Annotated in this window: 51 protein-coding genes (1 of these 51 running past the window's edge); 21 read left to right on the forward strand and 30 right to left on the reverse strand. The window is 71.2% G+C overall.

Annotated elements, in window-relative coordinates:
* The 5 genes from VFA06_RS00020 to VFA06_RS00040 form a co-directional block, all read right to left on the reverse strand.
* On the reverse strand, window positions 1-1,071 hold a 1,071-nt coding region (locus tag VFA06_RS00020), incomplete at its 3' end, for a site-specific integrase (protein WP_324838218.1).
* A 104-nt stretch (window positions 1,072-1,175) separates the two neighbouring features.
* Complete coding sequence (locus VFA06_RS00025; protein WP_324838219.1) at window positions 1,176-1,916, reverse strand: hypothetical protein; 741 nt, start codon at window positions 1,914-1,916, stop codon at window positions 1,176-1,178.
* A 242-nt stretch (window positions 1,917-2,158) separates the two neighbouring features.
* Complete coding sequence (locus tag VFA06_RS00030) at window positions 2,159-3,643, reverse strand: aminopeptidase P family protein (protein WP_324838220.1); 1,485 nt, start codon at window positions 3,641-3,643, stop codon at window positions 2,159-2,161.
* 137 nt (window positions 3,644-3,780) lie between these two features.
* Window positions 3,781-4,002 (reverse strand): zinc ribbon domain-containing protein, encoded by a 222-nt coding sequence (locus VFA06_RS00035; RefSeq protein WP_324838221.1) that lies wholly within the window; start codon window positions 4,000-4,002, stop codon window positions 3,781-3,783.
* Between the two features lie 17 nt (window positions 4,003-4,019).
* The gene (locus VFA06_RS00040; RefSeq protein WP_324838222.1) at window positions 4,020-4,778 is read right to left on the reverse strand and encodes a hypothetical protein; all 759 of its coding nucleotides are present in this window, start codon (window positions 4,776-4,778) and stop codon (window positions 4,020-4,022) included.
* A 325-nt stretch (window positions 4,779-5,103) separates the two neighbouring features.
* Between VFA06_RS00040 and VFA06_RS00045 the strand changes: the two genes are divergently transcribed.
* Window positions 5,104-5,556: a hypothetical protein gene (locus VFA06_RS00045; RefSeq protein WP_324838223.1), complete on the forward strand. Its 453-nt coding sequence runs from the start codon at window positions 5,104-5,106 to the stop codon at window positions 5,554-5,556.
* 79 nt (window positions 5,557-5,635) lie between these two features.
* Here the strand turns inward: VFA06_RS00045 and VFA06_RS00050 are convergent, their stop codons facing one another.
* Complete coding sequence (locus tag VFA06_RS00050; RefSeq protein ID WP_324838224.1) at window positions 5,636-6,343, reverse strand: hypothetical protein; 708 nt, start codon at window positions 6,341-6,343, stop codon at window positions 5,636-5,638.
* Window positions 6,340-6,498: a hypothetical protein gene (locus VFA06_RS00055; RefSeq protein ID WP_324838225.1), complete on the reverse strand. Its 159-nt coding sequence runs from the start codon at window positions 6,496-6,498 to the stop codon at window positions 6,340-6,342. Before VFA06_RS00055 ends, VFA06_RS00050 begins: the two co-directional genes overlap by 4 nt.
* A 118-nt stretch (window positions 6,499-6,616) precedes the next feature.
* Between VFA06_RS00055 and VFA06_RS00060 the strand changes: the two genes are divergently transcribed.
* Complete coding sequence (locus tag VFA06_RS00060; RefSeq protein ID WP_324838226.1) at window positions 6,617-8,110, forward strand: PLP-dependent aminotransferase family protein; 1,494 nt, start codon at window positions 6,617-6,619, stop codon at window positions 8,108-8,110.
* Window positions 8,111-8,305: 195 nt separating this feature from the next.
* Window positions 8,306-9,865: a carbohydrate binding domain-containing protein gene (locus VFA06_RS00065; protein WP_324838227.1), complete on the forward strand. Its 1,560-nt coding sequence runs from the start codon at window positions 8,306-8,308 to the stop codon at window positions 9,863-9,865.
* A gap of 255 nt (window positions 9,866-10,120) precedes the next feature.
* Here VFA06_RS00065 and VFA06_RS00070 read toward each other — a convergent pair whose 3' ends face one another.
* The gene (locus tag VFA06_RS00070) at window positions 10,121-10,975 is read right to left on the reverse strand and encodes an SAM-dependent methyltransferase (protein WP_324838228.1); all 855 of its coding nucleotides are present in this window, start codon (window positions 10,973-10,975) and stop codon (window positions 10,121-10,123) included.
* Window positions 10,976-11,086: 111 nt separating this feature from the next.
* Here VFA06_RS00070 and VFA06_RS00075 point away from each other — a divergent pair, with 111 nt between their 5' ends.
* The gene (locus VFA06_RS00075; protein ID WP_324838229.1) at window positions 11,087-11,965 is read left to right on the forward strand and encodes a helix-turn-helix transcriptional regulator; all 879 of its coding nucleotides are present in this window, start codon (window positions 11,087-11,089) and stop codon (window positions 11,963-11,965) included.
* Between the two features lie 274 nt (window positions 11,966-12,239).
* Complete coding sequence (locus VFA06_RS00080; protein ID WP_324838230.1) at window positions 12,240-12,485, forward strand: DUF397 domain-containing protein; 246 nt, start codon at window positions 12,240-12,242, stop codon at window positions 12,483-12,485.
* A gap of 209 nt (window positions 12,486-12,694) precedes the next feature.
* Here VFA06_RS00080 and VFA06_RS00085 read toward each other — a convergent pair whose 3' ends face one another.
* The 11 genes from VFA06_RS00085 to VFA06_RS00135 form a co-directional block, all read right to left on the reverse strand.
* On the reverse strand, window positions 12,695-13,597 hold the full coding sequence (locus tag VFA06_RS00085; protein ID WP_324838231.1) for an FHA domain-containing protein: 903 nt from the start codon (window positions 13,595-13,597) through the stop codon (window positions 12,695-12,697).
* 47 nt (window positions 13,598-13,644) lie between these two features.
* A complete protein-coding gene (locus VFA06_RS00090; RefSeq protein WP_324838232.1) occupies window positions 13,645-14,961 on the reverse strand; it encodes a VWA domain-containing protein in 1,317 nt (438 codons plus the stop codon).
* Window positions 14,958-16,142, reverse strand: coding sequence for a PP2C family serine/threonine-protein phosphatase (locus VFA06_RS00095; RefSeq protein ID WP_324838233.1), 1,185 nt, complete (start codon window positions 16,140-16,142; stop codon window positions 14,958-14,960). The genes VFA06_RS00090 and VFA06_RS00095 overlap by 4 nt, the downstream gene beginning before the upstream one ends.
* A complete protein-coding gene (locus tag VFA06_RS00100) occupies window positions 16,139-18,745 on the reverse strand; it encodes a serine/threonine-protein kinase (protein ID WP_324838234.1) in 2,607 nt (868 codons plus the stop codon). The genes VFA06_RS00095 and VFA06_RS00100 overlap by 4 nt, the downstream gene beginning before the upstream one ends.
* Window positions 18,742-20,004 carry a hypothetical protein gene (locus VFA06_RS00105; RefSeq protein WP_324838235.1) on the reverse strand — a complete coding sequence of 421 codons (1,263 nt, stop codon included), beginning with the start codon at window positions 20,002-20,004 and terminating at the stop codon, window positions 18,742-18,744. Before VFA06_RS00105 ends, VFA06_RS00100 begins: the two co-directional genes overlap by 4 nt.
* Before the next feature lies 1 nt (window position 20,005).
* Window positions 20,006-21,037, reverse strand: a complete 1,032-nt coding sequence (locus VFA06_RS00110; protein WP_324838236.1) for a glutamate ABC transporter substrate-binding protein — start codon at window positions 21,035-21,037, stop codon at window positions 20,006-20,008.
* Window positions 21,038-21,075: 38 nt separating this feature from the next.
* Complete coding sequence (locus VFA06_RS00115) at window positions 21,076-22,401, reverse strand: hypothetical protein (RefSeq protein WP_324838237.1); 1,326 nt, start codon at window positions 22,399-22,401, stop codon at window positions 21,076-21,078.
* A gap of 145 nt (window positions 22,402-22,546) precedes the next feature.
* Entirely contained in the window at window positions 22,547-23,230 is a 684-nt protein-coding gene (locus tag VFA06_RS00120; protein ID WP_324838238.1) for an HAD family hydrolase, read from the reverse strand.
* Between the two features lie 200 nt (window positions 23,231-23,430).
* Window positions 23,431-25,089, reverse strand: a complete 1,659-nt coding sequence (locus VFA06_RS00125) for an NRAMP family divalent metal transporter (RefSeq protein ID WP_324838239.1) — start codon at window positions 25,087-25,089, stop codon at window positions 23,431-23,433.
* Between the two features lie 566 nt (window positions 25,090-25,655).
* Window positions 25,656-26,354 (reverse strand): response regulator, encoded by a 699-nt coding sequence (locus tag VFA06_RS00130; protein ID WP_324838240.1) that lies wholly within the window; start codon window positions 26,352-26,354, stop codon window positions 25,656-25,658.
* Window positions 26,351-29,092, reverse strand: coding sequence for an ATP-binding protein (locus VFA06_RS00135; RefSeq protein ID WP_324838241.1), 2,742 nt, complete (start codon window positions 29,090-29,092; stop codon window positions 26,351-26,353). The genes VFA06_RS00130 and VFA06_RS00135 overlap by 4 nt, the downstream gene beginning before the upstream one ends.
* Window positions 29,093-29,368: 276 nt before the next feature.
* Between VFA06_RS00135 and VFA06_RS00140 the strand changes: the two genes are divergently transcribed.
* Window positions 29,369-30,193 carry a G1 family glutamic endopeptidase gene (locus VFA06_RS00140; protein ID WP_324838242.1) on the forward strand — a complete coding sequence of 275 codons (825 nt, stop codon included), beginning with the start codon at window positions 29,369-29,371 and terminating at the stop codon, window positions 30,191-30,193.
* A gap of 369 nt (window positions 30,194-30,562) precedes the next feature.
* Here the strand turns inward: VFA06_RS00140 and VFA06_RS00145 are convergent, their stop codons facing one another.
* Window positions 30,563-32,185 (reverse strand): helix-turn-helix transcriptional regulator, encoded by a 1,623-nt coding sequence (locus VFA06_RS00145; protein WP_324838243.1) that lies wholly within the window; start codon window positions 32,183-32,185, stop codon window positions 30,563-30,565.
* Window positions 32,186-32,552: 367 nt separating this feature from the next.
* Here VFA06_RS00145 and VFA06_RS25785 point away from each other — a divergent pair, with 367 nt between their 5' ends.
* Window positions 32,553-33,011 carry a WhiB family transcriptional regulator gene (locus tag VFA06_RS25785; RefSeq protein ID WP_349259989.1) on the forward strand — a complete coding sequence of 153 codons (459 nt, stop codon included), beginning with the start codon at window positions 32,553-32,555 and terminating at the stop codon, window positions 33,009-33,011.
* 249 nt (window positions 33,012-33,260) lie between these two features.
* Here VFA06_RS25785 and VFA06_RS00155 read toward each other — a convergent pair whose 3' ends face one another.
* Window positions 33,261-35,081 (reverse strand): glycoside hydrolase family 13 protein, encoded by a 1,821-nt coding sequence (locus VFA06_RS00155; protein ID WP_324838244.1) that lies wholly within the window; start codon window positions 35,079-35,081, stop codon window positions 33,261-33,263.
* 188 nt (window positions 35,082-35,269) lie between these two features.
* On the opposite strand from VFA06_RS00155, the gene VFA06_RS00160 reads away from it, so the two are divergent.
* The 3 genes from VFA06_RS00160 (at window position 35,270) to pip (ending at window position 37,471) form a co-directional block, all read left to right on the forward strand.
* A complete protein-coding gene (locus tag VFA06_RS00160; RefSeq protein ID WP_324838245.1) occupies window positions 35,270-36,199 on the forward strand; it encodes an SPFH domain-containing protein in 930 nt (309 codons plus the stop codon).
* A gap of 9 nt (window positions 36,200-36,208) precedes the next feature.
* Window positions 36,209-36,427 carry a hypothetical protein gene (locus VFA06_RS00165; RefSeq protein ID WP_324838246.1) on the forward strand — a complete coding sequence of 73 codons (219 nt, stop codon included), beginning with the start codon at window positions 36,209-36,211 and terminating at the stop codon, window positions 36,425-36,427.
* A gap of 63 nt (window positions 36,428-36,490) precedes the next feature.
* Complete coding sequence (gene pip, locus VFA06_RS00170) at window positions 36,491-37,471, forward strand: prolyl aminopeptidase (protein WP_324838290.1); 981 nt, start codon at window positions 36,491-36,493, stop codon at window positions 37,469-37,471.
* Window positions 37,472-37,490: 19 nt separating this feature from the next.
* Here pip and VFA06_RS00175 read toward each other — a convergent pair whose 3' ends face one another.
* On the reverse strand, window positions 37,491-38,513 hold the full coding sequence (locus tag VFA06_RS00175; protein WP_324838247.1) for a hypothetical protein: 1,023 nt from the start codon (window positions 38,511-38,513) through the stop codon (window positions 37,491-37,493).
* 22 nt (window positions 38,514-38,535) lie between these two features.
* Window positions 38,536-41,595 (reverse strand): hypothetical protein, encoded by a 3,060-nt coding sequence (locus tag VFA06_RS00180; protein ID WP_324838248.1) that lies wholly within the window; start codon window positions 41,593-41,595, stop codon window positions 38,536-38,538.
* A 424-nt stretch (window positions 41,596-42,019) separates the two neighbouring features.
* Here VFA06_RS00180 and VFA06_RS00185 point away from each other — a divergent pair, with 424 nt between their 5' ends.
* The 4 genes from VFA06_RS00185 (at window position 42,020) to VFA06_RS00200 (ending at window position 44,509) form a co-directional block, all read left to right on the forward strand.
* Entirely contained in the window at window positions 42,020-43,096 is a 1,077-nt protein-coding gene (locus tag VFA06_RS00185) for a hypothetical protein (protein WP_324838249.1), read from the forward strand.
* Window positions 43,097-43,200: 104 nt separating this feature from the next.
* A complete protein-coding gene (locus VFA06_RS00190) occupies window positions 43,201-43,683 on the forward strand; it encodes an SRPBCC family protein (RefSeq protein WP_324838250.1) in 483 nt (160 codons plus the stop codon).
* Between the two features lie 53 nt (window positions 43,684-43,736).
* Window positions 43,737-44,027: a helix-turn-helix domain-containing protein gene (locus tag VFA06_RS00195; protein WP_349259990.1), complete on the forward strand. Its 291-nt coding sequence runs from the start codon at window positions 43,737-43,739 to the stop codon at window positions 44,025-44,027.
* A gap of 41 nt (window positions 44,028-44,068) precedes the next feature.
* On the forward strand, window positions 44,069-44,509 hold the full coding sequence (locus tag VFA06_RS00200; protein ID WP_324838253.1) for an SRPBCC domain-containing protein: 441 nt from the start codon (window positions 44,069-44,071) through the stop codon (window positions 44,507-44,509).
* Window positions 44,510-44,566: 57 nt separating this feature from the next.
* Here VFA06_RS00200 and VFA06_RS00205 read toward each other — a convergent pair whose 3' ends face one another.
* Entirely contained in the window at window positions 44,567-45,493 is a 927-nt protein-coding gene (locus tag VFA06_RS00205) for a ribonuclease Z (protein WP_324838255.1), read from the reverse strand.
* A gap of 65 nt (window positions 45,494-45,558) precedes the next feature.
* Window positions 45,559-47,094: a S53 family peptidase gene (locus VFA06_RS00210; RefSeq protein ID WP_324838256.1), complete on the reverse strand. Its 1,536-nt coding sequence runs from the start codon at window positions 47,092-47,094 to the stop codon at window positions 45,559-45,561.
* Between the two features lie 163 nt (window positions 47,095-47,257).
* Between VFA06_RS00210 and VFA06_RS00215 the strand changes: the two genes are divergently transcribed.
* The 4 genes from VFA06_RS00215 to VFA06_RS00230 are packed head-to-tail and all read left to right on the forward strand — an operon-like array spanning window position 47,258 to window position 50,334.
* On the forward strand, window positions 47,258-48,523 hold the full coding sequence (locus VFA06_RS00215) for an ABC transporter ATP-binding protein (protein WP_349259988.1): 1,266 nt from the start codon (window positions 47,258-47,260) through the stop codon (window positions 48,521-48,523).
* On the forward strand, window positions 48,520-49,179 hold the full coding sequence (locus tag VFA06_RS00220; RefSeq protein ID WP_324838258.1) for an ABC transporter permease: 660 nt from the start codon (window positions 48,520-48,522) through the stop codon (window positions 49,177-49,179). The genes VFA06_RS00215 and VFA06_RS00220 overlap by 4 nt, the downstream gene beginning before the upstream one ends.
* Window positions 49,176-49,841, forward strand: coding sequence for an ABC transporter permease (locus VFA06_RS00225; protein ID WP_324838259.1), 666 nt, complete (start codon window positions 49,176-49,178; stop codon window positions 49,839-49,841). Before VFA06_RS00220 ends, VFA06_RS00225 begins: the two co-directional genes overlap by 4 nt.
* A 10-nt stretch (window positions 49,842-49,851) precedes the next feature.
* Complete coding sequence (locus tag VFA06_RS00230) at window positions 49,852-50,334, forward strand: GNAT family N-acetyltransferase (RefSeq protein ID WP_324838260.1); 483 nt, start codon at window positions 49,852-49,854, stop codon at window positions 50,332-50,334.
* Window positions 50,335-50,402: 68 nt separating this feature from the next.
* Here VFA06_RS00230 and VFA06_RS00235 read toward each other — a convergent pair whose 3' ends face one another.
* From VFA06_RS00235 to VFA06_RS00250, 4 genes are read right to left on the reverse strand one after another with little or no spacing between them, the layout of a single operon-like run.
* Entirely contained in the window at window positions 50,403-50,984 is a 582-nt protein-coding gene (locus VFA06_RS00235) for a GTP-binding protein (RefSeq protein ID WP_324838261.1), read from the reverse strand.
* On the reverse strand, window positions 50,974-51,414 hold the full coding sequence (locus tag VFA06_RS00240; protein WP_324838262.1) for a DUF742 domain-containing protein: 441 nt from the start codon (window positions 51,412-51,414) through the stop codon (window positions 50,974-50,976). The genes VFA06_RS00235 and VFA06_RS00240 overlap by 11 nt, the downstream gene beginning before the upstream one ends.
* Window positions 51,411-51,809 carry a roadblock/LC7 domain-containing protein gene (locus VFA06_RS00245; RefSeq protein ID WP_349259991.1) on the reverse strand — a complete coding sequence of 133 codons (399 nt, stop codon included), beginning with the start codon at window positions 51,807-51,809 and terminating at the stop codon, window positions 51,411-51,413. Before VFA06_RS00245 ends, VFA06_RS00240 begins: the two co-directional genes overlap by 4 nt.
* 56 nt (window positions 51,810-51,865) lie before the next feature.
* A complete protein-coding gene (locus tag VFA06_RS00250) occupies window positions 51,866-54,226 on the reverse strand; it encodes a sensor histidine kinase (protein WP_324838265.1) in 2,361 nt (786 codons plus the stop codon).
* A gap of 314 nt (window positions 54,227-54,540) precedes the next feature.
* Here VFA06_RS00250 and VFA06_RS00255 point away from each other — a divergent pair, with 314 nt between their 5' ends.
* Both VFA06_RS00255 and VFA06_RS00260 read left to right on the forward strand, forming a co-directional pair.
* Window positions 54,541-55,515 (forward strand): ABC transporter substrate-binding protein, encoded by a 975-nt coding sequence (locus VFA06_RS00255; protein WP_324838266.1) that lies wholly within the window; start codon window positions 54,541-54,543, stop codon window positions 55,513-55,515.
* Between the two features lie 306 nt (window positions 55,516-55,821).
* On the forward strand, window positions 55,822-56,379 hold the full coding sequence (locus tag VFA06_RS00260; protein WP_324838267.1) for a hypothetical protein: 558 nt from the start codon (window positions 55,822-55,824) through the stop codon (window positions 56,377-56,379).
* On the opposite strand, the gene VFA06_RS00265 is transcribed toward VFA06_RS00260, so the two are convergent.
* Entirely contained in the window at window positions 56,363-57,391 is a 1,029-nt protein-coding gene (locus VFA06_RS00265; protein ID WP_324838268.1) for a hypothetical protein, read from the reverse strand. The two genes, VFA06_RS00260 and VFA06_RS00265, sit on opposite strands and share 17 nt — an antisense overlap.
* Before the next feature lie 158 nt (window positions 57,392-57,549).
* Here VFA06_RS00265 and VFA06_RS00270 point away from each other — a divergent pair, with 158 nt between their 5' ends.
* On the forward strand, window positions 57,550-57,671 hold the 5' end (the start) of the coding sequence (locus VFA06_RS00270; protein WP_324838269.1) for a peptide-N4-asparagine amidase. 1,555 nt of this gene lie beyond the right edge of the window; only the first 122 of its 1,677 coding nucleotides appear in the window; it begins with the start codon at window positions 57,550-57,552; its stop codon lies beyond the right edge, outside the window.

The following is a 57,671-nucleotide window of genomic DNA, read 5'->3' on the forward strand; positions in this document are numbered from 1 at the left end:
CCGGACCCCATCCCATCGCGAAGGCCCGAGCATCCGGCCGCCGTGGCCGATGAACACGGCCAGTGGTTCGAGCCCGAACTCCCCCTCCATCACCGCGATGTGACGCATTTGGGGAGTCAGCGCCTCGATCTGCCACTCCCGTCGGCGCCCGTCGTAAATGCCGTACAACCGGCCCCGATCTGCGTCCACGCGTTCAACCATGAACAGGTCTGGGGCGTGCGCCTTCAGGGAGCGTTGAGCCTTCTCCACCATCTGTGGACGCTCCAGCAGCAAGAACATGTCCACTGCATCCAGCGCCGCCGACGGCACCCATACCCGGCGCATCAGACCGTACTTCGCGCAACGTTCAAGGGTGAATTCCACCCCCTCGCCAGGCCGCCGCGCGCCGACGCCCAATTCGGGCAGCAGCATCGTGGACCATTCCTGCAGCCGCATCCCGCTCATCAAGGCCAGCTCCAGTGCTGCACGTCCCCGGTGCGGCGCCCATCCCCGGAACGCTGGATCGACCTGCCCGGCTGGCAGCAACCCGCCCAACCCCACATCCCGGAAGTACGTGTACTGCTCCAACTCCATGTGCCGGATCTTCGGCTCCCTGTGCATCGCGGTACCCATCGGCCCACGGTGAGAACGAGCGAGGTACGGCAGCTGTCGTACATAACGTTCGTCTTTGAGCCACCTATATAGCTTCTTGATGGCGGCTCGATCCTTGTCCCAAGTCACCTCCCCGATCGGAGCCGCCTGTGTCTCCGTACGAGCCGAGTGAAAAGCGACCAAGTCTGCCTCGGTAGCCGAGAACACATCGATGCCTCGCCGAGAGAGGAACTCCACCAGCCTGCGCACGATCTGGGCGTACGTCTGCATCGTCTCCGGCCGCAACCCTTCGTAGGCCATGTGACGAAACCAGCTGCACAGCGGTTCGATCGGCCGCATCGCCGCGTCGAGCATCACCGGCATGCCGTCCGGCAAAGTGCGGTGCTCCAGAATCGCAGTCACAGCTGCGGCCGACGGGCCATCAGCGGACTCACCGGGCCAGCGCTTAGCCAGCCGTCGATCAATGTAGAACAAATCCATTCGAAACCCTCCAAGACAGTTGCTAGCCAACGTGAAGCGAAGACACCCGATCGAACAGGCGTCACCAGCCGTCGGGCCAGAGGGCTCGCCGAGACATTACGGAACTATGGAGAGAACAGGTAAGTCAGAACGCAGGCAAGCAGCGGGCCGTCCGCGGCGTAACGCGAAGCCGCGAGCGCGCTGTCCCAGTAGCGCAGCGCGCCGGTGGCGTCGCCGCGGTCGAAGGCGAGCCAGCCGGCCAGGGCCGCGGACCGGCCGCCCGCCGCGGCCAGCCGCTTGCGCAGCGGTTCGCGCCGGGTGCCGGCCAGCAGCGTGGAGATGTCGTCGAGATGCCGGTTGACCGCCCCGGTGAGAGTCCGCGCGCAGCGATGGTGTTCGAGGGCGAACAGGCGCGCGGTGTTCGTCTCGACGATGGCTATCGCCTCCAGGTCGGCCTGTCCCGGGCGTTCCAGCGCGAAGCGCAGCCGGTCCCCGGGCTCACCGGCGGCGGGCGCCGGCGGCGGTTCCTCGGCCGGGCGCCGTAGCGGTGCGCCCGCGAAGGTGCCGGCCAGCCGCCCGGTCAGCAGCGGGGCGTCCGGAGGCGGCGGCGGGGAGCCGGAGAAGCCGAGTTGTTCGTAAGGCGTGCGGGTCACCGCCTGCAGGGCCCGCTTGTAGTTCGGGCGGCACTCCGTGTGTTCGCCCGACTCCCACTTCTGCACCAATCGTTTGTTGCAAGTATTCGGCTCGCCGAGCACCCCGCCCGCGTGGCGGACGGCGGAGGCGAACTCGCTCTGGCTCATCCGCATCGCGAGGCGGATGGCCTTGAGCGTGTGGTTGGGCACGCGCTGTGCGGCTGGTACGGTCACGAGGGTGACAGTAGAGCCCTGAGTGACTCGTTGTGGTGCGAGAGTCACTCTTTGGTGTTGAAGCTACGCCCCTCCGGTCCCCTTGATACGTCGTAACTACGCTGGGGACGCGGGTATCTCAACCCGCTGCCAAGCCGCTCGCGACGTACCGGTCACGCTCCGCGTCAGGGAATCCCGGTTTCGCAGAGGTCGAACAGGGCGGCCGCCCGCGCGGTTAGCCGCGCGGGCACAGCCCGGCAGGCTTAGCCGCGTAGTGAGCGCATCCACGCCTCGATCTCGTCGGCCTGACGCGGCAGTCCAGCGGAGAGGTTCTCGTTGCCGTCGGCGGTCACCAGGATGTCGTCCTCGATCCGGACGCCGATGCCGCGGTACTCCGCGGGCACCGTCTCGTCGTCCGGCTGGAAGTAGAGCCCTGGTTCGACGGTTTGCACCATGCCGGGGCGCAGCGTGCCGTCGACGTACTCCTCGCAGCGGGCGTCGGCGCAGTCGTGCACATCGAGGCCGAGCATATGGCCGGTGCCGTGCAGCGTGTAGCGGCGCTGGAGGCCGAGGTCGAGCACCCGCTCCAGCGGCCCCTCCAGCAGGCCCCATTCGATCAGCCGCTCGGCCAGGACCCGCTGCGCCGCCTCGTGGAAGTCGCGGAAGTTCGCGCCGGGCTTGACCGCCGCGATGCCGGCCTCCTGAGCGTCGTAGACCGCGTCGTAGATCCGCCGCTGAATCTCGTTGAACTCGCCGGAGATCGGCAGGGTGCGCGTGACGTCCGCGCTGTAAAGAGCCTCGGTCTCGGCGCCCGCGTCGAGCAGGAGCAGCTCGCCGGGACGTACCGCGCCGTTGTTGCGGGTCCAGTGCAGAACGGTGGCGTTCGGGCCCGCCGCGCAGATCGAGTTGTATCCGACGTCGTTGCCCTCGACCCGGGCGCGCCGCCAGAAGGTGCCCTCGATCCAGCGCTCGGAGGTCGCGACCGCCTGCGCGAGTTCGCGCACCACGTCGGTGAAGCCGTGCGTGGTGATCTCGCAGGCGCGGCGCAGCTGCTCGATCTCCCAGTCGTCCTTGACCAGCCGCAGGCCGTGCATGAAGACCTTGAGCTCCTCGTCGAGCCGTTCCGCCGCGTCCGCCTCCTGGCGGGACGTGGCGCCGGCCTCGGCGAGCGCGGCGTCGAGCAGCGCGTCGTGGCCGCGCAGGATCCGGGTGACCACGTGCGGCGCGGCGGCGACGGCCTCGGCGATGCGCTGCGCGGCCTCGCGGCTGTCCCGCGTCTCCAGGCCGAGTTCGGCGGCGGCCTCGGCCAGCGAGCGGCGACGGCCGACCCACAGCTCGCCCTGGCCGTCCAGCCAGAACTCGCCGTTCTCGCGGTTGGAGCGCGGCAGCAGGTAGAGGGTGGCCGCGTGGCCGCCGTCCGGCTGCGGTTCGAGGACCAGGACGCTGTTCTCGGTCTGATCGGCCGTCAGGTAGGCGTAGTCGCTGGCGGCGCGGAAGGTGTAGTCCAGGTCGTTGGAGCGGGTCTTGAGCCGCCCGGCCGGGATGATGATCCGCTCGCCGGGAAAGGCCGCGGACACGGCCTTGCGCCGCTTGGCGGCGTAGCCGGACTGCTCAGACGGTTCGAGGTCATGGCGCTCGGTATCGCTCCAGCCGCGGCGCATCCCGTCCTCAAGCTCCTCGGAGATGCCCCGGTAGAGGCCGTTCTTGCGACCCTTGACCGGCTTGTCGGGCTTGCGTTCCTCGCTCACTGCCGAGCTCCTCCTTGACCGAGGAAATGGGTATGTGTACGGACCGGCGGCACAGTGCGGTCCTTATCGCAGCCTATCGGCAGGCGCCGCCGCGTCCAGACCCCCTCCCGGTCCACCGGCCACGGGATCGGCGCCGGTCAGGAGCAGCAGCCTCCACCGCAGCACCCACCGCCGGACGCCGTGGCGCCGGTCGCGGCACCGGAGGGCTTGGCGATGCCGCCGACCGCGATCATGGAGAACAGCTTGACCGTGTCGGGGTGGCCCTGCGGGCAGTCGATCGGCGCGGAGGCCTCGCTCATCGGGCGGGTCTTCTCGAAGGTGGCGCCGCAGGCGCGGCACCGGTACTCGTAGCGCGGCATACGCTCAGGTTAGCGCCTCACGACGCCGTGGCGGCCAGCTGTTGCTGGACGGTCTGGAACGGCACCCGGGAGACCGCGAACGCTCCGTCGAACTCGCTTTGCAGGTCGATCACCAGCGCGAGCGCCGCGCCCACCACCACGATCGTGACCGCGATGCCGAGGACGCTCAGCGGCTCGGCGCGCGGGCCGAGCAGGAACGGGGTCAGCACGGTGGCGGCGCTGAGCAGCACGAGCGCGACGGTCAGGATGCCGGGGTAGCTGCCGGCCAGCGACTTGCCGACGCGGTCGGCCCGGGCGGCGGAGAGCTCGTCGAGCACGGACAGCTCCTGATCGCGCAGCGTGGTCTGCTCGTCGAGCGAGAAGGCGGTGGCCAGGTAGCCGCGCAGCCCGGTGATCGCGAACGCCGAGCCGCCGGTCGCGGAGAGGTCGGCGGGCGGCCATTCGCGGTCCAGGACGGCGGTGGTGTAGTCGGTGACCGCGCTGCGCAACGCTTCGCGATCGGCCGCGGGGAGCCGCTGTCCGGCCCAGACCAGCTGCGTGAGGTCCTGCGCCTCGGTGCGTACGTCGGCGTTGATGTCGTCGAGGCGTTGCCAAAGCACGACGACGATGAAGGCGAGTAGCACCGTGTACATGGTGACCATGAACATGGCGACGTAGTCCGCGGCGGCCTCGGCCCGTCCGTGTTCGCCGCCGCGCGCGCGAATCCGCCGGCGCATCAGCACCGCCGCGGCGACCAGGACCGCGACGGCGCAGGCAGTGAGCAGGATCGTGATCATCCGCGCCGCCGCTGCCGCACCGCGACCCGGTCCACCGGCCGTCCGGCTCGCGCAGGCCGCGCGGGCAGCGGCCAGAGCCTCCGGTGCTGAAGATCAGTCAGCATGACTCCATCGAACGACGCCGCTCGCCTGACCGCACGTCAGAGCGGGCGAGTGGGCGACCCCCGGTGGCTTGGCAACGCGTTTCGGTAACGGACTTTCCGGTCTGCGTCACGGACCGCGCGTCACGGTTCCGCGCGCATCGCATTGCCGCTAGCCTGACTCGACTTTTCCGCCCGGAGCGAGTAGCCGCTCGGGCGGCGGCTAGTGAGGGGAAGCTGAAGCGATGAGCACTCTGCATGTCCACGTGGTCCACCCGCATATCGAGCACCGGAACGCGCACGGACCGGTCAAGGTCGCCGACCAGCACCCGACCGGGAACGCGGTCGCCCGGTTCAACACGCGGCTGGCGCTCTTCATCACCAAGGTCGTCGGCAGCATGTGGTGCGCCTACGCCTTCGCGCTGTTCGACCTGATCAGCCTGCCCGCGGCAATCCGCGCCGGCACCGCGGCGATCATCTCCTGGATCGCGCAGACCTTCCTGCAGCTGGTGCTGCTCTCGGTCATCATGGTCGGCCAGAACGTCCAGGCGGACGCCGCGGACAAGCGCTCGGAGGCGACGTTCAAGGACGCCGAGGCGCTGCTGCACGGCCAGGAGCAGATCGCCGCGCACCTGGCCGCCCAGGACAGCGTGCTGCGGCAGGTGGCCGCCAAGTTCGACATCCAGATCGAGTGCTGAATCGAGTGCTGATCCGGCCCCCGCGCCGGGTCAGCGAAGACGACCACCCGACCGGGATCGGGTTCCGGATCGGGTCGGATTAGCCGATGCCGGAGCAGGTCTGGGACACCGGCGCGGCGGCCGCCAGTGCCGGTGCCGGTGCGAGCGTTGGCGTGGGTGCCGGTGTGGGCGTGGGCGTACCCGCCGGTGCCGGCTTCGCCGATCCGCGGGCGAACCACGGGATCGTCACATGCACCAGCGGGCCGATGCCGAGGGCGTAGACCAGCGTGCCGGCGCCGACGTTGCCGCCGAGCAGCCAGCCCACGACCAACACGGACAGCTCGATGCCGGTACGTACGACGCGGATCGAGCGGCCGCGCGCCGCCAGGCCCGTGGTCAGGCCGTCGCGCGGTCCGGCGCCGAGCCCGGCGCCGATGTAGAGCCCGGTGGCGACCCCGTTGAGCAGGACGCCCGCGACGAACACGGCCCAGCGCAGCCAGATCGCGTGCGGAGCTGGCATGGCCGCGAGCAGCACGTCGACGACGGCGCCGATCACGATGATGTTGGCGACGGTGCCCAGGCCGGGCCGCTGGCGCAGCGGGATCCACAGCATCAGCACCACGCCGCCGACGATGATCAGCACCGTGCCGACCGGGATGCCGGTGATGCGGGCCAATCCGGTGTGGAAGACGTCCCAGGGGTCGACGCCGACCGCCGGGGCCAGCATCAGCGCCTCGCTGACGCCGTAGAGGAAGAGGCCGGCGGCCAGCTGGAGCAGTCGCGCGCTCGCGCTTTCGCGCGCGATCACGCGCGCGCACCCCGGCTGGACCGGCGCCAGAGACGGGTGATCCGGCTCAGGTCGAGCGGGTCGCTGATCCGCTCGGCGCGCCCGGCGGCGAACTGGCGCTCCAGCTGGTCGGTGATCGCGGTGGACGCGCTGGGCTTCTCGGTGCGGAACGACATGGCTGCTCTCCTGTTCCTCGTGAAAGCTGCGGCCAATCTTGAATCTGCGGCCTTCTACTGCCATTCTGAATGACGATTGGACCGTTCCTCGATAGCCAATTTGAAGAAGGTGGCCTGATTGGCAGCGCCGACCACCACGATCGGAGCGCACCAGCTCGCGCAGCGGCTCGGGCCCTGGCGCAGCGCGGACACCGCGGAGCAAGGCCGGGCCGCGGGCCGGGCCAGGCCGCTTCAGGCGGCGCTCGCGGAACGGATCACCGGGCTGGTCCTTGACGGCCGGCTGGCCCTGGGCACCCGCCTTCCGGCCGAGCGTGCGCTGAGCGAGGCCCTCGGGGTCAGCAGAACCACGGTCACCGCCGCGTACTCGCTGCTGCGCGAGAGCGGCTTCGCGGTCAGCCGGCAGGGCTCCGGCAGCTACGTCTCGCTGCCGGACGGCGCGGCGGCGCGCACCAGCGGCGGCTGGCTGGCCGCCGGCCAGGACGGTGATGTGATCGACCTGATGTGCGCGGCGCCGCTCGCCCCGCTGCCCGTGCTCCAGTCCGCGCTGCGGACCGCGGCGGAGCAGCTGCCGGCGTACTCCGGCGCCGGCGGGTACGTCCCCTACGGCCTGGAGATCCTGCGCGAGGCCATCGCGGAGCACTACACCGCCCGCGGGCTGCCCACCTCGCCGGAGCAGATCCTGGTGACCAACGGGGCCCAGGGCGCGATCACGCTGGTCGCGCGGCTGCTGTGCCGGGCCGGCGACCGGGTGCTGGTGGAGAGCCCGACCTATCCGAATGCTCTGGACACCTTCCGCAACGCGCAGGCCCGGCCGATGCCGGTCCCCCTGGAGGAGGGCGGCTGGGTGCCCGGCAGCTACGAGAACGCCCTGGCCCAGCTGCGGCCCCGCCTCGCGTATCTGGTCCCGCACTTCCAGAACCCGACCGGGCACCTGATGGACCTGGACGCCCAGGCCTCGATCGCGCGCTCGGCCAGGCTGGCCGGGTCGTGGCTGCTGGCCGACGAGACGATCACCGAGGTGGCGCTGGACGTACCGGTCCCGCCGCCGTACGCGGCCACGATCCGGCCCGTCGACGCCGAGGCGGTGCTGGTCTGCGGCTCGATGGCCAAGTCCTTCTGGGGTGGGCTGCGGATCGGCTGGCTGCGCGGCCCGGTGCGGATCGTGCACGAGCTGGCCGCGGCGCGCGCCGCGATGGATCTGGCCTCGCCGATCCTGGACCAGCTGGCCGCGGCCGCGGTGCTGCGCGGGGAGCAGGACTACCTGGACGAGCACCGGCGCGCCTGGCGGGAGCAACGCGCGGTGCTGATGCAGGCCGTCACGGAGACCTTCCCGACCTGGACCTACCGGGTGCCGGAGGGCGGACTGTGCCTGTGGTTGCGGATGGACCGCGAGGAGGCGACGGCGCTTTCCCAGCGCGCGCAAACGCACGGCGTCCTGCTGCACGCCGGACCGAGATTCGGCGCCGACGCCGGGACCTTCGAGCGGTACGTGCGCCTGCCGTACGTACAGCCGCCGGAGCTGCTGCGCGAGGCGGTGCGGCGGTTGGCGCTGGCCCGCGCCCTGCCCGGTCCGCGGCACGCCTCGGATCATCGGGCGGACCTCGTCGCCTGATCCGCCGGGCGCCTGTCCGGCCGAGCGGGACCGGCGCGCAGCGCGTCGTAAATTGGTCCAGACCACAACCTTGACAGAAGCGAGTGGTCTGGACCACAGTGCACAGCAGTTGCTCCCTCCGGTACGGCGACCCGGACCAGCACGGCCCCACTCTGCCGCGCGGCCTTCCGCCGACCGAAGACAAGGAGCGCCTCCGTGCGTCCGCCCCGCATCCTCGTCCGCCCGCCGAAGCGCCTGGGCGCCGCGGCCCTGGCCCTGGCCCTGACGGCCGGGGGCGTCGGGGTCGTCGCGTTCCTCGCCGTCCCGGCCGGCGCGGCGACCACCAACCTGCTGACCAACTCGGGGTTCGAGTCCGGCGACCTGACCGGCTGGAGCTGCGACGCCGGCACCGGGTCGGTGGTCTCCTCCCCCGTCCACTCCGGCGCGCACGCGCTGGCCGGCGCCGCCACCTCGTCCGATGACGCGCAGTGCACGCAGACCGTCTCGGTGCTGCCGAACACCAGCTACACGCTGTCCGGCTACGTCGAGGGCGCCTACGTGTATCTCGGGATCACCGGCGGTACCTCGAACTGGACGCCGTCGGCGACGTCGTGGCAGCAGCTGTCCACCACGTTCACCACCGCGGCGAACCAGACCAGCGTGCAAGTGTTCGTACACGGCTGGTACGCGCAGGGCGCGTACTACGCGGATGATCTCGCCCTCAACGGCCCGGGCGGCACCGGATCGCCGTCACCCTCGGCCTCCGCGACCGGCGGCTCGCCCTCGCCGTCCCCGTCCGCGTCACCGTCGCACAGCCCCAGCACGTCGCCCTCGCCCTCGGCCTCCCCGACCGGTTCCGTGACGCCGCCCGGCGGCGGCCCCTTCACGCACCCGGTGTACTTCATGCCGGTCGACAACAACCCGGCGTCGATCTCCTCGATCATCAGCGGCTCCGGCGAGACCGAGTTCAACCTGGCCTTCGTGCTGGACTCCGGCGGCTGCACGCCCGCCTGGGACGGCAACTCCGCGATGCCGGTGTCCTCGGACACGACGGTGGCCGCCGACATCAACGCGATCCGCGCGGCCGGCGGCGACGCCGCGGTCTCCTTCGGCGGCTACAACGGCACCGAGCTCGGCTCGACCTGCGGCTCGACCTCCGCGCTCGCGAACGCGTACCAGCAGGTGATCACCAAGTACAAGCTGGACCGGGTCGACTTCGACTACGAGAACACCGCGCTGGACTCGAACACCGGCGTCCGCTTCGGCGCGATCAAGATCCTCGAGGCGGACAACCCGAACCTCAAGGTCTCGCTGACCATCCCGATGACGACCGTCGGCTTCCCGGGCAGCGGCACCGACGAGATCCGGCAGGCGATCGCGAACGGCGCCCGGCTCGACGTGATCAACATCATGGACTTCGACACCGGCCTGACCTCCGGCACCGAGGTCTCGCAGACCGAGGCGATCGCCGACGACGCGGTGGGCCAGCTGGAGGGCATCTACGGCTGGAGCGCGGCGCAGGCCTGGGCGCACCTGGGCTTCCAGCTCATGAACGGCCACACGGATCAGCCCTCTGAGCTGTTCACCCAGTCCGACTTCAGCACGCTGCTCGGCTTCGCGCAGGCCAACCACCCGGCCTGGTTCTCGTTCTGGTCGGTCAACCGGGACTTCCAGTGCCCGGCCGGCGTGGTCGAGCCCTGGGCCCCGGGAACCTGCTCCAACATCACCCAGAGCCCGTACGACTTCACCAAGACCATCGTCAAGTACGCAGGCTGACACGGCCGGGCCCCGGCTGCCGGGGCCCGGATCGATCCCCCTGCGCCGCCGCCCGAACCGGTCGGCCCTGGCCGGCTCGCGCCGGAGCCGGCCAGGTCCCGCCGGTTCGGGCGGCGTCGTCTCAGGGTTCTTCGCTGCTGAGGTGCTTCGCTGTTCAGCTGCTTCGGTATTCGGTGCCCTGGCTCGGATCCGGCCGCTCGAGAACGCGCCACCTGAGCGTTTCGGCGTTTCGTTCGAAGCCGGCCGGCCCCGCGCTCAGGGCTTGCGGCCGACCGCTCCGGCGATGCAGTTCTGCACCTGGTTGAGCGGCTTGAGCCGCGGCCCGTCCGGCCACCAGTCGGCGCACAGGGTCAGGCCGGGCTCGACCAGCTCCAGCCCGTCGAACAGCTCCAGCAGCTCGGCGCGGGTGCGGAAGGTGCCCGAGCCCATCATGCTGTGCAGGAACATCTCCTCCATCTTGCGGGCCACCGCGCTGTACTCGTTCTCCGGGTCGAAGAAGTGGCTGATCGCCACGTACGAGCCGGACGGCAGCGCGTCGATGTACTCGCGCATGATCTGCGCCGGGCGCTCACGCGGGCCGTTGTAGTGGTGCAGCGTGCCCATCTGGAGGAAGACCAGCGGGCTTGAGAAGTCGATGCGGGCGCGGATCTCCTCGTTGCCCAGCACCTCGGCCGGGTTGAAGATGTCCGCGGAGACCAGGTGCGTGCGCTCGTTCTCCTCCAGCAGCGCGCGGCCGTGGGCCAGCACCACCGGGTCGTTGTCGATGTAGACGACCGAGGCGTCCGGATTGGTCCGCTGCACGACCTGGTGCACGTTCTCCGCGGTCGGCAGGCCGGAACCGCAGTCGAGGAACTGGTCGATCCCGGTCTGGGTGGCCAGGAACCGGCACACCCGGATCAGGAAGCCGCGGTTCTCGAAGGCCAGGTCGACCGCCTCGGGAGCCGCCTTCTGCACACCGCGCAGCACGTCGCGGTCCACCTCGTAGTTGTCCTTGCCGTTGAGGAACGCGTCGTAGACACGTGCGATGCTGGCCCTGGTGGGGTCGACACCTACCGGCACGGAGCGCTCGGACGCGGTGGCACTTGACTGCGCGGAGGCGTTATCGGTCATTGCGTTCTCCCGGTTCGTTTGCACAACCAGAAAGCTGACGGCGCTTAACTTAGCGTAAGGAGTCGTAATAACATCGTAAGCGTACCCGGGCAGTTTCGAGGGAGGGTCCTGATGGGCATGATCGACGACCGACGGAGCGAGGCCGCGACCGGCCCGACCGTGCGTCGGCTCATCCTGGGCACGCAGCTGCGCCGGCTGCGCGAGCGGGCCGAGATCACCCGCGCGTCGGCCGCGTACAGCATCCGCGGTTCGGAGTCGAAGCTCAGCCGCATGGAGAGCGGCCGCGTCGGCTTCAAGGAGCGCGACGTGGCGGACCTGCTCACGCTGTACGGCGTCACGGACGAGGAGGAGCGCCAGAAGGTGCTCAACCTCGTCGAACAATCGAACGTGCAGGGCTGGTGGCACGCCTACTCCGACCTGATGCCGAAGTGGTTCGAGGACTATGTCGGCCTCGAGGAGTCGGCGTCGCAGATCAAGGCGTACGAGAACCAGTTCGTCCCGGGCCTGCTGCAGACGGAGGACTACGCGCTGGCGATCGCGAGCCGCGGCCGCCCGGAGAACGCGGACCGAGACACCGAACGCAAGGTGCATTTGCGCATGCAGCGGCAAAAGGTGTTGCTCGGCCAGTCCGCGCCGAAGCTGTGGGTGGTCATCGACGAGTCAGTGCTCTACCGCAGGATCGGCGGCGTGCGGGTGCTGCGCGCCCAGCTGGACCATCTGCTGGAGATGACCACGCTGCCGAACATCACTGCGCAGGTCGTGCCGTACCAGACCAGCGGCTATGGCGCGGAGGGCGCGTTCACGCTGCTTCGTTTCGGCGAGCAGGAGCTGTCCGACATCGTGTACGTCGAGCACCTCGCGGGCGCGCTGTACCTGGAGAAGCCCGAGGAGATCGAGATCTACAGCCGCGCCCTCGACCGCCTGGCCGTGGAGGCGGAGACCCCGGCGCGCACCCGGCAGACTCTGCTCAAGGCGCGCGAGGACATCTGAATCCGGGCACATTCGTTCGGGTCCGGTCATGCTTGACGCAATAGCCTGATGCGCCCGCAGGCTCTCTGACGCCGCGTGCGCGGCGTCGTTGCGCCGTCGATTCCGCGTTCCGGCGCGGCGCCGGGCCGGCTTCGCGCCATGGTCCGCAATCGTCTGATTCTCAGGTCTTCGTATGCAATCCGATCCGGCGGTGCTACTTTGCGTGAGTGCCCCAATGCACATGCAAGTGACTCATGCAGACGGACCGTGCAAGCCGGTCGGAGAGTGAGAGGTCATGGCAGGCGAAACCCCGAAGTTCGACAACGGCGTCTCGGCCGATGCGCTGGTCGGCGCCGCCTGGCGCAAGAGCAGCCACAGCGGTTACAACGGCAACTGCGTCGAGGTCGCGCCGCTGGCCGACGGAAGCGTCGCGATGCGCAATTCCCGCGACCCGCACGGGCCGGCGCTGATCTACACCCGCGCCGAGATCGCCGCGTTCCTCGCCGGAATCAAAGACGGCGAGTTCGACGACGTGCTCTGATTCGCCGCGCCCCGCCGCGGGGCGCGTCTTCCGGTTCGCGGGGCGCCGGCGCCCCGTGAGCGGGCGCGTGAGACGCCGCCCGGTCCGTGCGGGGACCGGGCGGCGTTTGCATAGTCACTCGCACATGCGGACGCAACCGGAGTGTGCACGAACCGCGCGCGGCTATGTCCGTGCTCTGCTTCCACGGCTAGCGCTCGGAGCGAGCCGGATCAGGCCTCTTCAAGGGTGAGCGTGGTCCACACACCCACGTGGATCCGGTCCCCCGGTTTGACCGGGATCTCGGTCTCGACCGGCACCGGCTGCTCGGCGCCGTTGAGCCTGGTGCCGTTCGCGGAGCCCAGGTCGACCAGCCGCCAGCCGCCGTCCTCGCCGCGCGAGAGCTGGGCGTGCAGGTGCGAGACCGCCGGATCGAGCGGCGGTCCGGTCAGGTCGATCTCCACCGCGATGCCGCGGCTGGCCGAGGCGCGCCCGATCCTGACCAGGTCGGCGTCGAGGGCGAAGCGGCGCTCGCCGGGATACTTCGGGAACGGGAATTCGGACTCGATGATGTCGCCGCGCTCGACCTGCGCCGCGTAGTACTCGCGGTCCGCCGTGACGACGATGGCCAGCGGCTGCGCGCTCACGGGCGCCTGGGACGGCTGGCTCGCGCTCTCGGCGGCGGCGCCGCCGTCCGCGCCGAAACCCTGACCGGTGGCCGCGTCCGGGCTCGGCGCGACAGGCGGCGCCTGCGGCTCCGGCAGGCCGCCGCCCAGTCCGGCCGGCTGCGGATCAGGGGGCTGCGGTGCGGCGGTCTCGGCGCCCGCCGGCGCGTGGCCATTCAGTTCCGGACCCGTCTGCGTCTGGGCCGCGCCGGTCGCGGCCGGCACGGACGGGAGCAGCTCGGCCAGCTCGTAGTCGAACCCGCATTCCTCGCAGAACCGGCCGCCGCGCTCCGCCCCGCAGTTGGGGCAGGAGCCGCCGGCGCCCGATTGCGCCGGGCCCGCCTCCGCGCCGAGCAGAGCGGTGCTCTCCAACAGCGCGGCGGGCGTGACCGGTGAGCCGCCCATCACCGCGCCACAGGTGTCGCAGTAGTCGCTGGTCTGCGATTCGTGCCCGGCCGGACACCGCGCCATGGGACCTCCCCGGTGCTTGCTGATCTCGTTGGCCGCCCTGAGGCCGGTCAGCCCTGGTTGTTGCCCTTGCCCACCCGCACGGTCTTGCTCGACCGGGTGTCCAAAGCCATCTCGTCGGCGTCGTTGACCCGCGCCTTGAGCCGCACGGTGCCGGTCGCCGGGTCCTCCACGTCGACCACCTTGGCCAGCAGCCTGGTGGTGTCGTCGTTGCCGGAGGCCGCCGCGAGCTGGACCGCGCGGCCGAGTTTGGCCGTGGCCGTGTCGTAGTCGCCGTTCTTGCGCGCCTCAAGTCCCGCCTGGATCGCGTCGGCCAGTTCGGCCTGCCCGGTGTAGTGCGCCACCTGGCGGTTCATCTTGGTGGACAGCGCCGCGTCGTCGGTCCACACCGCGCGTACCAGGCCCTGGCCGAGCACCTGCGCCTGGCCCGAGCCGTCGATCGACACCAGCGAGGCGCGCGCGGCCAGCATCTCGTCGCCGACGGATCCGGGCCGCACCGTCACGCAGACGTGGTAGTCGCGCGACTCGGCTCCCCACGCCCCGGTCGGGTAGTCCCCGGCCAGCGGCCCGGTCTGCAGGCGGCGGCCGCTCAGGTCGAGGACGGTTGGCGCTACCTGCTTGACGAACTTGATCGTCGAGCCCTGCGGCGACCACAGCCGCAGCCGCACGTCGGCCACGGCCTTGCCCATCGCGCCCTCGATCATCGCGCGGAAGTCGTCGGCGAGGTTCGCCGGATCGGCCACGATGTCCACGCTGCCGAGCAGGCCGCCGGCGATCCGGCGCAGCTCCGCGACGACCCAGTCGGTGCCGATGCCGCGGCAGTCGCAGGTGAACCGGCCCTCGCAGCGCGCGATCGCCATGCCGAGGTCGTCCGGGCTCTCGTGCTCGTCCTTACCGTCGGTGAGCAGGATCGCGTGCCGGATCGCGTTCTCGTGCCCGGTGAACAGCCGGTCGGCGAGCGAGAGCCACTGGCTGATCGCGGTGCCGCCGCCGGCGGTGAGCCGGTCCACGGCGGCCTTCGCCGCGGCGCGGGTGCCGGCGTCGGCGGGCACCAGGTACTCGGTGGTGGGGAAGACCATCCGCGCCACGTGCGTCCCGGCGACCACGGCGAACGGGACGCCCTCGCGGATCGCGTCGATCGCGGCCTTGGTGGCCTGGCGCGCGGCGGACATCTTCGCGCTCGGGTAGTCCATCGAACCCGAGCAGTCCACCATGATCACCTGGGCCGCGCGGGCACCGCTGCTCGGCCCGGCGACCGCGCCGCTGGAGGTCACCGTCACGATCGCGTTGACCTCGCCGGCGCCCTCGGGCAGGAACTCGTTCTGGTAGACGCTCACGCTGAACTGCGGCAGGGTCGGCGTGCTCACGGTTCGATCCCCTCGTCGGACGGCACGGTTCCGTTGCTGGACGCGATGTCGGTGGACGCGATCTCAGCGGTCTCGGTCAGCGGCGGCAACTGGAGCGTCGGCGCCGCGGCTGCGGCCGCGGCTGCGGGCGGCGCGGTCGGCGGATAGTAGGCCAGCACCGTGGTGATGTTGTCCTGTCCGCCGCTGTTGAGCGCGACGGCGGTCAGCGACGCCGACGCCGCGGCCAACCCGTCCCAGCCCTCGCCGGCCAGAGTGGCCAGGTCTGCCGCGTCCCAGACGTAGTTCCACAGCCCGTCGCTGCAGGCGAGCACCAGGCCGGGGCCCTCCGGTGCGAAGTCGCGCACGTGCGGCGGCTCCGGCGGAGCCTCCGGTCCCAGCCAGCGCAGGATCGCGTGGGCGTGCGGGGCCTTGTACGCCTCGGCCTCGTTCACCGCTCCCCCGGCGATCAGCTGCCCGGCCCAGGTGTCGTCGTCGGTGAGCCGGCGCGAGGTGCCGCCGTTCGCGGCGAGCCAGTAGACGCGGCTGTCGCCCACCCAGCCGACGGTCACCCGGCCGCGTTCCACGACGGCGGTGGCGATCGTGCAGGAGGGGGCGTCCGCGCGGTCCCGGTATTCCTCCGCGAGCCCGGCGACCGCCTGCTGCGCGGTCTCGATCGCGGCGCTGGTGGACGCGGGCGCGGGTTCGCCGTGGCGCAGCGCGCGCACCAGGTAGTCCAGGGTGGTGTTCGCCGCCAGCTGGGAGGCGCGCTGCGGATCGACGGAGCTGGAGACGCCGTCGCAGACCACGACGACGCTCGCCGGGTACTCGGTGCCCTCGCCGATCACCGCGAAGGCCATCGAGTCCTCGTTGCGGCTGTGCCGCAGCCCCCGGTCGCTCACCCCGGCGACGATGCCCAGGTCGCGCTCCCAGTGATCGCGCGGTGAGGGGGCGAGCCTGCCGCAGTGGTCGCAGTAGCCGTCGGTGAAGGCGGTGCCGCTGCAGTCGGAACACGGCAGCGTCGCGCTTCCCGGCGGGGTGCTGCGCCGCACCAGCAGGTCGGCGCCGCACTCCTCGCAGTAGCCGTCGCTCGGCAGCACCTGTGCGCCGCAAGAGCTGCATGCGCGCGTGTCCGGCGGCGCGGGCGGCTCCTGGGTCCGCGGGTTGCCCGACACCGGGTTTCCCGGCAGTTCGGCTGCGGTCATAGCACGGTCCTGGGTCGCAGCGCGTTGGCCTGATCCACCAGTTCGATCCGGCTCCTTCGGTCGGGGGCCATGCGGGCGCGCGCCCGGTAGGACCGCTCCAGGGCGAGGCGCACTTCGCGCTCGGTCAGGTCGGCGTCGAACACCCGGCCCTGCGCGATGTTGCGCGCGACGGCGGAGGTCGTCGGGTGTGCTATGAGCCAGCTGAGCGCGCCGATCAGCACCTGGCACACCATGGACTCGTGCGCCTCGCCGTCCAGGCCGAGCGCGGCCACGCGGGTGCTCAGCTCGTGCAGCTCCGCGGGTGCCACCCAGTCGGCGAAGCCGGGCGAGGCGAGGCGGGTGGTGATCGCCTGGATCTCGGCCGCGGTGCGGTGGATCGAGGACTCGGGTACCTGGCCGAGCACCTCGACCGCGCCCGCGTAGTCCTTCTGCTCCGCGCGCAGCCGGGCGATCGCGAAGGCGGCGGTCGCGTAGGAGCGGTCCACGGCCCAGACCAGCTGGTAGTAGCGCAGCGCGACGTCCTGCGAGCCGGAGAGCTCGGCTGCGGCGGCGAGGGCGAGCTTGGGCGCCAGTTCGCCGGGCAGCTCGTCGTAGCAGGCCTCGAAGTAGGCGCGCGCCTCGGCGCCCTCCTCGCGGGTCAGCGCCAGCAGGCCGCGGTACCACTGCACCCGCCAGTCGTAAGGGTCCTGCTCCTGCAGCAGGTCGAGCCAGCCGATCGCCTCGCGGTGCCGGCCGTCCTCGATCTCGGCGCGCACCAGCCGGTAGTAGACCTCGGTGGACGGGTTCGGCAGGTTGTTGAGGGTGTTGACGATCTGCTTCGGGCTGCCGCCGAGGGTGGCCAGGGCGCCGGCGTTCGGGTCGGTCGGGTCGACGGTCGGGATCGGCAGCGCGGAGGCGAACTGCCTGCCGTCCGGCCGCGTCAGGTCGGTGCCGACGGCCAGCCGCTCTCCGGTGAACAGGGTGGAGGGGGCCGGGCGCGGCACCCCGTCGCCGAGCGCGAGCACCTCGCGCAGCACTCCGGTGAGCTGGACGGCCATCTCGGCGGCGGAGGAGAAGCGCCGCTCGCGCTGGGCGTGCGTGGCGCGGCGCAGGGCGCGGTCGAAGGACTCGTACTTGGCCAGCACCGGCACCGAGTCGCGCGGCGGCAGCGTGGTGGCGTAGGTGGAGGTGAAGCCCTTGAAGTCGAAGGAGAGCACGGCCATCATCCGGCCCACGGTGAACAGGTCGGACTCGACCGACGGGCCGTGCTCCGCGATCTCCGGGGCCTGATAGCCGACGGTGCCGTAGACCGCGGAGTCCTCGTCGTCGAAGGCGCGCACCGCGCCCATGTCGATCAGTTTGAGCTGCTCCTCGGACTGGATCACGTTGTCCGGCTTGAAGTCGCAGTAGAGCAGCCCGATCGAGTGCAGGTACCCGAAGGCGGGCAGGATCTCGATGGCGTAGGCGAGCACCTGCTCGAGCGGCAGCGGCTTGCCGCCGTGCTCCGCCTTGTAGTCCAGCGCGATCTGCTTGAGCGACTTGCCGCCGACGTACTCCATGACGATGTAGTCGTCGAGCTGGTGGCGCACGAAGTTGTAGATCTTGACCACGTTCGGGTGCTCGACCTCGGCGAGGAACTGGCGCTCGGCGACGGCCGCGGCCATCGCGTCGGCGTCCCCGGTGTCCAGCAGGCCCTTGAGGGCGACCCAGCGCCCTGAGACGTTGTTGTCGGTGGCCAGGTAGATCCAGCCGAGGCCGCCGTGCGCGAGGCAGCCGAGCACCTCGTACTGGCCGCCGATCAGGTCGCCCGCGGCGAGCTTGGGGTTGAAGTCGTAGCTGCCGCCGCATTTGGCGCAGTAGCCGCTGGTGCGTCCGGGGCGTCCCTCGCGGGAGCGGCCGACCTTCTCGCCGCACTTGGAGCAGAACCGCTTGTGCTCGGGCACCTGCGGGTCGGAGAGCACGGCCTCGCTCGGGTCGCGGTATTCGACCTGTGGGATCTCGACCAGGCCGAGGCCGAGGCCGCCGCGTCCGGTGGAGCGCGAGCCGTGCGTCGAGCCGGTGCGGGAGGAGGCGGTGCGCGCGGAGACCGCCGAGCCGCGGGCCCGGCCGGAGGAGGTGCGGCTGGAACCGGTGCGGCTGGAGACCGCCGAGCCGCGGACCGAGCCGGTGCGCGCGGAGGAGGGGTTCGCGGACGCTGCGCCATTCCCGAAAGCCGGGCCGTTCCCGGAAGCAGGGCTCGATGTTCCGCCGTTCGGCGCGGCGCCGTGCCGGCCGCCGGAACCGGTGCGCGCGCCCGGCAGCGCTGCGCCGGTTCCCGAGCCCGGGCCGGCGATCGCTTCCACGGCCGCCGCAGGGTCCTTAGCGGATGCGGCCATGCCGCAGGTGTCACAGTATCCGTCTTCGATCATGCCGTCGCAGCCGGGCCGCCCGCAGAGCACCGGGCCGGACCCGCCGGATATCCCGCTCGGTACCGCGCTTGGCCCCGGAGCGCCGACTCCGAAAACGCCGGAGCCCGCGCCGGCGGCGGCCACCTTCGGCGACTTCTGCGCCAGCCCGCAGGTGTCGCAGTATCCGTCCTCGATGATCCCCGCGCAGCCTGGCCGGCCGCACCTGACCCCGTTCACGCTCGCACCCCTCCCCCACGGCCGGGCTGGTCCAGCGCCAGCACCGCCTTCTGGTACACCGCCAGCGCCCGAGTGGACGCCGCGAGGTCGCACGGCTTGGACCACAGCAGATCGCGGGCCTGGAGGTAGAGCGCCTCCAGCCGCGATTCCTCCGCAGCACCCGATCTTGCCGCGCGCACCCGGTACGCCGCCAGTCTTCCGCGTAGTTCTTCGCGGCGTTCCAGCAGTCCGGCCACCGCCCGGTGCACCCGGTTGGCCGCGTTCAGCGCGTTGTCCAGCGCGGTCTCCAGCGCCGCCGCCTCATCGGCGAGCCGCCGCCATAGGCCGCGGTCGCGCAGTTCGGCCAGCGCGGCCAGCCGGGCGCGCAGCGCGGGCGCCTGGGTGGTGGGCGCGGGCAGCGCGCCGACGAGGATCTTCTCCCGCGCGGCGCGCTCGGCGGCGCGCTGGGCGTCCTCCACGTCGGCGATCCGGTCGATCAGCCGGGACAGCTGCGCGGTCCGCTGTTCGAAGTCGGCGCGCAGATCGGCGGCCCCGGTGGCGGCCGCCGCGACCGACTCCACGTCCTGCCGGATCCGCTCCAGCCGGCTGGGAAAGGCCGAGCCCGGCGCGGCGACCCCGATCGGGTCCGCGAAGACCTCGCGGCGCAGCTTGGCGTACTCGTCCCCGATCCCGGCCAGCGCGGTCGCCAGGGTGCGGTCCTCGAGCTGCCGCACCACGGCCGCGACCTGCTTGATCCGCTCCTGGACCGGGTCGGCCTGCTGGAAGAGCCGATTCCAGGTGGCGTCCGCGGCGGTCACGAAGTCCGCGGCGAGCTGGAAGTCGGTGTTCATCCGGTGCAGCGTCTCGGCCAGGGTCGCGGTCTCGCTGACCGTGCTCGGGCCGAGCAGGGTGCGCTCGGAGAGGGCCAGGTGCTTGGTGGACAGCGTGATCGACTTGCCGCGCAGCAGCTCGGCGATCGCGTTCAGGTCCTCGGGGCGCGGCTTGGCCCTGCGCCCGCGGATCTCCCCGGCCCGGCTGAGCACGTCCTGGTAGGCGGTGTAGTCGTCCCAGAGCCCCGCGATCCGGGCGGCGGTCCGCTGCCAGCGCTGCGCGGTCACCCCGGTCAGCGGGGCGCTGTCGAGCAGCTTGTAGCCGGGATGGTCGGCCAGCGCGAGCAGCGCGTCGGCGACCCGGGCCGCGTCCTGGCCGAGCCGCGCGAGCTCCGCGTCGACGGCCTCGCGGGTCGGCGGGCCGAATGCGGGGAAGACCATGGCCACCACGTTAGTCAGCGTATTGCGCAGCGGGCGGTTGTTGCGGCCCGAGGACCGATCCCAGCGAACTCTGGTAGATCTTCTGCCACTGGCCGTTGCCGCGGATCGTCTCCAGCACGCCGTTGATGTAGCGGATCAGGTCGGTGTTCGCGGGCGAGACCGCGATGCCGTACGGCTCGGGCTCGACCCGGTCGCCGATCACCACGGTGTTGGGGTCCTGCAGCGCGAGCCCGGCCAGGATGGTGTCGTCAGTCGAGATCGCGTCCACCTGGCCCTGCTGCAGCGCGACGAGGCAATCAGTCAGATTGGTGACCCCGTAGGGCACCGGATGCGACCTGTAGGCCAAGAGCGTCTGGATCGAGGTCGAGCCCTTCTGGGCGCAGACCTTCTTGCCGCCGAGGTCGTCGAGGTTCCGGTAGCCGCTGTTCTTCAGCACGAGCAGGCGCTGGTAGGCGTTGTAGTAGACGGTGGAGAACTGGACCTGCTTCGCGCGGTCGCAGGTGATCGTGAAGGTGTCCACGACCATGTCGACGGCGCGCGCCGAGTCGTCGGTCTGCAGCGCGGTGATGCGCTCAGCGTTGGTGACGGCGCGGAACTGGATGTGCGCGGCGTCCTGGGTGCCGAAGATGGCCTGCTCGACCTGCTTCGCGATCTCCACGTCGAAGCCGGTCTCGTTGCCGGAGGCGTCGAGGTAGCCGGTGAGGTATTCGTCCTCAGCCACTCCGACGATGAGCTTGCCGCGCTTCTTGATGCTGTTCACCGCCGCACTGGACGCGTCGCCCGCGGTCGGACGGTAGGAGAGCGCGTTCGTGTTGCACGTGGCGGGGCCCGCGGTCGGTGCCGCGGAGGGCGAACCGGTCACGACCGCGCCGGGTTGGGGCAGCGCGACAGTCGGTTGCGCCCCGACGGCGACCGTGCCGCCGCTGCACGCCGAGACGACGAGCGCCAGCGCCGTCGCGCTCGCGGCGGCGGTGAGCAGCGCGGCCGCCCTCGCCTTGCCGCGCAGGCGTGCGGCGTCGGCGCGCCGGCTCGTCGTCACCATGTCCGGCTCTCCGTTTCCCCGTCTGATCATCGGCGCGTTCATCGGTACTCCGCCAGCCGCCGGTTGACGCCGTACGCGGCCGCGAGCGCCGCGAGCACTCCGCCGATCAAGCCGCCCCACAGGCCTGCACTGAGCGCCGACTCGGCCGCGTTCGCGTTGGAGGTGTATGCGGCCTGATCCGCGTTGAAGGTCTTGACCAGTGCCTTGTCCAAGTCCGCGGCGTCGGCGCTCGCCGTGTCCGGGCTCGCCTTCGCGTCGTGTCCGACGATCAGGTCGACCGCCTTGTAGTAGTCGCCCTTGTCGGACGCGCTGCGCACGTTGGCCAGCTGCTGCTTGAGCTTGCCGTACAGCGCGGCCGCGTCGCCGTTGAGGGCCGCCGAGTTGACGCCGGCGAGGGCTTTGGCCTGGTTCTGGGCGTCGGTTCCGTCGTCCGCGCCGCGGTCGACCAGGGTGAGCGACTGGAAGGAGTCGGCGAGCGCGAGGCTGTCGCGGTCCCACAGCGTCGTGGCCACCTTGTCGAAGTCCGCCTGCGCGCGGTTCGCGGCGTTCCCGGCCGAGGAGGTCGCGCCGAGGGACCAGAAGACGACGAAGAGCGCGATCGCCGCGCCGACGACGATGCCAGAGTTGAAGCGCCGCCGGGTGCTGCGGGACAGCTCGCGGCCGACGAGGACCAGCACCACCGCCGCAAGCACCGCCGCGACCAGGATCCAGATCGGAAAGCCGGAGACGTCCGACTGCCCGGAGCGCTGCGCGGCCGACTGCTCGTCGGCGACGGTGCGCACCTCATGGAGGATCTGGCTCTGCATCAGTTTCGAGGCCTCGTGCAGATACCCGCCGGAGACCGAGAAGCTGAAGCGGTTATTGGCTTGCGCGGTCGCGATGTACGCCGTGTAGATCGGCAGTTGACCGGCCACCTCGCTCAGCTGCGCCGAGGCCGTGCTGTCTCCGGCCAGCTCGCGCGAGGCCGTCGAGAGCGCGGCGACCGCCTGGTTGATGTCGCTGTTGTAGAGGTCGATCAGCCGGGTCGGCGGTACCGGGCCGACCAGCAGCGCGGTCGCGGCGGTGGCGTCCGCCTCGGCGAGCGCGTGGTAGAGCTCGTTGACGTTCTGCACCAGCCGCTCGGAGGTGCCGGCCGCGTTCGTCTCCGCGGCCTGCCGCGCGGCGAGCGTTCCGGCGCAGGCGCCGCCGATGCCGAGGAAGGCCACGACCGCGGCGGTCAGCGCGACCCACAGCCGGGCCGGCGTCGTCAGGCGTCTGCGACCTTTGACCGCCTGCGGCGGGTCGGGATCGGGCTGCGCCGCCGGACCGATCGAGGACCCGGTCCCGCCTATGCCCGCCGACACGTTCGCGGTCGTCGTCGCCACAGCTGAGTACGCCCCCATCCGCCGTTGTCCCCGCCCTCAGAGATCCGCTTCCACCATATTCCCTGCGAACGCTCTGCGGATATCGGGTTGCGATCTCGTGTTCGGCTCGTGGCGGGCTCTTTGCGCCGGCGGCCCGGAAGCGGGGTCAGGACTCGGCGAGCAGGGCCGGCAGTTCGGTCAGGCTCGTCAGCCGGAAGTCGGCCTTGGCGACCAGGTCGCTGTGATCGGCCACAACGTGGCCCCACGGCCCGCGCCTGATGTGTGCGGTACGCAGTCCCGCCTCCCAGGCCGGGCGCATGTCGTTGTCGAGCCGGTCGCCCACGTAGCAGATCCGTTCGGGGGCCGCGTCCGGGCGCATGGTGCGGCAGGCCTCGATGACCTTGGTGAAGAAGCGCGGATCCGGCTTGGCCACGCCCCAGGTGTCCGAGGTGGTCACCAGGTCCACCGGCAGCCGCAGCGAGTCGAGGATCCGGTGCGAGCGGCGGGTCTGGTTCGCCGCGATGATCACCAGATACCCGGCCTCGCGCAGCGCGGCCATGGCCGGCCGGGCGTCCGGGTACAGGTCCCGCTCGCCGTAGCCCTCGGGCCGCCCGGCCTCGGCCCGCCGCTCGCGCTCCGCATCCAGGTCGAAGCCGGGGCGGAAGTACTCGAACACCTCGCGGTGGTCCCGTCCCGCGCCGATCACGGCGCCGAAGACCGCGGAGAAGGTGTGCCTCGGCACGCCGAGCCAGTCGGCCCAGGCGTGGTACTCGACGGTTTCGTCGACCAGGGTCTCCCCTACGTCGAAGACCACGGCCTCGATCGGACGCGCGGGCGTGGGAGTGGGCACGGTCTGAACTCCTGACGCTGGATCGCTCGACCGGATGCACGACGCGTCGGCACGTGCATCCGGTCCCCGTTCGGCGGGAGCTTAGCGAGCCGATCTGACGGCAGCCCAGACTTTTCAGGGTTTCTCCATACTTTCGGACGAACTCCTGTGACTCCTGATGCGTCAGAGTCACTCGCACTGTGACGGATCACAGCAGGCGGTCACTGATGCAGTGCCATCTCCACGATCTTCACCACGACGAGCACCGAGGCGAGGGCCAGGTACAGGCGCAGGACCGACATGCCGACCTTGCGGCTCGTCGGCATCGCGGCGCGGCCGATCACGGACAGCGGCGGCATCCGCCAGTCCAGCGCGCCGGTGCGGTCGATCTCCTGCGCCGAATTCCTGCGCCGGCTCAGCAGCGCGTAGCCCGCGAACGTCACACTGAGCACGCCGCAGCCCGCGATGATGTCGAGGATCTGACCGGCCGTCAGCCGCGGGTCGAGCACGGCCAGCGTCAGGATGATCGACAGGGTGACCAGGACAGCCAGCACGGCGCCGGTGAACATGTTCGTCTTGCGGCCGTTGACCCAGGGACCGAGCACCTGCTTGTCGTTGCACAGCACCAGCAGGTACACCGAGGCGGAGGGCAGCAGCACACCCGCCATCGCCTGCACCCCGTTGGTGATCAGGCCGAGCGGCGAGCCGGGGATCAGCACGATCGTCGCGGCCACCGCGATGAGGCCGACGTACACCGCGTAGAAGCCCTTGGCCTGCTTCACGCCGCGGTGCAGCGAGTGGTTGATGCCCAGCGTGTCGCCGGCCGCGTAGGCGGTGGAGAGGGACACCGCGAAGGCGCCGATGATCGACGAGTCCAGCAGCGCGATGGCGAACAGGATGCCCGCGACATGCCCGGCCCGGGCGGAGATGGCCTGCGCCAGTCCTTGCGCGTCGCCGAAGTGGCCGGCGAACTTCGTGTTCGCGACCGCGGCCGCGGAGAAGCCGATGATCGCCGCCGCCCCGATCACCACCACGACGATGCCGATCCACAGGTCGGCCTTCTCGTACTTGATGAAGCGCGGGGTGATCCGCTTGTCGATGACGTAGGACTGCTGGAAGAACAGCTGCCACGGCGCAACCGTCGTGCCGACCAGGCCGATGATCAGCAACATCACCGCGGCCTCCTGGCCGCCGCCGCCAGGCATCTGCGGCACCAGGAAGCCGTGCGCCATCTGCCCCGCGCTCGGGTGCAGCATCAGCGCGATCGGGATGAGCAGCAGGCTGCCGGCGCACAGTGTGATCACGACACGCTCGAAGCGGCGGAACGAGCCGGTGGAGGCGGCCGCGATGACGACCACTCCGGCCGCGATCACCGAGGGCGCCTTGGGCAGGCCGAGGTATCCGACCGCGAGGGTGATCCCGATGAACTCGGTCACCAGCGTCAGGGCGTTGAGGAGGAAGAGGTCGATGACGCTGAACGCGCCCCAGAAGCGGCCGAACCGCTCCATGATCAGCTTGCCGTGCCCGACGCCGGTGACCGCGCCGAGGCGGACCACCATCTCCTGGTTCACGTAGAGCACCGGTACCAGCAGGAGCAGCACCCACAGCAGGTGGGTGCCGTAGTTCTGGCCGCTCTGGCCGTAGGTGGAGAAGGCGCCGGCGTCGTTGTCGCCGCACATGACGATCAGGCCAGGGCCGACGATGGCCAGCAGGGTCTTGAACTTGGCGGACAGGCCCTGGCGGGCCGCGGTGTCGCCGTGCTTGATGGTGCCGAGCGCCCCGCGGATGTCGCCGACGTGGGCGTCGTCGAGCACTGCGCTCTTGGTCGGCACCGCGCTGCGGGTGTGCGCTGCGCCGGGGGCAATGATGAGGTCGGTCATGGTGCGCGGTCCTTCCTCACGCCACGCACACGTCCGCGCCAGGGGGAAGCTTGGCACGGGCGAGCACGCACGTGTGGTCAGGCAGCGTGCGTCAAGGCCTAGCGCGGCGGACCTGAGGATGCGCGTGCGGCTACCCGACGCACCCTGAAAAGGGCGCGTTCGGTACCTACGCTGCGGGGTCTCTCGAAGGTCAGCGGCTCGGCGCGCGACGGACGCCGGAATCGGATGAGGGCGTGTGCGCGTCGACGGATCCCGTTCTCACAGGGCCCGTACTATGGCCGGGACTACTGGGTTCCATCATTCGCCTCCCCTCGTCCGGGGCGCCGTGGCGCTACGCTGATGTATGGGCTCTGCGATGCTCCCACCCGACCAGAAGATCCGGCACCGAACACCCATACGCTGAGCAGGGCAAGAATCCACCCCGGACCTGCCCTCAGTCAAGTGCAGATGCAAGCCGCAGCCGCATCGTGCCTTTAACGTGCTTTCAGGATAACACCGACCTCGGACCGAATCGGACCAATCGCCGAACTCAGCGATGGATGTGTGCTATTGCACGTTGGAATTTCTCACGGTTCGAAGCGATAGCCCATGCCGGGCTCGGTAAGCAGTTGTCGCGGGTGGGAGGGCTCCGGTTCGAGCTTCTGGCGCAGCTTCGCCAAATAGAACCTCAGGTAGTTGGTCTCCGACTGATACGCCGGGCCCCACACCTGTTGCAGCAGCTGCTTGCCGGAGACGAGCCGACCGGGATTTCGGACCAGTACCTCAAGCACCGCCCATTCGGTTTTTGTCAGATGCACCTGTTCGGGCGTCTGCTCGGGCGCGCCGGGGCGCCGCTGCACCGTTTTGGCGGCCAGGTCCACGGTGTAGTGGCCGATGGTCACGGCGGGCTCGGCCGCGGTCTCGCTCTCGCTGCGGCGGATCAGGGCCCGTAGCCGGGCCATCAGCTCGTCCATGGAGAACGGCTTGGTGACGTAGTCGTCGGCGCCGGCGTCGAGCGCGTCCACCTTGTCCGCGGAGTCCGCGCGGCCGGACAGGACCAGGATCGGCACCTTGGTCCAGCCGCGCAGGCCGGCGATCACGTCGGTGCCGTCCATGTCGGGCAGGCCGAGGTCCAGGACGACCACGTCGGGAAGGTGTTTGGCCGCCGCGTCGAGCGCGCCGGCGCCGTCGGCCGCGACGACCACCTCGTAGCGGCGCGCGGTGAGGTTGATGCGCATCGCGCGCAGCAGCTGGGGCTCGTCGTCCACCACGAGCACGCGGATCACGTCAGCGACTCCCTGTCTTGAGGCTCGTCGAACCCTGCGGCCGCGGCCGGTCCGAGCGGCGCCGGGTCCTCGTCGGCGTCCTGCGCCGCCGGTTCGATCGCGCCGACGGTCTCGGCCGCGGGCAGCGACACCACCATCGTGACACCGCCGCCGGGCGTGTCCTCCGGCGTGAGGGTGCCGCCCATCGCCTCGACCAGGCCGCGGGCCAGCGCGAGGCCGAGCCCGACGCCGGCGGTGTTGTCCCGGTCGCCGAGCCGCTGGAAGGGCCGGAACACCAGGTCGCGATCGGCCGGCCGGATGCCGGGGCCGCGGTCGATCACCCGGATCTCCACCCATCGGCCGAGTGCTGATACCGCGACGGTGACCGGCGAGGCGGTGTGCTTGACCGCGTTGCCGACCAGGTTGGCCACGACCCGTTCGAGCAGCGCGCCGTCGGCCAGCGCGGGCGGGACGGAGGGCGGCACCGGGGCGAGGCCGACCCTCGCGGCGGCGTCGGGGACCTCGTCGAGGGCGCGCGGGAGGACGTCGGCGGCCGCCACCGCCTCCAGGCGCAGCTTGATCGACCCGGCCTGGAGGCGGGACATGTCCAGCAGGTTCTCGACCAGCCGGGTGAGCCGGTCGAGTGACTGGTCGGCGGCTTCCAGCAGTTCCGCGCGGTCGTCGGCGGGCACGTCGAGGTCCGGGTCGCGCAGCGTGCCGATCGCCGCCTTGGCCGCGGCGAGCGGGGTGCGCAGATCGTGCGAGACGGCCGCCAGCAGCGCCGTGCGCATCCGGTCCGCGGCCGCCAGGCTCTCCGCCTCGGCGGCGCTGCGGGAGAGCCGGCGGCGCTCCAGGGCCGCGGTGGCCTGCGCGGCGAACGCGTTGAGCACGCGCTGGTCGTCCGCAGGCAGCGTGCGCCCGCGCAGCACGATCACCGCGTCGCGGCCGGCCTCGACCACCGTGTCGGCCTGGCCCGGGCAGAGCGCCGGATCGGCCCCGGTGCTGGCCACCAGCGTCCAGCGCCCCGGGTCGTCGTTCACGTCGGGCGGATGCGCGTCCCCAGGCCCGGTCTGCGGTGATCGCGGCCCTTCCGCGTCGGATCTCTGCAAGAGAGCGACGGAAGCCATCGCGAAGGTCTCGCGGAACCGCTCGAGCAGGGCGCTGATGGCCTCGTCGCCGCGCAGCACCGAGACCGCGAACGCGCCGAGGGTCTCCGCCTCGGCGGAGGCGCTGGCGGCGCGGCGGGTCTGCTTGATCGCGAGGTCGACCACGGAGGCCACGGTCAGCGCGACGAGGGCGAAGACGATCAGCGCGAAGACGTTGTTGCCCTCGTCGATCGTGAAGGTGTGGACGGGGGTGATGAAGTAGTAATTGAGCAGCAGCGAGCCCCACAGCGCCGCGATCAGCGCCGAGAGCAGCCCGCCGAGCCGCGCGATGGCCACTGTGGCGACCAGGAAGATGAGCACCTGGCTGGTCAGGTTCAGCCCGCCGTGCGGCACCTGCGCGAGCACCGCGGTGATGATCGGCGGCACGAGCAGTGCGGCTGCGGGTCCGCGCCAGCGCGTGTGTCCCCAAGCGGCTTCGCGCAGTGGGTTGGGCGGCAGCCATGCGGTACGCCGCCGAACCTGTTGCGGGTCTTCGTGCGTCACCATGTGCACGTCGATGTCGCCGGAGAGCCGGATCGTGCTCTCGCCGACGCCGCGACCGGTGAACAGCCGGCTGAGTCGGTTGCGGCGCGACGTTCCGAGCACCAGCTGCGTCGCGTTCACTGCCCTGGCGAACTCCAGCAGTGCCCGTGGCACGTCGTCACCGACCACGGTGTGATAGGTCCCGCCGAGCGATTCGACCAGATGCCGCTGCGCGGCCAGGGCCGTCGGGCTGGTGTCCGCCGCGAGGCCGTCCGAGCGGGCGACATGGACCGCCAGCAACTCGGGCCCCGCGGCCCCGGCGATCGCGGAGCCAGGCTCCTGATTGCGCACCGCCTTGATCGAGCGCTGCGCGATGCGCGCGGCACGGCGGATCAACAGGTCCCCCGATCCGTCCCCGGGCAGCGCGACGACCACGCGCTCGCGCGCCTCCCACACCGAGTCGATCCGATGATCCTCCCGGTAGCGCTGCAAGACCTCGTCGACGCGGTCGGCGACCCACAGCAGCGCCAGCTCGCGCAGCGCGGTGAGATTGCCGAGCCGGAAGTAGTTCCCGAGCGCCGCGTCGATGCGGTCGGCCGGGTAGACGTTGCCGTGGGCGAGCCGACGGCGCAGCGCCTCCGGGGACATGTCCACCAGCTCGATCTGGTCGGCGGCGCGCACCACCTCGTCCGGCACGGTTTCTCGCTGCGGGACCCCGGTGATCCGCTCCACCACGTCGCTGAGCGATTCCAGGTGCTGCACGTTCACCGTGGTGATCACTTCGATCCCGGCGTCCAGTAGCTCCTGCACGTCCTGCCAGCGCTTGGCGTGCCGGCCGCCGGGGACGTTGGCGTGCGCCAGCTCGTCGACCAGCGCCACCTGCGGGCGGCGGGCCAACACCGCGTCCAGGTCCATCTCGCGCAGCTCGCGGCCGCGATAGGCGCGCGTCAGCGGCGGTACCAGCGGCAGGCCCTCAGCCAGCGCGATCGTGTGCGGGCGGGCGTAGGTCTCGACCCAGGCCACGACCACGTCCGCGCCGCGCTCGATCCGCCGGTGCGCCTCCTCCAGCATCTTGTATGTCTTCCCGACGCCCGGAGCCGCGCCCACATAGACCCGCAACGTGCCGCGCATACCGCAATCCTGCCACCAGTGGCCGGAATGACTCATCGCGTTGACAGCCGCCGCGCCCGGCGCAGGCGCCACCGGAGTGAACGCCACAGTCATCGCCGCAGTGATCGCCGCAGTCATCGTCACAGTGATCGCCGGAGCGACTCTTGCGGCGAATCGGTGCAACCTCCTCTTTCCGGTCATCGAGTTCTGAGTTAACGTCAGATACAGCCGCGTGAACCGTTCGGGCGGCGACCGCCGTCCGGGATTCGCGCTCCTTCCCACCCACAAGGAGCATCCATGCGTTTGCGCCCGATATCCCGCGTCGCGCCCCGCACCGGCCTACCCGCCCGCCGCTCGGCGCGGGCCGGCCTCAGCGCACTGCTGATCGGCTCGTTCGCGTTGTTCGCCGTCCCGGTCTCGGCCGGCGGCGCCGCCGCGGCGCTGGCCGGGCTCGACTTCTCCCCGCACGCGGCCGGCGCGCGCCTGCACCCGGGCGCCGCGTCCGGCCTGAAGTTCGCCACCAGCACCAACTGGGCCGGCTACGCCGCGCACTCCACGAAGTACACCTCGGTCAGCTCGACCTGGCGCGAGCCCGGCGCCAGCTGCGGCTCGACCACGTCGTACGCCAGCTTCTGGACCGGGCTCGACGGATACGCGAGCTCCTCGGTCGAGCAGACCGGCACCCTGGTGCTGTGCTCGGGCGGCAGGGCGTCCCAGTACGCGTGGTACGAGATGTACCCGGCCAGCCCGGTCTACTTCAACAACACGGTCGCGGCCGGAGACACGATCGTCTCCCGGGTCACCGCGACCTCCTCCGGAGCGTTCACCCTCTACCTGGCCGACACCACCCGCGGCTGGAGCCACACGGTCAACCAGACCAACTCCTCGCTGGCGCGTTCCTCGGCGGAGGTCATCGCGGAGGCGCCGTCCTCGTCCAGCGGAGTGCTGCCGCTGGCGAACTTCGGCACCGTGACGTTCACCGGTTCCACGGTCAACGGCGGCTCGCTCGGCGCCTCGAACCCGACCTCGATCACGATGGTCACCAGCTCGGGGACGACCAAGGCCTCGGTCAGCGGGATCTCCGGCGGGACGTCCTTCTCGGCGACCTGGCACCACGCCTAAGCGCTGACAGGCGGCTCGGGTGCGGCGGCACTCCCCGGCGATGCCGCCGCACGTCGAGCATCGCTGACGCCTGCGACGGCCCGGCAACGGGCCGATACCGATAGCAGGACACTCATGCAGCGAGCCGGTCACAGACCGGCGTCGCGACGATAGCGCACGACGCCCCCTCCAGGCGGCCGATTTTCCGGTTCCTGCCACGCCGGCCGCGCAGCCCCACCGTATGCACCGCTCGCAGCACCCTGACGGCCTTCACCCAGCGCTCCGCCCAGCGGCCGCTTGAACGGCTGCTGACACCGCGCACGGCGGCACGAACGGCATCAGGCGTGCCGCGCTCCGCTGACGAACGGAGCGCGGCACGCCCGCCGCCGGTCAGGGCCGGACCGCCTCCAGCGCCTGCCTGGCCTCGTCCACCGGGGCCAGCACCCTCGGCGGCACGTTCATGGCCACCAGCCTGCGCCGCACGCCGTCGACTCGGTCGACTCCGGTGGCGTACCAGGATCGGTGCAGTTGCGCGATCGCTCCGCCGAGCAGTCTGGCGGACTCCTCGAGCTCGCCCTGTTGCGCGCGCACGTGCGCCAGGTCCGCCAGTGTGATCGAGCGCTGCTTCGCACCGGTCGCGGGCAGCGTGCGCAGGGTGCGTTCCAGCGAGGCGGCGGCCTCGCCGGTGCGCCCGGTGGCGATCTGGCAGAAGCCTTTGAAGCCGGCCAGGCGGGAAGCGTCGTAGAAGTCGAGCCAGTCCGGATCGGGGCCACCCGCCGAGCCGAGCCCGCCGAGCGCCGCCTCCGAGCGCGCGATCAGGTCGCCCGCCGAGGCCGCCGCGCCGAGCCTGGCCTCGATCTCGGAGTCCACCGCGTACATCCAGGAGCGCTGAGTCGGCCCGATCGCTCCGGCCGCCTCGTCGTGCGCGAGCGCCATCAGGTCCCTGGCCCGCCGCGCCCGGCCGCAGAAGGCCGGGACGAAGGCCATGTGCGCCAGCACCGCGCCGGTCAGCGCCCGGTCGGCGGCCTCGCGTGCCGCGTCGAGGGCCACGGTGAAATAGCCGTCCGCGAGCCTCGGCTGCTGGAGGTCGAAGAAGGCCAGCCGCGCGGCCAGCAGCGCGGTCTCGGCCACCGGGTGGGCCAGCCGGGTGCGCAGCGCCGCGGACTCGGTCGCGCGCAGCAGGCCGATGCCGAGTTCGGAATGCGCCGCGACCGGGGCGAACATCGCCGAGGCCGGCACGCTCCAGTACAGGGTGCGGTGCTGTGCGGTGATCGCCGAATATCCGGCCACCAGGCTCGAGTCCACGGCCGCGGCACCGGGCGTGACGCCGGCGCGCTGCTCCGCGAGCCGGGCGGCGGCCTCAGGCTGTTGCGAAATCGCCTGGTTCGCCGTGTTCTGATATGGAGAACCCTGATATTTCGGGTTTTGTTGCTGCGCCGAACCCTGATACGGAGCGCGGGTCGCGGCCCGCGCGGATGCGGGAGCGGCGGCGGCCAGCCCGCCGGAACCGAGCGCGACCGCGCCCGTCATGAACTGTCGTCTCTTCACCGGGTCGTGCCTCTCGTGGTCGCGTAACGACCGCGTGACCCCTGCTCCCCTGCCCATGTGCGCCGATCCACCCGAGCCCGAATCGGGTGGGTCGGCCTCCTCGCGCGCCCATTGCGGCTGGAATCCCATCCGCTCGATCGGCACGCCGAACAATGCCTCAAGCACCGCCTGGTACGCCGGCAGCGGCAGCGGCGGGTTGTCGCTCTCCCAGCGCCGCACCTGCCGCACCGAGAGCGAGAGCGGCCGGCCGATCTGCCGGGAGCGCGCCTCGAAGGCGGCGGCGAAGTCGGCCTGCGTCCAGAAGCGGCGCAGGCGCAACTGCCGCAGCGCGTTGTTGCCCGTGGCCGCCGGGCCCGCGCCCGCACGCGTTGTGGGCGGGGACGGCAGCTGCGGTGTCGGTACCGCGTGAGATGCGTGGGATGTGGAGCGCGCCTGACCCTGCCGTGACGGTGTCGCCTGCGGCATCGCCCGGACTCCTTCCTGCGGCGTTCACGGTGCGCGTGTGGTAGATCAGCGCAGAGTGGCAACCGATCCGCATCGTAAGTTAGCCCGGATCGGTGAACGCCGGGGGCGTTTCCACCCATTCGTGGGATGGCGATGTCCGGCGCGAGTCCGCCCCGGCGTGGTTGAAGAGGTCATATGCGCCGATGCGGAACGTCGGTCCTTTCGGCGCACGGCTCGAAAAAAGCGGGAACGATACGGGCGGTCCGGTCGTCTCAACGACTGTGGGGGGCAACTGACGCGGCGGCGACGGGAGCTACGGAACACCGGTGCCACGGCGTCCGTTGTTACGGACAGGACACACTCGGAGGGGACTGTGTTGGTGGACGAGATGGCTGTGCCGGACAAAGGCACCACGGGCGGATCGGCGCACGGCGGGAAGGCGGGCGCACGGTCGGCGCACTTGAGCCAGGGCCACGCTGCGGGCCAGAACGAGGCCGCGATGGCGGTCGCGGTGCTGCCCGAGCGCAGGTCCGCGCGTAACGCGGCGCGTATTCCCCCGGTCGCCCAGCTGCGGCTGGGCTGGCAGGAGCGGGCCGCCTGCCAGGGTTCGGACGCGCGGCTGTTCTTCGGCCCGGAGAAGGAGCGCATCCGCGACCGCGAGGTGCGGGAAGGCGCCGCGAAGCGGGTGTGCGCGAGCTGCCCGGTGCTGCGGGAATGCCGCAATCACGCGCTGCAGACGCCGGAGCTCTTCGGCATCTGGGGCGGGCTGAGCGAAACCGACCGGGAGATCGGGTTCGGGCGGTCCTTCGGCCGCCGCATCCCGCGTCCGCGTTCCGTGGCGGCCTGAGCGGCGATCCGAGGGCGGATCCGAACCGAACGGGAAGCGGGGACCAACGGGAACGGGAGACCGGGGCGAGCATTAACCAGCTGAATACGGGACGAACTGCTTAAAGTGCGACAGGTCCGCAGCGGTGACGGGGACCGCTGCGGACGCGCGTCGCGTCTTGCTTCGATGCCGCTTGCCTTGGCGCCACTTTCTTTGATGCTGCTTGTCGTGATGCTGCTTGTCCTGGTGCTGCTTGTCGTGGCGCCGCGCTCAATCCGAGACGGAGCGCACCCACCACACCGCCGTGTCGGGCGGAAGCAGCGCACTGGCGTGGGCCGCGCCGGCAGCAGGCGCGTCGCTCACGGCCGCCTCGCCGCCGAGGGCTGTCGCGGCCTGCGGCAGGGCGCCCTCGAGTTCGACGAGTTCGAACGGGCCGCTGGCGAGCACCGGCGTGCCGGGGACGGGCAGCGCCACCGGTGCGCTGCCGGTGTTGACGGTGCAGACGAATCCGGGCTCGCGGCTGAACACCAACGTGCCGGCCGGAGCGTCGATCCACTCCAGCCCGCCGTCGCCGAGCGCCGGATGCTCCCGGCGCAGCCGCAGCGCCTCGCGGTAGAGCCCGAGCATCGAGTCAGTGTCCTGCCACTGCGCCTCGACGGTGCGCGCCGCCCAGTGCGCCGGGGCCGGCAGCCAGCCGTCGGCGATGCCGAGCGGGGTGAAGTTGAACGGCGGGGCGGAACCGCTCCACGGCAGCGGCACCCGGCAGCCGTCACGGCCGCTGCTGCCGTCCGCGGAGCGGAACCGCTGCGGGTCCTGCAGCAGTTCGGCGGGCAGATCGAAGACCTCTTCCAGCCCCAGCTCCTCGCCCTGATACACGTAGGCCGAGCCCGGTAGCGCCAGCATCAGCAGGGCCGCGGCGCGCGCCCGCCGCTCTCCGGCCTCCCCGCTGCCGTACCGGGTCACGTGCCGCTGCACGTCGTGGTTGGAGAGCACCCACGTGGACGGCGCGCCGACCAGCCCGGCGGTGGCCAGCGACTGGTCGATCACGGTGCGCAGTGCGGATGCTTCCCACGGCGTGCCGAGGTAGTGGAAGTTGAACGCCTGGTGCAACTCGTCGGGGCGCACGTACGCGGCCAGGCGGTCCAGGGACGGCGCCCAGGCCTCGGCGACCGCGATCCGCTCGCCGGGATAGGTGTCGAGAATCCGCCGCCACGAGCGGTGGATCTGGTGCACCTCGTCCTGGTCGAAGTAGGGCAGCACCGCGCTGCCCAGCATGGTGATCTGCCCGGTGTAACCCACGTCCGGCAGCCCCTGCTGTTTGATCATGCCGTGCGCGACGTCGACGCGGAACCCGTCGACGCCCCGATCCAGCCAGAACTCCAGTATCTGCTCGAACTGTTCGCGCACCCACGGGTTGTGCCAGTTCAGATCCGGCTGCGCGGGATCGAACAGGTGCAGGTACCACTCGCCGGGCGTGCCGTCGCGCTCGACGACACGCGTCCAGGCCGGACCGCCGAACACCGATTCCCAGTAGTTCGGCGGCAGTTCGCCGTGCTCGCCCTTACCCGGCCGGAAGATGTACCGCTCGCGGGCCGCGCTGCCCGGCTGCGCGGCCAGCGCCTCGGTGAACCACTGGTGCCGGTCCGAGGTGTGGTTCGGCACAAGGTCCACGATCACGCGTAGGCCGGCCGCGTGCGCCTCGGCGACCAGCGCGTCGAAGTCCCCGAGCGTGCCGAACAGCGGATCGACCGCGCAGTAGTCGGCCACGTCGTAACCGCCGTCCGCCATCGGGGAGGGGTAGAACGGCGTGATCCACACCGCGTCGACACCGAGGGCGCGCAGGTACGGCAGCCGCGTGCGGATGCCCAGCAGGTCGCCGACTCCGTCGCCGTTCCCGTCCGCGAAGGACCGGATGTACACCTGGTAGATCACCGCCTCGCGCCACCAGGCCGCGCGCTCATCCGGCGGCGCGGACAAGTCGGCTGAGGGCTGGGCGGGCAGCGAGCCCACGGGCCGCGCGGGGTCGGCGGCGATCTGCGTCGGCTGGGCCGGGACCGCGGAAAGCAGGCGGTCGGGTCCGGTCACGGTCATGGTCTGTATGTCTTCCATCAAGCGTGTTACGTCCGGGCGACGATAACCCACGCCTCAGGCGCGCTGCTCCGAAGTACCGCAGTCCGGGCGGTGAGCCCGGTCACAGTCCCTCGCCCCACCCCTGGAAAAGTGATATCACTATGATAGATGGTGGTGCAGGGAAGCACCGCAGGGGAAAGGAAACGACGATGTCGACGACCTCGGGAACGGGGACCGGTTCGATCCGCGCCGGCCGCACGGTGCGCATGCCGGAGGCCCCGGTCAGCGAGCGGGAAGCACGCTCGGTCACCGGCTGGGGACCGCTGGCGGCCAGCCTGGCGGTGATCGCGCTCGCCGCGTCGCTGCAAGCCGCGATCGGCAAGCCGTGGTCGGCGATCACCGGCGCGGTGCTCTACGTGTTCGCGGTGATCAACCTGTTCGGCCTGACCGGAGTCTTTCCGGGGCAGGCGCGGGTGGTCTCGCTGTTCGGCCGCTACACCGGCACGGTGCGGGCGACCGGGTTGCGCTGGGTGAACCCGTTCACGGCGCGCCGCAAGGTCTCCACGCGGGTGCGCAACCATGAGACCACGACGCTGAAGGTCAACGACGCGGACGGCAACCCCATCGAGATGGCCGCGGTGGTGGTCTGGCAGGTGCGGGATACCGCGAAGGCGGTCTATTCGGTGGATGACTTCGCGGCCTTTGTCGCGATCCAGACCGAGACCGCGGTACGGCACATCGCCACCGGCTACCCGTACGACGCGCGCGAGGAGGGGCGGCTCTCGCTACGCCAGCACGCCGACGAGATCACCGCGCGGCTGAGCGCGGAGATCTCGGAGCGGGTGGAGCTCGCGGGCATCGCGGTGATCGAATCGCGGATCACCCGGCTCGCCTACGCTCCGGAGATCGCCCAGGTGATGTTGCGCCGCCAGCAGGCCGACGCCGTGGTCGCGGCCCGGCGGCGGCTGGTGGAAGGCGCGGTCGGCATGGTGCGCGACGCGCTCGATAGCCTTAGCGAGCAGGAGATCGTCGAGCTGGACGAGGAGCGCAAGGCCACCATGGTCAGCAACCTGCTCGTGGTGCTGTGCAGCGAGCACGCGACGCAGCCGGTGGTCAACACCGGCACGCTCTACCAGTGAGCCGCGGTCTTGACTGAGCGCAAGCAGATCCTGCTGCGGCTCGACCCGGCCGTACACGACGCGCTGGTGCGGTGGGCGGCGGACGAGTTGCGCAGTACCACCGCGCAGATCGAGTTCCTGCTGCGGCAGAGCCTGAGCCAGGCCGGACGGATGCCGAAGGAAGTAGGCGGCCTGCCGCGCCGCGGCCGCCCGCGCAAGCAGACGGACCCCGGGGACGACGAATCCTGAGATAGTCGTCGAGGCCGGCGGGTGCGGCGTTCGGTTTCGGACAGTAAGGATGCTCAGGTGGCAATGACAAACGCGGCAGACAGTGAACAGACCGAGGACGGGCAGGACACCGACTTCGAGCACGGCATGCTCGATGTCGGCGACGGCAACCTCGTGTACTGGGAGGCCTGGGGCGATCCCGCCAACAAGCCGGCGCTCATCGTGCACGGCGGTCCCGGCGCCGGGTCCAACCTCAGGCGGCCGCGCGGCATCGATCCGGACCGTTTCCGGGTGGTGCGGTTCGACCAGCGCGGCTGCGGCCGCAGCACGCCGAACGCCGCCGATCCGGCCACCGATCTGAGCGTGAACACCACCGAGCACCTGCTGCGCGACATGGAACAGCTGCGCCGGCACCTCGGTATCGAGCGCTGGATGCTGTACGGCGGATCGTGGGGTTCGACGCTGATCCTCGCCTACGCCGAGCGGCACCCCGAGCGGGTATCAGAGATCATCATCCCCGCGGTCACCACGACGCGCCGCTCCGAGATCGACTGGCTGTATCGGGGCGTCGGCCGGTTCTTCCCGGACGCTTGGGAGAGATTTCGCGACGGCGTGCCTGAGGCGGAGCGGGACGGCGACCTGCTGGCCGCCTACGGCCGGTTGATGGAGCACCCCGACCCCGAGGTGCGCGCCAAGGCCGCCAATGACTGGCTCGCCTGGGAGGACGCCGTCATCTCGATGGAGGTCAACGGCAACCCGGGCGCGTACAGCGACCGTCCCGATGAGGCGAAGCTCGCCTTCGTCCGGATCTGCGCGCACTACTTCTCCAACGCGGCGTGGCTGGAGGAAGGCGAACTGCTGCGCAACGCGCATCGCCTCAAGGGCATCCCGGGGGTGCTGGTGCACGGCCGCCTGGACATGGGCGGACCGCCGGTGACGGCGTGGGAGCTGGCCAAGGCGTGGCCTGACGCAGAGCTCTTCATCATCGACGACTCAGGCCACACGGGCAGCGACGCGTTCCGTGATGCGCTCATGCGGGCGATCGATCGCTTCGCAGAGCGCTGAGTCATATCCCTCTGCGCGCTCAGCGGAAGGCGGCGCGGCCGGCCTGGCGAAGCAACAGCTCCGAAAGGCCGGCGCCCGGTCCCGGCGCGCCGGCGACCGGGTCGAACACCGCGGGCTCGCCCTCCGGGATCCACGGCAGCCGCGCCGCCGCCGCGACCGCGTGGACCAGCTCGACCAGCTGCGGCCGGTCCAGCGTGGCCGCGTCGAGCAGCGGGCAGCCGCCCTGGTCCGCCAGGGCCCGGTCGTGCCCGAGGTCGACCAGCGCGCCGACCCGCGGCGCGATCAGCTCGTGCCAGCCCTCTGCGATCGAGCCCCCACCGCGCTTGCGCGCGCCACGGCGGTCCGTCACCGCCACGACGATCCGCTCGACCGGCAGCCTCACCTCGGCCATGCAAGTGATCGCATCGATGGTGCGCCGCAGCGACGCCTCGCCGCTGTCGGTCACCCACACGGCGGCGGTGTTCAGGAACGGGGTGGCGAACCAGGATGCGATCACGGACAGCGGGCCGCCGACCGCCTGCGCCGCCAGCCGCGCCCCCTCCAGGGCGTCGCCGTCCACCACCGCGGCGCGAAGAGCGGGCAGCACCGGCAGCCACCATCGCGGACCGGGATCCCCGCCGAGGTAGGAGGCCGAGGCGGGTCCGGTATCGGTGAGCACCCACAGCGGCGTCGGCGCGGCCACGGTCAGGTGGGAGAGCGACGCGTCAGTGAGCTGGGAGAGGCCGCCTTCCGCGCCTCCGGCGGTGCCGCGGTAGCCCGCCAGCATGCCAGTGCCCGAAGACGCCGGCGTCGTGACCCACGAGGGCCAGGGCGTGTTGCCGCGCGCCGCGCAGTCCAGCACGGCGGTGCCGCGGTTGTCTCCGGGTGCTGTGACGGTGTGCCGGTGCAGCGTCGCGCCCAGCAGCGCGGCGACCGTCGTACGGCCCACTCCCCCGCAGCCGGACAGCACGGGCACCACGAGCCGCCGGTCCGGGGCGAGCAGGACCGCGCCACCCGCCGGCGCTTCCGACGCCGCCGCTGCGGTTCCGGATGCCGCAGTCACCGCCTGGTGCCTTCCGTCCGGGTTAGGCACGCAAGCCCTCCAGTCCCTCCAGGAGCTCGGAGACGACCGCGTTGGTGGTCGGGTGCAGCTCCGTCTCGCCGTAGCGGTACCAGGCGCGCACCTTCAAGTCCGCGATGACGTTGTGCAAGCGCTCCTGGTCGCCCTGCGCCGCGATGCCGCGGATCTTGATCTGCACCAGCCGCTCGTCGTCGGGAGCGCCGAGCAGGCCTTGCTCGGCGGCCCACTGCGCGCCGAGCGAGTCGCCGCGGGCCAGCCGCCGCGTGGCCAGCCGGTGCGCCGCGTCGGCGACGATGGCGGGCACCTCGGTCTCCTGGGTGCCGAAGCCGAGCCAGGAGTATCTGCCCGGCGGCCGGTCGGCCAGCAGTTCGCCGCGCACCAGGGCCAGGGCGCGGGCCAGCGCCTCGTCCGCCTCCGGCTGGTCGCCGAGCCGGCTCGCCTCCGCGTATGCGGCCTGGAACTCGTCCCAGTCCGAGCGCACGTCCTCGGTCAGGCGCACCACGCCGTCGGCCGCGACCGTGAGCCGCGGCCCGATGCGGTTCTCGCCGAGCCACTCGCGCATGTCGCGCAGCATCCGGTCGCGAGCGGCCGGGGTGATGCCGCGCGGCCACAGCGCGCGGGCGAAGACGGATGCGGGCAGCCCGGCGCGATGGAAGAGCAGCAGCACCAGCGCCTCGGTGAACAGCGGTCCGCGCGCGGCATCCGCCGGGCCGACCCCGGTCAGCTCGACGGAACCGAGGATGCACGCGCGTACGCCGACCGGGCGCTCCAGCAGGTCCACGCCGCCGGCCAACGGTGCGTCGGCAGGACGATAGGCCGGTGCGTAGCGCGGCGCGGCGGCGGCACGAAAGAGCGCGCCGAGCGCTGCGGCCAGCGCGTCAGGCAGCCGGGAGGCGGTCAGCTCGCCGGGCACGCCGGGTATCCGCATCCTGCCGACCGGGTCAACGCTGAACACGGTGAAGTCCGGCCACGGGTGGTCCGTGCCGACCAGCGCGGTGGTGCTGCCGTCCACGCCCGCGGTCAGCATGCGAAGACGCGCGGTGTCCTCCGGGCCGACGCGTTCGGCGATCAGCAACCGCACGAGATGCGGGCTGGTCGCGGCGGCCTGTTCTTCGAGGGCGGCGAGGGCCGAGGGAAGGTCGGGGTGAACGCGCAGCCGCTCCGGGGCGAGCAGGGCCAGTTCGGCGGGCAGGCCCACCGTCTCGATCCGGATCTGGTCAGCCCACGGCGCACAGGCGAGGGTGGCGGCCGCCGCGGCCAGCACCGCGCGGCGCTGGCGGGGCGGACCGGTGACCGCGGCGCACCGTCCGGCGGAGGCCTCGAGGTCAACGAAGATCTGCTCGTCGTCGAGCGCGCCGACCGCGAGCAGCAGCGGATACGGCATGGCCGATCGGCGGGTGAGGGCGGGCTCCTTGGTGCAGGCTTCGGTGCTGCTCGCCGTCTGCGGGTTCCTCGGGTAGAGCCAGCGCCTGCCGTCGGCCACCGCGGTCCACGGCGCCGGGGCCATGGCGTCCGCGTCGGCGAGCACCAGGTGCACGGCGGCCGGATTGGTGTGGACGTAGGTGAGCGGCGGCGGGAATCGGCCCGCGGCTTCGCAGCCGGCGCGCAGTTCCCGCAGCGATTGGTCGACGACGTCGACGGTGTCGCACGCGGCAGCGGCCCGGATGGTGCGCTCGACCTCGGCGACCGCCGGGTCCGGTGGCGCGACGACGGAGGCTCCGGGCCGCTCACGGCGGCGGCGCCGTGCGGCGGCGGTCAGCCCGGTGAGCAGCGCGGCGGCCAGGATCGGCGAGCCGATCAGCGCGACATACGGCAGCACGTCGGCGATCGAGTGCAGGACGGAACCGTCGCTGGTGTGCTCGCCTGACGGCTCGTCATGCGGCACGGCGGGCCGCGAGGCGACCGGGTGCGGGATGAGGTTGACCGGCGAGGGCTCGACCGGCAGGGCACCGAGCGATGAGCCGTTGTCCGCGCCCTTACTGGCCGCGCCGCCCTGCGTCGTGGGCACCGCATAGGTCTTCGGCGCGATGCCGTCCGCGGCCGAGTTCTGAATCGGGCTCGAGATCGAGGGGGTCGCGGACGACGTCGGCGGAGCAGGGGGTGCGGGAACGCTTTGGGCGGGCGAGCTGGAGGCGGCGGAGATGGGCGGTAGCTGCTCGCTCAGGCCCGGGCCCTCGGCGTCCGGCGGCAGCACCAGCACCCAGCCGGGCCGGATCAGGCTGGCGTGCTGCAGCTTGGTGCCGTCCGGCTGGAGCCGGCCCTCGTTGAGCGTGAAGATCTCCCGGTAGCGGCGGCCGTCGCCCAAGTACCGCTGGGCGATGTCCCAGAGCGAGTCATGGTGTCGTCCGCCGGGCGGCTCCACTACGTAGTACTTGAGCGCCGTCACGTTGGCCGCTTCTACGGACGACGCGGTACTGAACGACGCTGTACTGAACGATCCCGGCTTAGGTGCCGCCGCTTTCGACGATGCCTGATCTGCGGAGGCTATGTCTGTCAATATCGCGGTGTTGTCGCCGAAGGCACCGTCGTCCGCGTATGTCATGCCAATGGTCGATGAAGAGGGCGTACGCGCGTAATCAGCCTGTTGTCTCGGCTCGGCCGACTGCGTGGTCTGCGACGGCAGGTGTGCTCGCACGCCGAGGTCGATGCCTCCAGGCGCGGCCCCGACGGCCAACGGACGGGCCGAAGCGGCGGTCGCCGTCGCCGCGGCCACCGAGGCGGTCAAGGCTATCGCGACCAGCGTACGGGCCACGCCTCTGGTGATCACGGCGCCCGGAAGGTGGATCGTCACCTCGGCGCCGGTCAGCGCGGCTCGGATCTCGACGATGACGCAGGCGGTGAACTCCGCCCACAGCAACCACGCGGCGAGGTACACCCAACGCAGCAGTGTGTGTACCGTCCACGGGTTGTGCGGTAGGCCATGCGGCAGGCGCACGCCGCTCAGCGGCCAGCCGATCAGATAGGCCAGCCCCAGCGGGGCACCGAGGACAAGGCACGCGAGCAGCAGCCAAGCCGCCAATACGACGACGGCAGAGCGTTCGGACCGTCCCGATCGGTCCGGCACACGCATCGTCCTCCCCCTGCAAGACAGGGGCGCCAGTGGCGACGGGGGCCGCCCCGCGCCGCGTGCTCCCCCTTTGAACACGGTCTTTCCGGGACTCTGACGACAATTCACCTCGGCATCGCAGAGCACCGATCCGCAAGCTACCAGCGCTACGCTGGGCAGACAAGACGTCAGCCGAGCGTGACGCGCGGCAGGTCGCCTGCGCCGCGGCCGGTAGCTGTGCGACACTGCGCACGTGGCGCCACAAACTCGGGACCGAGCACCGCGGGGGCAGGGCACGAACGTCACCGGATCCGGCCCCGGGAACGGCGGCGCCGCGGTGGCTGGGCAGCCCACGGTCCGGCAGCCCGGGACGCCGCCGGGGGCACCGAATCCGGCCGCGGTGAGACAGCCCGCGGTGAATCAGGCTGGAGCGAGACAGGCTGTGGCGAAGCAGGCCGCGACGCAAAGGTCGGCACTCGGATCCACCGCCCTGCCCGGCGCGGCGAGCGCCGGATCGGGCACGCTCACCCTCTGGATCCGGCAGCGACGCACCCGGTCGCACCTGCGGCACCTGCCCAAATGGACCGCGCGCCGGCCCGAGCCGTTCGGCATCGGCGGCCTGCACTGGCTGCCCGCGCCCACCGGTTCCCGCGATCCGGCGCTGTTCCTGCACGGCGGCAAGGGCATGATCCTGGCCGTCGCCGAGATCTCCCCCGGCGTGCTGCGCGGCCCCGAGGCGGGCGATCTCGGCGCGCGGCTCGGCGAGGTGCTGACCGGCGCGGCCGGCGGCCCGGTCCCGCTGACGCGGCTTCAGTTGCTCTGCCAGGTGCCGGGCCCGGCCGGCCGTACCCGCGCGTACGCGATCGCCGCTTTGGGCTATACCCCGGAGCTGGTGAACCAGGCGGCCCGGTTCGCGCAAGGCGAGCGCGGGCTGACCACGATCGCCGCGCAGGCGATGGCGGACGCGTTCGGCCGGCTCGGCGCGACCGGCACTGCCGGCGCCCGGCTCGGCCCGCTGGTGCCGCTGGACCGCGCCGCGGTGGTCTCGCTGCTGGGCGCGCTCGTGCTGCCCGGCCGCGGCATGCTCGGGCCGCGACACGGCGAGAACCCCTGGCAGCCGACCGAGATCGACGCCACGGCCCCCCGCAGCGTGGCCATCACGGGGCCGGTCGGCCCGGCCCGCCAGCCTTCGACGTGGTGGCACGCGACCGGATGGGTGAAGCGGTGGCCGCGCGCCGTGGGTGGGGTCGATGCCGCCTCCTGCGCGGCCTTCCTGCCGCCCGGAGTGAGCGGCGCGGCCTCGATGGTGGTCGGCATGGCCGGGCCGCCCGGCGACCGCGGCCCCGCGATCGCCGGCTACGTGACCGTCTCGGGGCACGACGCGGCCGAGGTGGAGCTGGCGCGGGTGGCCGCGCACGCCGCCGCCGAGGAGCGCGAGGGCTTCGTCGAGTTCTGCGACCGGCGGCACCATCTGGCTTTCGCCTACACCCTGCCGCTCGCCCTGGGCCTGCGCGGCTGAACTCAATCGCAACCAAAGGTTGCACATCTCGGAGCGCTCGCCTAGAGTCATGTGCAACCAAAGGTTGCGAGACGAGGGCGGTGTTTCATGAAGAGCGGTGTTTCATGAAGAGCGGCGGCACGGAGTACGGCAGCATCGAGCGGGAGATCCACATCGAGGCGACGCCAGAGGTGGTCTACGAGGTCATCAGCACCCCCGAGCACCTGATGCAGTGGTGGCCGGACGAGGCGCAGCTCACCGCGGTGCCCGGCGCCACCGGCGTCATCGCCTTCGGCGACAGCTCGAAGCCGGACGCCCACGTCGAATCGCTCACAGTGGTCGAGGCCGACCCGCCCCGGCGGTTCTCCTTCCGCTGGGTCTACGACAACGGCGAGACCGCGGCGCCGGACAACTCGCTGCTGGTGACCTTCGATCTGGTCCCCTCGGGCTCGGCCGGCACGCTGCTGCGCTTCTCTGAGTCGGGCTACCGGGAGAAGGGCTGGGAGGCGGCGGTACTCGAAGAGACCTACCGCGACCACTCCAGCGGATGGGACTACTTCCTGCCGCGCCTCGTCACGTACGTCGCCCGGCTGGCGGCGACGCGGTGAACGAGGCCGTGACCGCCATAGACGACGAGCTCTGGTCGGCGGTGGGCGATCCGATGCGCCGCCGGATGCTCGACCTGCTGCTGTCTCAGGGCGGCGGCACGGCGACGACGCTCAGCGAACAGCTGCCCGTCACCCGCCAGGCCGTCGCCAAGCACCTGGCGCTGCTCGACCGAGTCGGACTGGTGCACATGTCGCCATCCGGCCGCGAGCGCCTCTACGAAGTCGACGAAGCCCAACTCGCCCGAGCGGTCGCGCAGCTGTCGGCCGTCGGCGCCACCTGGGACGCCCGGCTGCGGCGGATCAAGCAGATCGCCGAGGCCATCCAGCGCAGCCAAGACGGCTGACCGCACCCGAACGAACTATGCACCGAGAAAGAGGTACCGGGATGTTCGACATCCTGCACCGAATCGGCGTCACCGCGTCCCCCGACGAGGTCTACACGGCTTTGACCACGGTCGACGGGCTGGCAGGTTGGTGGACGCAGGACACGGAAGGCGACGGGGAGACCGGCGGCCTGCTCAAGTTCCGCTTCGACGTCGGCGGCTTCGACATGAAGGTCCTGGACGCCCGGCCCGCCGAGCTTGTGCTCTGGGAAGTGGTCGAAGGACCGGCCGAGTGGGTCGGCACGCGGATCCGCTTCGAGCTCAAGCAGGAGGACGGCTTCACGATCGTGCTGTTCCGGCACGAGGGATGGCGGGAGCCGGTGGAGTTCATGTACCACTGCAGCACGAAATGGGCGACCTTCCTGATGAGCCTGAAGCGGATGGTCGAGACCGGCAAGGGCGAACCCGCGCCGAACGACGTGAAGATCAGCAACTGGCATTAGGCCCTGTTTGGAAAGTCTCGTCTGGGCCGCGGCGCCTGCCACGGCGGTGCCGCTTGCTCAGGTGCGCCGCTTCGGTACCGGAACGCGCATCAGGTCCTCGGCGACGCGCAGCTCGCCGCTGTAGTGCTCGCGGGCCTCCCGGTAGAACGCCGCGGGGTCCTGGTAGCGCCGCGAGAAGTGAGTGAGCAGCAGCGAGCGCACCCCGCACTCGGTCGCCACCCGCGCGGCCTGACCGGCCGTCAGGTGCCCGTAGTCGGCGGCGAGCTTCGCGTCGGCGGCCAGGAAGGTGGACTCGATGATGAGCAGGTCGACGCCCTGGGCCAGTTCGTAGACTCCGTCGCACAGGCGCGTGTCCATCACGAAGGCCACCGACTGCCCGGGACGCAGCACGCTGATCTCCTCCAGGGTGATCGTGCGCCCCTCGTGCTCCAACACGCCCCGATGCTGCAGCTCGCCGACCGCCGGACCACTGATCCCCGCCGCGGCGAGGCGGTCCGGCAGGATGCGGCGCGAGTCCGGCTCGGTCAGCCGGTAGCCGTAGGCCTCGATGCCGTGGTCGAGGCGTACGGCCGTCAGCCGGCCGAAGCTCTCGTCGGCGAGCACGGCGCGCTCCCCCTCCACGGGCTCCTCGGCGGGTTCCTCGCGCAGCACCTTCTCGGCGTAGTCGGGGTAAAGCCAGCGCAGCCGCGCGAAGGACTCCCGCCCGGAGGCCGGGTAGTGACAGTGCACCAGGTGCTCGACGCCGTCGAGCGCTATGCGGGAAAGCACTCCGGGCAGGCCGAAGCAGTGGTCGCCGTGGAAGTGGGTCACGCAGATGCGGGTGACGTCGTGCACGGAAACGCCCGCGAGCGTCATCTGCCGCTGCGTGCCCTCGCCGGGATCGAACAGGAAGCCCTGATCGTCCCAGCGCAGGAAGTAGCCGTTGTGGTTGCGGGCACGCGTCGGTACCTGGCTCGCGGTGCCCAATACCACCAGTTCACGCATATTCGAAGACTAACGGCGGCCAACCTGACGGCGTATCGGATTAACCGGTGTCTGGCATGGAAACGTCAGAACAACGAGCTGAGCGCAGTGCCGTCCGGCGAGCCGAGCCCCGTGCAGGCGTCCCATCCAGGACCGGCCCGGTACGCGCCGTTGCTGCCCTCGACCACGTCCCGGAAGCCCGGCTGCGCTACGCCAGGTGCGACGTTGGCATACAGCTTCGGCTGCAGCAGGCCGAGCGGCTTGCCGCCGCGCTGCGCGAGCCGGCAGACCAGAGCGGCCCACAGTGGTGCTACCGCGCTCGTGCCGCCGACGACGCCGGGCTGCCCATCGACGTAGATCTGATAACCGGTCTGCGGGTCGGCGTTGCCGGCGACGTCCGGCACACCCCGGCCCGACGCCGGAACGCCCGCATTCGCCTGCCAGCTCGGCATGGTGAACGACGTCGAGACGCCGCCGCCGGTCGCTCCGCCGCTGGTGCCGTCGTTCCACACGGTCTCGCCGCTTATGGCGCCCGAGCCGTTGAGCGTAAGCCGGGTGCCGCCGCAGCCGAGCACGTGCGGGCTGGAGGCGGGGAAGTCGCAGTGCGGCGCGCCGTCCGACTCGTTGTCGCTCGATCCGTTGTCCCCGGCGGCGGCCAGCACGGTGGCCCCGAGTGCGATGGCGTCGGCGCACGCCTGGTCCAGCGCGTCGCGGGCCTGCGCGGTCCAGGAGTCCTCGGGACCGCCCCAACTGATCGAGATGGCCGCCGGGGTGGGGGTGGCGTGCGCGGCGGCGGTCACCGCGTCGACGAAGCCCTGGTCGGTGTTCGGCGCGAAGTAGACGACCTGGGCCGCGCCCGGCGCCAGCGCCCCGGCCACTTCGATGTCGAGCAGCACCTCGCCGTCCGCGCTGTTGGGGTCGCCGGTGGGGCTGTTCGCGCCGCCGTCCACGGGGACCGCGGTGACCGACGGGGTGGCCAGCCCCAGTCCGCTGAAGTAGCTGTCCAGGTCGCTCTGGGCGTAGCCGCCGCCGAGCTCGATGATCGCGAGGGTCTGCCCGGAGCCGTCGTACTGGGCCGGGAAGCCGTAGGCGGCGCCGACCTGAACCGCCGAGTACGAGGTGGCCTGCCCAGCTGCTGGCGCGAACCGGAAATACGCGCGGGCCTGCGGGCGGTTGTCGATGCCGAGGACCGCGGTCACCACTCCGGAGAGCGCGTTCGGCAGGTTCAGCTGCCCGGTGCGGTAGCGGTGCACTACTCCGTCCGGGGAGAGCGGATGCGGGCTGCGTACGAGCGAGACGGAGGTGCCGAATGCGTCGGCGAACGCTGACACGGGCCCTTCCGCCACGAGTCGGCGCGCTCCAGGGTCGGCGTCGATCACGTCGATCCCGTGCCGGGCCAGGGTTTCCCGGACGTGCTCGACGTCGTCAGGGTCCGCGCCGTAGTGGGAGCGCAGTTCGTCGCGGGTCAGCCGGCGCAGTCCGGCGGAGACCTCGGCCGGCAGGTTTTGCCGACGCCGCAGATATAGGCTCACCTGGATGCGCTCCTGCGGATCCGCGGGTCCCAGGACCTCGGAGCGGGGCAACGGCCGGCGGTGCGAAGCGGCGAGTTCCATACTGCACATTGATATCCCACGCCGCGTCAGTCCGCGACCTCTGCGGCGATCGGCGTGCCGTGCGGCATATCAACACACCGTCGCGGCCCCGCCGGTTTTGCCGCAGGTTGACAGCTCAGACAGCACCAGACAACTATTGAGGCTTCGCAGGCCGCCCTGGTTAGGGAGTACCTTGATATCCTTCGAGCGGGTGACTAAAAGGTATCCGGACGGCACCGTCGCGGTGAACGAGCTGAGCTTCGCCGCTCCGGACGGCGCGATCACGGTGCTGGTCGGCCCGTCCGGCTGTGGGAAGACCACCTCGCTGCGCATGGTCAACCGGCTGATCGAACCGACCGAGGGCCGGATCGCGATCGACGGGACGGACGTGCGCGCCCGGCCCGCCGCCGAGCTTCGCCGCTCGATCGGTTACGTCATCCAGCACGCCGGCCTCTTCCCGCACCGCACCATCGCGGACAACATCGCCACCGTGCCGCGGCTGCTGGGCACCGACCGGCGTACCGCGCGGGCCCGGGCGCACGAGCTGATGGAACTGGTCGGCCTTGACCCGTCGCTGGCCAAGCGCTACCCCTACCAGCTGTCCGGCGGCCAGCAGCAGCGCGTCGGCGTGGCCAGGGCGCTGGCCGCGGATCCGCCGGTGCTGCTGATGGACGAGCCGTTCTCCGCGGTCGACCCGATCGTGCGCAAGGGCTTGCAGGAGGAGTTCCTGCGCATCCAGGGTGAGGTCGCCAAGACCATCCTGTTCGTCACGCACGACATCGATGAGGCGATCAAGCTCGGCGACAAGATCGCGGTGCTGCGCGAGGGCGGCATACTCGCGCAGTTCGACTCCCCGGAGCGGCTGCTGGCCGAGCCCGCGGACGAGTTCGTGGAGCAGTTCCTCGGCCGCGACCGGGGCATCCGCCGGCTGACCTTCTACACGAGCACGGGCCTGAGCCTGCAGGAGGGCCCGGTGGTCGCCTCCGACACCCCGGCCCTCTCGGCGCGCGACGCGGCGCTGTCCGCCGGAACGCCGTGGCTGCTGATCGTGGACGCCGACCGGCGGCCGCTGGGCTGGGCCGAACCGGCCGCCCTGCCGGAGCAGGGGCCGGTCGGCAACGCCCGGCTGACCGGGTTCGGGCACTCGTTCGTCCCGGGCGCCGACTCGCTGCGCGCCGCCCTCGACGCTGCGGTCCTCTCCCCCACCGGCTGGGCGGTCGGCACAGACGCCGAGGGCAGGGTGCTCGGCGTCATCAGCCAGGAGGCCATCGGTTCGGCGATCCGCGCGGCGCACGCCCAGGCGAACACCGAGCGCGAACGCGCCGCCGAGAAGGCAGCGGCCGCCGACGAGTCGTCCACGAGCGAGGCCGAGGCCGAGGCGGCGGAAGGGACCGGCGCCGACTCCACCGGATCCGACGCGCCGCCGAGCGACGAGGTACCGCTGGAGCAGGCCCGATGATCGCGGCGAGCGTCTTCGATCTGCCGAGCTACGTCCAGCACTCCTATCTCGGCCTGCTCGGCGAGCAGCTGGAGGTCTCGCTGGGCGCGACCGCCGCCGGGCTGCTGGTCTCGCTGCCGATCGGCCAGGCGTGCGCGCGCTGGCGGCTGCTCTACCCGCCGGTGCTCGGCCTGGTGACGGTCGCCTACTCGATCCCGTCGCTGGCCCTGTTCGTCTTCCTGATCGACTACACCGGCATCACCGACACCACGCTGTTCATCGCGCTCGCGCTCTACAGCCTGTGCATCCTGGTGCCGGGCGTGGTGGACGGCATCCGCACGGTGCCGCCGGAGGTGAAGCTGGCCGCGGATGCGATGGGCTACGGCCCGGCCCGCCGCTACTTCCAGGTGGAGCTGCCGATCGCCGCGCCGACCATCATGGCGGCCGTGCGCGTGGCCACGGTCTCCAGCATCAGCCTGATGAGCATCGGGGCGGTCATCGGGAACCTCGGCGGCTTCGGGCAGCTGTTCACCACCGGCCTGCGCTCGTTCAACCTGTCGCTGGTCTGGCTCGGACTGTTCAGCCTCGTGGTGCTGGCGCTGCTGTGCGACGTGCTGCTGCGCGGCGCGCAACGCCTGATGACCCCGTGGGCCGACCGCAGGAGCGCGCGAGCATGATCGAGTATCTTCGCCAGTTCTTCTCCGACCCGCGGTTCCAGAGCGGGTACGACGGCATCTGGCAGCGGATCGCGGAGCACTGCTGGTACTCGCTTATCGCGTTCCTGTGCGCGGCCGCGATCGGACTGCCGCTTGCCCTGCTGACCGGCCACCTTGGGCGCGGCGACGGGCCCATCGCGGCGCTGGCCGCGGTCGGCCGTGCGATGCCGAGCCTGGGCCTGATCGTGCTGCTCGCGGTCAAGATCGGGGTGTTCAACTTCAACGCCGCGCTCATCCCGCTGGTGGCGCTGGCCGTGCCGCCGATCCTGCTGACCACGCACGAGGGCCTGCGCGCGGTGGACCGTTCCGTGGTCGACGCGGCGCGCGGCATGGGCATGCGACCGCTGCAGGTGCTGTTCCGGGTCGAGGTCCCCTCGGCGCTGCCGCTGATCCTCAGCGGCCTGCGCACGGCGGCGGTTCAGGTGGTGGCGACCACCACGATCGCCGCGGTGATCTCGTTCGGCGGGCTCGGCAGGTACGTCGTGGACGGCCTTTCGCAGTACCAGTACTACCAGGTCGTCGGCGGCGGGTTCCTCGTCGTGCTGCTCTCGGTCGCCACGCTCGTGCTGTTCTCGGCGATCTCACGGCTGGCCATCTCCCCGGGCCTGCGCCGCAACCGTTGAGGACGGCGGCGTGGACCCGCAGCGGGTGATCCTTCGGAAGATGACACCGCAGGAGTACGACGCCGCCACCAAGCACCGCGAAGCAGAGTCAGTGCGCGTACTCAGCAGGCTCATGCCCGAGGACGTGGCACGAGAGCGGGTCCTGCAGGGCACGGCGCGGTTCCTGCCCGACGGTCTCGAGACGGCCGGGCACCATCTGCTGACGGCGGAGAACGGCTCGGGACAGGCCGTGGGGAACGCGTGGGTCGGGCCCGATCCGAGTCAGGCCGCGGGTGCCGCGAGCGCCGCGTGGCTGTATGACATCAACGTTTTTGCTCCCTTTCGGCGTCGCGGATACGGCGCTGCCATCCTCGCGGCCGTCGAGGAGCTCATCGCCCGCGAGGGCAGGACGGCCCTGGGATTGAACGTCGTGGGCGACAACGAGGCGGCCATCGCCCTTTATCGCCGCAGCGGCTACGACGTGACGTCGATGACCATGCGTAAGACGCTTTAGCGGACGCACCGTTGAGCGGACGCAAAACGGCCCCCGGTTCGCCGGGGGCCGTGAAAGTCGTCGTGCCGTCAGGCTGCTGCCACGGCACGCGCGAGGGCGTGTTCGAGCACGACCACCAGCGAGTCGCGCACCGAGCCTTGGTCGCGTGCGTCGAAGGACAACACCGGCACCTCGTCGGCGACGTCCAGCGCTTCGCGTACCGCATCGAGTGGGTGGGTGAGGTCGCCGTCGAAGGTGTTGACCGCGACCGCGAACGGCATCCCCTTGCGCTCGAAGTAGTCCACGGCGGGGAAGCAGTCGTCCAGGCGGCGGCTGTCCACGACCACCAGGGCGCCAAGGGCGCCTTCGGTCACGTCGTCCCACATGAAGCCGAAGCGGTCCTGTCCCGGGGTGCCGAACAGGTAGAGCTTGAGCGTGGGGTCCAGGGTGAGGCAGCCGAAGTCCATGGCCACCGTCGTGGTGGTCTTGTTGGGGGTCAGCGAGACGTCGTCGATGCCGGCGGCGACCTCGGTGATCGACGCCTCCGTGGTCAGCGGCTCGATCTCGGAGACCGCGGCCACCGCGGTGGTCTTGCCGACGCCGAAGCCGCCCGCGACGACCATCTTGACCGGCAGCGGGGGCCGGACGGCCGTCGCCTGGTCAGTCGGCATCGCGTGAGCCGACGGAAGTGGGGATGGCGCGGAGCCCATCGATAACCCTTCGAAGTACGTCGATGTCGGAGGAGGTGCCGGAGCGGGGTACGTGCACCGCGAGCAGCCGACTGGCCCGCAGGTCCCCCGCGAGCACGCGGACAACGTTCAGATGCAGGCGCAGCTTGACCGCCACCTCGGCGAGGGAGAGCGGGGTGCCGCAGGCCTCGACGATGGCGCGCCGCTCGAAGGCCAGGGCGCCGAGCTGCCCCAGCCCTTCGGCCGTCGCGACGACCTGGGTCTCCACGGGCAGGCCGGCCTCGGCGGCGACCCGGCCCTCGGTGACCATGAACGGCCGGACGGCCGAGGCGCGCTCGGCGCCATGGGTCGCCCCGACGGGGTCCGCCTCCTGGCGGCTCGCCGGGTCGGGCCGTCCGCCCTGCCTGGTCACCCCGACGCTCCGGCGGCGCCGACGGTGTTCTTCAGCTCGACGATCAGCGCGGGGCTCAGGATCGCGCCGACCCGGTTGGCGAACAGCGTCATCTCGTAGGCCACGTTGCCGAGCTTGGCGTCCTTGGAGGCCACCACGCCGAGCACCGAGCCGCTACCGATCGAGGAGACCAGCAGGTGCCCGCCGGCCATGTCGATGATCACCTTGTTCAGCGCGCCGAGCCCGTAGTTGCCCGCGGCCCCGGCGGCCAGGCTGGTGATGCCGGAGACGATCGCGGCGAGGCGCTCGGAGTCGGCCTGGTCGCCGGGGCGGGACACGGCTATGAGCAGTCCGTCCGAGGAGACGGCTATCGCGTCGACCACTCCCGCGGTCTCCGCGGCGAAGCGGCTGACCATCCAGGTGAAATCGGCCGCCGCGGCGCGAAGGCCGTCGGCGTCTGTGGTGGAGGCGGTCACAGCCTCTCTCCCTTCTCCTCGTCGATGTCCCCGGGCGGCGGCGCGGAGCGCGTCTCTCCCGGCGGCCGGAGCGCCAGGCCCGCCGCGCTGTCGCGCAGCGCCTGGTCCACGCCGGCTTCGAACTCCTCGATGGCCGCGCGGGCAGCCTCCGCGTCCAGCTGCGCCGCCGGGGCCAGCGAGAGCCCCTGCCGGCCGCCGCCCTGGGCGGGCTGCGTGGCGCGGGCGCCGCGGACCCGGCGCGGCAGCGTGGGCGGCCGCTGGGCCATCGAGCCCTCCCGTTCCCGGCCGTTCGCGCGCTGCGGCAGACCGGCCGACACCCCGGAGGACGACTCCCGGCGCGGCTCCGGCATCGGCGGGGTGGGCACGGTCCGCGGCGCGGGGGCCGAGCCGCCGGCCGCGCGCTGGGCCAGTTCCACCGGGCCGAGCAGGAGTTCGTCCGGGACGGCGATCCGGGCGGTCAGTCCGCCGCCCGCGGTCTGGGCCAGCGTGACCGTAGCGCCGGTGCGCTGGGCCAGCCGCCCGACCACGAACAGGCCGAGCACCTTGGTGGGCGCCAGGTCCAGCCGCTCACGCCGGACCAGCAGTTCATTCTCGTTCATAAGGCGCTGCGTCGTCATCCCCACGCCGTGGTCGACGATTTCGACGACCGCGCCGCGCGAGGCGCTGCGTACCGCCACGTCCACGGTGCTCGAGGTCGGGGAGAAGGCCACCGCGTTCTCCACCAGCTCGGCGACCATGAGGGTCAGGTCGGCGAGCGCGGAGGGGGTGACCATCGCGTCGCCCTCGGCGCCGAGCACGACCCGCTGGTAGCCCTCGATCCGGCCGATGGCGGAGCGCACCACGTCGGTCAGCCGCATCGGGGTGGCGTCCAGCGCGGGCTCGCGTTCGCCGGACAGGAGCATCAGGCTGTCCGCGCCGCGCTGCAGGCGCACCGCGAGGTGGTCGATCCGGTAGAGCCGCTCGAGCAGCACCGGGTCGGTCTCGCTGCGCTCCATCGCGTCGATCAGGGCGAGCTGGCGGCCGGTCAGGTTGTAGATGCGCCGCCCGACGTTGCCGAACATCTCGGCGGTGTTGCGCCGCACCAGCACCTGGCGCTCCAGGACCCGCACCGCGGTCTCCTGCAGCCGGTTGAAGGACTCGGCCAGGTCGCCGATCTCGTCGCGGGTGGCCACCGCGACGTGTTCCAGCTCGGGCGGCTCGCCCTCGTGTTCGGGATCGTCCTCGGCGACCCGCTCGAGGTCCTGTTCGGCGACGGTGGCGATGCGGGTGGCCGCGCGGGTCAGCCGCAGCACCGGGCGGGCGATCGAGTGCCGGATCAGGACGCTGAAGACGATCAGCCCGATCAGCAGCACGATGGCCAGCACCACCAGGCCGATCGCGGTCCAGGCTGCGACCGAGGCGCTGTGTGCGGCCCGGGCCACCACCTGGCGGGTGATGCTCGCCTCCATCACCGTGCGGGCCTGGCCCTGGGAGAGCGCCGCGTCGGTGACCTGCCGCGCGTAGCCGGTCAGCTCGTTGATCGTCTGCCGGTTGCCGGAGATGAAGGCGCTGGAGGCGGCGGCCTCGAACTGGTCGATGACGCCCTGCTGCTGGTTGCCCTGGATCGCGTTGTAGAGCGAGTAGTCGGCCGGCGGGATGAACTGCTGCAGCCGCTGCCCCTGCGAGGTGGCGATGCCGTCGAAGTTCTCGGCCAGCGGGTACTGGGTCGGGGCCTGGGCCGGGTCGTCCGCGATCTCGACGAGCGCCGCCTCGCGGGAGTTGGCGGCCAGGTCCGCCTGGAACAGGATGTCGAGCTCGGCCTCGGCCACCGCGGCCGGGTTGCCGTCGGCGGCCTGCTGGGCCAGGCCCATCGCGTCGTTCAGGTCGTGCATGGCGCCGGTGTACGCCTGCAGCAGGATCGTGCCGTTGATGTTGCCCTGGTGCACGCCCTGCCGCTCCAGGCTCAGGGCGTTGATCTCGTCGAGCGCGGCGCGCATCGCGGTCGGCGGGTTCTGGCCGTAGGCGGCGAGCACGTTCTGCAGCTGCTGGTCGGTGATCTGCGCGGCGCGGTCGAAGGCGGCCAGGTCCACCAGCTGGATGCTGCCGATGACGCCGAGCGCGTCCTCCTGCTCGGCGCCGAGGTCGTCGATCAACACGCTGACCTGCTGCGTGGTATTCATGTAAGAGGCCGCGCTCTCCCAGGAGCGGGCGGCGTTGACCTGCTGGATCACCAGCGGGCTGAGCAGGCCCACGATCGCGACGGCGGGCAGGGCGACCAGTGCGTCGAGCTTGCGGCGGAACGGGATCCGGTCAAGACGCCGGCCCGGCTTGCGGCTGTGTGCCGGACGTTCCAGTTCCTGCCCACTGCGCACAGCCACTGTGCCGCCTCCCCGGTGCCTGGGCCATTTGGGTGCAATTGGCGACCATGGCACTGATGATCAGACTTCAGATCCGAACCCGCAGCACAGTATCGAATGCGGTGCCCTTTTGTCGCCATCCGGTCACTGGGCGAATGTTGCAACACAGTGAACGGTGACGAGGCGGGGCGGATGGGCCCCCAAGCGATACCTATCGGTGATCGATCGTCGGTTGACGGCCTGTCGATCGGCTGGGTTGGATTGCCACTGGGAACCATTGAGTTTTCCACGCGGGCACGGGGCCGGGCGTGGATTCGTGCGACCAAGGAGCCAGCGTGAATTCCTGGATTACCCGGCGGGTCACCGCCGCCTTCAGTGCTGCCGTGTTGACCGGTGCGTTCGTGGCCGGGTGCGGCAGCAGCGGCGGTTCGAACAACTCCTCGAACCCGCTGACCGGCGGGGGCGGGCAGGCCACCGGCTCCATCGTGGTCGGCTCCGACAACTTCCTGGAGAGCGTGCTGCTGGCTGACATCTACGGCCAGGCGCTGCAGGCGAAGGGTTACAAGGTCAGCTACAAGCTGAACATCGCCAGCCGCGAGGTGACCTACGGCCTGCTCAAGAGCGGCACGATCACGCTCAAGCCGGAGTACAACGGCGCGCTGCTTGCGTACTTGGACAGCCTGGCCAAGAAGACCACCCCGCAGACCTCGACCGACCAGGTGGACGCGGCGATCGCGAGCGAGCTCGCGCCGAACCTCGAGGTGCTGCAGCCCGCGCAGGCGCAGGACAACGACACCCTGACGCTGAGCAAGCAGGCGGCGGCGAAGTACCACATGACGGCGAACTCCTCGATCGCGGACTTCGTGACCGCGCTCAACGGCGCCAACGTCTCGATCGGCGCGGCGGCCGAGTTCCAGACCCGCTACCAGGGCATCCTCGGGCTCGAGCAGGCCTACGGGCTCAAGGCCTCGCAGATCACCTTCAAGTCGCTGGACGCCGGCGGCACGCTGACTGAGACGGCGCTGGCGCAGGGCGCGGTGGACGCCGGCGACCTGTTCACCACGGACCCGACGATCACCCAGAACGGCCTGGTCACGCTGACCGACCCGAAGAACATCTTCGGCCTGCAGAACGTGCTGCCGCTGGTGAACAAGTCGGCGCTGAGCTCCGCCGGAGTGGACGCGCTCAACGCGGTGGACGCGAAGCTGGACAGCAAGACGCTGCTCGACCTCGACGTGAAGACCCAGGTGCAGAAGCAGGACCCGGCCGCGGTGGCCACCGCGTGGCTCAAGTCGGTCGGCCTGGTCTGATTCAGCGCGGCTGACTCAGCGCTCTCTGATCCAGCGCCGTGTGATCCAGCGCTGATTGCGCTCCACCGGTCGAGGCCCGGACCCCCGTCTGACGGTGCGCCAGCAGGCGCGGGGTCCGGGCCTCACTGACAGCATCCTGATCAAGGCGTTGCGACGCTGGCGGGAACCGGCCTATCGGTGCCCGCACCTGGAGCCCGTGCGGGCGTCCACGTACCCTTGCGTATGGAATGGCTCTGCCGTCCGCCCTGTTCGGCGGGCGGCAGAGCTTTACACAAGGTGGCGAAGGGACGCATGATGCGGGGCGCGATGGGTGATCGGAGGGCGCGGCGGCAGTTCGGCGGGCAGCCCGCGCTCCTGGTGCTGGTGGCGGTGCTGCTGTGCGCGCTGATCGGGTCGGCGGGCGCGGCGGCCGCGAGTACAACCTCTGTTTCAGGTGCCACTCAGAGCTCTACCGGTTCCACCGCCGCGGGCAGGACGTACGCGGGCACGGTTTCTTCGGGCACGATTTCCTCAGGCGCGATCGCCGTCGGCAAGGCGGCGAAGGCGCACCCGCAGCTGGTCCGGCCGTTCACCGGGACCGGCTGCCATACCTATGACTACTGGAACGGCGCGCACGTCTGCATCACCGTGGTCGGCACCGGACTGAACATGCAGTCGGCCAGCGGTGAGACGGACGGTCCCGACTCGGACACGGTCAAGCTCTGGGACACCGAGGGCGTGATCACCATATGGGGCCACCCCAGCAATCACTACATGACGATCAGCTGGGCCTCCGGCGGCGGCGTGTGGCTGGCGAACGGCGACAACATGTGCTTCACCGACACGACGCTGAATCAGACCGCCTGCCTCACGATGCATCCGTGACCGTTTGACGGGTGACGGCGCAGGCACCCAGCAGCTCGGCGGCCGCCGCGTGGGCGGCCGCCGGGTCGGGGAGGATCGCGGGCGGCGCGTAGGGTCGGTCGGAGCCGAGCACGATCCGTGCGCGCGCAGCTGACGCGGCCTTAGCGTGTTTTGTCTGCCGGTGACCGAATCCCGCCTCCAGTGACGTATCTCCGCCACCTGCCGAGTCCAACGCCGATCCGAGAGCGGCCACGGCCACCGGGCCGTAGGACGAGGTCTCGAACCAGACCCCTGAGTCGGCGGCCAAGTCAGGCCCGCCGCGGGCCGCGGCGCGTTCCCGGTGAAGCGGCGCGAGCCCGCTCAGCATCGCGAAGCACACCTTGAGCGTGGGGTGCGCGGGACGCCCGAAGGCGGCGAAGGCGTAATACGCCCCGTGCATCTGCTGCACGTAGTCCACGTTCGCGGCCCACCACGGTGGCGCTCCGGGCGAGGCGGCGCGGCCCGCGTGAACGAACAAGGGCTTGTCCCGCTCCTGCAACACGCGCAGCAGCGGCTCACAGCGCGCGTACCCTGCCGCATTGGCGAGCGCGGTAGCGGGCAGTTGCAGCCCGACGCACCCGGCGTCCAGCCAGTGCGTCAGGTCGGCGGGATCGGGGTCGGTCACGCAGGCCGCGGCCCACGCGCCGAAGCCGGCCGGCAACGCGAGCGCGCCGCGGTGGTACGCCTCCAGCAGCGGAGCGGCTTCGGCGGCGGGCAGGTGCTCGATGCCGAGCGGGCTGGACAGGGAGATCAGCGCCAGGTCGAGCTGGTCGACGCGGTTTATCCCGAGGCGCAGCGCCGGGTCATGGTCACGCGGATCGACACGGTAATCCGGCTCGCCGTCGAGGACCAGGGTCCAACCGTCCCCCACCAGACGCGGCGCGGTGGCACGCCCCCGCAGCGCCGCGATGAACCCCTCGGTCCAAAGGTGCTGATGGACGTCTACGCGCACGGCCAGCCGCTCTTCGCCGGGTGTCTTCTCTTCGATCGACACAGTTTCTGCCTGACAAGGTATTGCGCGGGTCCCCGCCGAGCGGACAGGCTTATCCGGTCCCTGCCACAAGCCGGGACAACGACGCCATGCGCCCGTCCAACCCACGAGGACGTGTAGTTCACATGCGAATAACCCGACGATTGTCGCACGCCGGTGCGATGCTCACGATCTTCGCCGCCGCGCTGGTCACCGGGCTTCCCGGATCCGCGGCCGCCGCCTCCGCCCCCGTCGAGATCAACTACCAGAATCCCGTCTCCGCGCTGCCGCCGGTCAGCCGCCC

It is taken from the genome of Actinocrinis sp. (genome assembly GCF_035653575.1).
Classification (GTDB): domain Bacteria; phylum Actinomycetota; class Actinomycetes; order Streptomycetales; family Catenulisporaceae; genus Actinocrinis.

Coding starts and splice junctions, on each gene's coding strand:
- VFA06_RS00035 (WP_324838221.1), bottom strand. CDS start 4,002: ATGCCGCGCTACGAGTACCGGTGCCGCGCCTGCGGCGCCACCTTCGAG.
- VFA06_RS00040 (WP_324838222.1), bottom strand. CDS start 4,778: ATGATCACGATCCTGCTCACTGCCTGCGCCGTCGCGGTCCTGGTCGCC.
- VFA06_RS00045 (WP_324838223.1), top strand. CDS start 5,104: ATGAGCACTCTGCATGTCCACGTGGTCCACCCGCATATCGAGCACCGG.
- VFA06_RS00055 (WP_324838225.1), bottom strand. CDS start 6,498: ATGTCGTTCCGCACCGAGAAGCCCAGCGCGTCCACCGCGATCACCGAC.
- VFA06_RS00070 (WP_324838228.1), bottom strand. CDS start 10,975: ATGACCGATAACGCCTCCGCGCAGTCAAGTGCCACCGCGTCCGAGCGC.
- VFA06_RS00075 (WP_324838229.1), top strand. CDS start 11,087: ATGGGCATGATCGACGACCGACGGAGCGAGGCCGCGACCGGCCCGACC.
- VFA06_RS00080 (WP_324838230.1), top strand. CDS start 12,240: ATGGCAGGCGAAACCCCGAAGTTCGACAACGGCGTCTCGGCCGATGCG.
- VFA06_RS00085 (WP_324838231.1), bottom strand. CDS start 13,597: ATGGCGCGGTGTCCGGCCGGGCACGAATCGCAGACCAGCGACTACTGC.
- VFA06_RS00095 (WP_324838233.1), bottom strand. CDS start 16,142: ATGACCGCAGCCGAACTGCCGGGAAACCCGGTGTCGGGCAACCCGCGG.
- VFA06_RS00110 (WP_324838236.1), bottom strand. CDS start 21,037: ATGGTGACGACGAGCCGGCGCGCCGACGCCGCACGCCTGCGCGGCAAG.
- VFA06_RS00125 (WP_324838239.1), bottom strand. CDS start 25,089: ATGACCGACCTCATCATTGCCCCCGGCGCAGCGCACACCCGCAGCGCG.
- VFA06_RS00135 (WP_324838241.1), bottom strand. CDS start 29,092: ATGCGCGGCACGTTGCGGGTCTATGTGGGCGCGGCTCCGGGCGTCGGG.
- VFA06_RS00140 (WP_324838242.1), top strand. CDS start 29,369: ATGCGTTTGCGCCCGATATCCCGCGTCGCGCCCCGCACCGGCCTACCC.
- VFA06_RS00145 (WP_324838243.1), bottom strand. CDS start 32,185: ATGCCGCAGGCGACACCGTCACGGCAGGGTCAGGCGCGCTCCACATCC.
- VFA06_RS25785 (WP_349259989.1), top strand. CDS start 32,553: ATGGCTGTGCCGGACAAAGGCACCACGGGCGGATCGGCGCACGGCGGG.
- VFA06_RS00155 (WP_324838244.1), bottom strand. CDS start 35,081: ATGACCGTGACCGGACCCGACCGCCTGCTTTCCGCGGTCCCGGCCCAG.
- VFA06_RS00160 (WP_324838245.1), top strand. CDS start 35,270: ATGTCGACGACCTCGGGAACGGGGACCGGTTCGATCCGCGCCGGCCGC.
- pip (WP_324838290.1), top strand. CDS start 36,491: ATGACAAACGCGGCAGACAGTGAACAGACCGAGGACGGGCAGGACACC.
- VFA06_RS00190 (WP_324838250.1), top strand. CDS start 43,201: ATGAAGAGCGGCGGCACGGAGTACGGCAGCATCGAGCGGGAGATCCAC.
- VFA06_RS00195 (WP_349259990.1), top strand. CDS start 43,737: ATGCGCCGCCGGATGCTCGACCTGCTGCTGTCTCAGGGCGGCGGCACG.
- VFA06_RS00200 (WP_324838253.1), top strand. CDS start 44,069: ATGTTCGACATCCTGCACCGAATCGGCGTCACCGCGTCCCCCGACGAG.
- VFA06_RS00205 (WP_324838255.1), bottom strand. CDS start 45,493: ATGCGTGAACTGGTGGTATTGGGCACCGCGAGCCAGGTACCGACGCGT.
- VFA06_RS00210 (WP_324838256.1), bottom strand. CDS start 47,094: ATGTGCAGTATGGAACTCGCCGCTTCGCACCGCCGGCCGTTGCCCCGC.
- VFA06_RS00220 (WP_324838258.1), top strand. CDS start 48,520: ATGATCGCGGCGAGCGTCTTCGATCTGCCGAGCTACGTCCAGCACTCC.
- VFA06_RS00225 (WP_324838259.1), top strand. CDS start 49,176: ATGATCGAGTATCTTCGCCAGTTCTTCTCCGACCCGCGGTTCCAGAGC.
- VFA06_RS00235 (WP_324838261.1), bottom strand. CDS start 50,984: ATGCCGACTGACCAGGCGACGGCCGTCCGGCCCCCGCTGCCGGTCAAG.
- VFA06_RS00245 (WP_349259991.1), bottom strand. CDS start 51,809: ATGGTCAGCCGCTTCGCCGCGGAGACCGCGGGAGTGGTCGACGCGATA.
- VFA06_RS00260 (WP_324838267.1), top strand. CDS start 55,822: ATGGGTGATCGGAGGGCGCGGCGGCAGTTCGGCGGGCAGCCCGCGCTC.